The sequence below is a fragment of the Brachyspira suanatina genome (assembly GCF_001049755.1).
Classification (GTDB): Bacteria; Spirochaetota; Brachyspiria; order Brachyspirales; family Brachyspiraceae; genus Brachyspira; species Brachyspira suanatina.
On record NZ_CVLB01000001.1, the window covers coordinates 1,903,010 to 1,960,680 of the forward strand.

47 protein-coding genes and 5 tRNA genes (2 of these 52 running past the window's edge) are annotated in these 57,671 nt (G+C 26.1%); 19 read left to right on the forward strand and 33 right to left on the reverse strand.

Annotated features, from left to right (window positions below):
- Together BRSU_RS08185 and BRSU_RS08190 are read right to left on the reverse strand one after the other, a co-directional pair.
- Positions 1-1,724, reverse strand: partial view of a BspA family leucine-rich repeat surface protein gene (locus BRSU_RS08185; protein ID WP_048594863.1) — the 5' portion only. 895 nt of this gene lie to the left of the window's left edge; only the first 1,724 of its 2,619 coding nucleotides appear in the window; the start codon lies at positions 1,722-1,724; its stop codon lies beyond the left edge, outside the window.
- Between the two features lie 672 nt (positions 1,725-2,396).
- A complete protein-coding gene (locus tag BRSU_RS08190) occupies positions 2,397-3,437 on the reverse strand; it encodes a BspA family leucine-rich repeat surface protein (protein ID WP_053082762.1) in 1,041 nt (346 codons plus the stop codon).
- 487 nt (positions 3,438-3,924) lie between these two features.
- Between BRSU_RS08190 and BRSU_RS08195 the strand changes: the two genes are divergently transcribed.
- On the forward strand, positions 3,925-4,614 hold the full coding sequence (locus BRSU_RS08195) for a DUF6198 family protein (protein ID WP_048594864.1): 690 nt from the start codon (positions 3,925-3,927) through the stop codon (positions 4,612-4,614).
- Here BRSU_RS08195 and murB read toward each other — a convergent pair.
- The 4 genes from murB to BRSU_RS08215 form a co-directional block, all read right to left on the reverse strand.
- Positions 4,611-5,516, reverse strand: a complete 906-nt coding sequence (gene murB, locus BRSU_RS08200; RefSeq protein WP_048594865.1) for a UDP-N-acetylmuramate dehydrogenase — start codon at positions 5,514-5,516, stop codon at positions 4,611-4,613. The two genes, BRSU_RS08195 and murB, sit on opposite strands and share 4 nt — an antisense overlap.
- Before the next feature lie 64 nt (positions 5,517-5,580).
- Positions 5,581-6,084, reverse strand: a complete 504-nt coding sequence (locus tag BRSU_RS08205; RefSeq protein WP_048595160.1) for a BspA family leucine-rich repeat surface protein — start codon at positions 6,082-6,084, stop codon at positions 5,581-5,583.
- 17 nt (positions 6,085-6,101) lie between these two features.
- Positions 6,102-8,696, reverse strand: coding sequence for a BspA family leucine-rich repeat surface protein (locus BRSU_RS08210; RefSeq protein ID WP_048594866.1), 2,595 nt, complete (start codon positions 8,694-8,696; stop codon positions 6,102-6,104).
- Between the two features lie 19 nt (positions 8,697-8,715).
- Positions 8,716-9,765 (reverse strand): segregation and condensation protein A, encoded by a 1,050-nt coding sequence (locus BRSU_RS08215; RefSeq protein ID WP_048595161.1) that lies wholly within the window; start codon positions 9,763-9,765, stop codon positions 8,716-8,718.
- Between the two features lie 123 nt (positions 9,766-9,888).
- Between BRSU_RS08215 and BRSU_RS08220 the strand changes: the two genes are divergently transcribed.
- Positions 9,889-10,869, forward strand: a complete 981-nt coding sequence (locus BRSU_RS08220) for a Gfo/Idh/MocA family protein (protein ID WP_048594867.1) — start codon at positions 9,889-9,891, stop codon at positions 10,867-10,869.
- A gap of 67 nt (positions 10,870-10,936) precedes the next feature.
- On the opposite strand, the gene BRSU_RS08225 is transcribed toward BRSU_RS08220, so the two are convergent.
- The 5 genes from BRSU_RS08225 to BRSU_RS08245 all read right to left on the reverse strand — a co-directional run bounded on the left by BRSU_RS08225 (position 10,937) and on the right by BRSU_RS08245 (position 14,864).
- Positions 10,937-11,443 carry a GNAT family N-acetyltransferase gene (locus BRSU_RS08225; RefSeq protein ID WP_048594868.1) on the reverse strand — a complete coding sequence of 169 codons (507 nt, stop codon included), beginning with the start codon at positions 11,441-11,443 and terminating at the stop codon, positions 10,937-10,939.
- Between the two features lie 99 nt (positions 11,444-11,542).
- The gene (gene ruvA / locus BRSU_RS08230) at positions 11,543-12,121 is read right to left on the reverse strand and encodes a Holliday junction branch migration protein RuvA (RefSeq protein ID WP_048594869.1); all 579 of its coding nucleotides are present in this window, start codon (positions 12,119-12,121) and stop codon (positions 11,543-11,545) included.
- A complete protein-coding gene (locus BRSU_RS08235) occupies positions 12,121-12,330 on the reverse strand; it encodes a heavy-metal-associated domain-containing protein (protein WP_014487389.1) in 210 nt (69 codons plus the stop codon). Before BRSU_RS08235 ends, ruvA begins: the two co-directional genes overlap by 1 nt.
- Before the next feature lie 56 nt (positions 12,331-12,386).
- Positions 12,387-14,165 carry a sensor histidine kinase gene (locus BRSU_RS08240; protein WP_048594870.1) on the reverse strand — a complete coding sequence of 593 codons (1,779 nt, stop codon included), beginning with the start codon at positions 14,163-14,165 and terminating at the stop codon, positions 12,387-12,389.
- A gap of 12 nt (positions 14,166-14,177) precedes the next feature.
- The gene (locus BRSU_RS08245) at positions 14,178-14,864 is read right to left on the reverse strand and encodes a response regulator transcription factor (RefSeq protein ID WP_014487387.1); all 687 of its coding nucleotides are present in this window, start codon (positions 14,862-14,864) and stop codon (positions 14,178-14,180) included.
- 211 nt (positions 14,865-15,075) lie between these two features.
- Between BRSU_RS08245 and BRSU_RS08250 the strand changes: the two genes are divergently transcribed.
- Complete coding sequence (locus tag BRSU_RS08250; protein WP_014487386.1) at positions 15,076-15,492, forward strand: metal-dependent transcriptional regulator; 417 nt, start codon at positions 15,076-15,078, stop codon at positions 15,490-15,492.
- A gap of 135 nt (positions 15,493-15,627) precedes the next feature.
- Here BRSU_RS08250 and lysA read toward each other — a convergent pair whose 3' ends face one another.
- Genes lysA through BRSU_RS08275 form a run of 5 tightly spaced genes read right to left on the reverse strand, consistent with a single transcriptional unit; the run spans position 15,628 to position 20,052 of the window.
- On the reverse strand, positions 15,628-16,866 hold the full coding sequence (gene lysA / locus BRSU_RS08255) for a diaminopimelate decarboxylase (RefSeq protein ID WP_048594871.1): 1,239 nt from the start codon (positions 16,864-16,866) through the stop codon (positions 15,628-15,630).
- Positions 16,867-16,906: 40 nt separating this feature from the next.
- Positions 16,907-17,815 carry a divergent polysaccharide deacetylase family protein gene (locus BRSU_RS08260; protein ID WP_048594872.1) on the reverse strand — a complete coding sequence of 303 codons (909 nt, stop codon included), beginning with the start codon at positions 17,813-17,815 and terminating at the stop codon, positions 16,907-16,909.
- 59 nt (positions 17,816-17,874) lie between these two features.
- Positions 17,875-18,159: a hypothetical protein gene (locus BRSU_RS08265; protein ID WP_048594873.1), complete on the reverse strand. Its 285-nt coding sequence runs from the start codon at positions 18,157-18,159 to the stop codon at positions 17,875-17,877.
- Between the two features lie 26 nt (positions 18,160-18,185).
- Positions 18,186-18,881, reverse strand: coding sequence for a metallophosphoesterase (locus BRSU_RS08270; RefSeq protein WP_048594874.1), 696 nt, complete (start codon positions 18,879-18,881; stop codon positions 18,186-18,188).
- 1 nt (position 18,882) lies between these two features.
- Positions 18,883-20,052 (reverse strand): HPr family phosphocarrier protein, encoded by a 1,170-nt coding sequence (locus BRSU_RS08275; RefSeq protein WP_048594875.1) that lies wholly within the window; start codon positions 20,050-20,052, stop codon positions 18,883-18,885.
- A 378-nt stretch (positions 20,053-20,430) separates the two neighbouring features.
- On the opposite strand from BRSU_RS08275, the gene BRSU_RS08280 reads away from it, so the two are divergent.
- Positions 20,431-22,014 carry a helix-turn-helix domain-containing protein gene (locus BRSU_RS08280; RefSeq protein WP_048594876.1) on the forward strand — a complete coding sequence of 528 codons (1,584 nt, stop codon included), beginning with the start codon at positions 20,431-20,433 and terminating at the stop codon, positions 22,012-22,014.
- Positions 22,015-22,089: 75 nt separating this feature from the next.
- On the opposite strand, the gene BRSU_RS08285 is transcribed toward BRSU_RS08280, so the two are convergent.
- From BRSU_RS08285 to BRSU_RS08295, 3 genes are all read right to left on the reverse strand, one after another.
- Positions 22,090-22,701, reverse strand: coding sequence for a hypothetical protein (locus BRSU_RS08285; protein ID WP_048594877.1), 612 nt, complete (start codon positions 22,699-22,701; stop codon positions 22,090-22,092).
- 28 nt (positions 22,702-22,729) lie between these two features.
- Positions 22,730-25,984: an AsmA family protein gene (locus tag BRSU_RS08290; protein WP_048594878.1), complete on the reverse strand. Its 3,255-nt coding sequence runs from the start codon at positions 25,982-25,984 to the stop codon at positions 22,730-22,732.
- Positions 25,985-26,088: 104 nt separating this feature from the next.
- Positions 26,089-27,819, reverse strand: a complete 1,731-nt coding sequence (locus tag BRSU_RS08295) for a hypothetical protein (protein WP_048594879.1) — start codon at positions 27,817-27,819, stop codon at positions 26,089-26,091.
- A 165-nt stretch (positions 27,820-27,984) separates the two neighbouring features.
- Here BRSU_RS08295 and BRSU_RS08300 point away from each other — a divergent pair.
- The 4 genes from BRSU_RS08300 (at position 27,985) to mtnK (ending at position 30,868) form a co-directional block, all read left to right on the forward strand.
- Positions 27,985-28,067, forward strand: a tRNA-Tyr gene (locus BRSU_RS08300).
- A 42-nt stretch (positions 28,068-28,109) separates the two neighbouring features.
- Positions 28,110-28,433: an STAS domain-containing protein gene (locus BRSU_RS08305; protein WP_048594880.1), complete on the forward strand. Its 324-nt coding sequence runs from the start codon at positions 28,110-28,112 to the stop codon at positions 28,431-28,433.
- Positions 28,434-28,535: 102 nt separating this feature from the next.
- Positions 28,536-29,579: an S-methyl-5-thioribose-1-phosphate isomerase gene (mtnA, locus tag BRSU_RS08310; RefSeq protein ID WP_048594881.1), complete on the forward strand. Its 1,044-nt coding sequence runs from the start codon at positions 28,536-28,538 to the stop codon at positions 29,577-29,579.
- A 26-nt stretch (positions 29,580-29,605) separates the two neighbouring features.
- The gene (gene mtnK / locus BRSU_RS08315; RefSeq protein ID WP_048594882.1) at positions 29,606-30,868 is read left to right on the forward strand and encodes an S-methyl-5-thioribose kinase; all 1,263 of its coding nucleotides are present in this window, start codon (positions 29,606-29,608) and stop codon (positions 30,866-30,868) included.
- 62 nt (positions 30,869-30,930) lie between these two features.
- Here the strand turns inward: mtnK and BRSU_RS08320 are convergent, their stop codons facing one another.
- A complete protein-coding gene (locus tag BRSU_RS08320) occupies positions 30,931-32,130 on the reverse strand; it encodes a pyridoxal phosphate-dependent aminotransferase (RefSeq protein WP_048594883.1) in 1,200 nt (399 codons plus the stop codon).
- A gap of 111 nt (positions 32,131-32,241) precedes the next feature.
- Entirely contained in the window at positions 32,242-33,438 is a 1,197-nt protein-coding gene (locus tag BRSU_RS08325; RefSeq protein ID WP_048594884.1) for a pyridoxal phosphate-dependent aminotransferase, read from the reverse strand.
- A gap of 314 nt (positions 33,439-33,752) precedes the next feature.
- Here BRSU_RS08325 and BRSU_RS08330 point away from each other — a divergent pair, with 314 nt between their 5' ends.
- From BRSU_RS08330 to BRSU_RS08345, 4 genes are all read left to right on the forward strand, one after another.
- Positions 33,753-35,357: a PEGA domain-containing protein gene (locus tag BRSU_RS08330; RefSeq protein ID WP_048594885.1), complete on the forward strand. Its 1,605-nt coding sequence runs from the start codon at positions 33,753-33,755 to the stop codon at positions 35,355-35,357.
- Between the two features lie 103 nt (positions 35,358-35,460).
- Positions 35,461-36,018 carry an adenylate kinase gene (locus BRSU_RS08335; protein ID WP_048594886.1) on the forward strand — a complete coding sequence of 186 codons (558 nt, stop codon included), beginning with the start codon at positions 35,461-35,463 and terminating at the stop codon, positions 36,016-36,018.
- Between the two features lie 135 nt (positions 36,019-36,153).
- Complete coding sequence (nusB, locus tag BRSU_RS08340) at positions 36,154-36,699, forward strand: transcription antitermination factor NusB (RefSeq protein ID WP_048594887.1); 546 nt, start codon at positions 36,154-36,156, stop codon at positions 36,697-36,699.
- Positions 36,671-38,566 (forward strand): tetratricopeptide repeat protein, encoded by a 1,896-nt coding sequence (locus BRSU_RS08345; RefSeq protein ID WP_048594888.1) that lies wholly within the window; start codon positions 36,671-36,673, stop codon positions 38,564-38,566. Before nusB ends, BRSU_RS08345 begins: the two co-directional genes overlap by 29 nt.
- A gap of 486 nt (positions 38,567-39,052) precedes the next feature.
- Here the strand turns inward: BRSU_RS08345 and BRSU_RS08350 are convergent.
- The 4 genes from BRSU_RS08350 to BRSU_RS08365 form a co-directional block, all read right to left on the reverse strand.
- Positions 39,053-39,126: transfer RNA gene (locus BRSU_RS08350), tRNA-Glu, on the reverse strand.
- Between the two features lie 26 nt (positions 39,127-39,152).
- Positions 39,153-39,225 (reverse strand) — tRNA-Lys (locus tag BRSU_RS08355).
- 86 nt (positions 39,226-39,311) lie between these two features.
- Complete coding sequence (locus BRSU_RS08360) at positions 39,312-40,028, reverse strand: RluA family pseudouridine synthase (RefSeq protein WP_048594889.1); 717 nt, start codon at positions 40,026-40,028, stop codon at positions 39,312-39,314.
- A gap of 91 nt (positions 40,029-40,119) precedes the next feature.
- Positions 40,120-40,192 (reverse strand) — tRNA-Phe (locus tag BRSU_RS08365).
- A 199-nt stretch (positions 40,193-40,391) separates the two neighbouring features.
- Between BRSU_RS08365 and BRSU_RS08370 the strand changes: the two genes are divergently transcribed.
- Positions 40,392-42,434 carry a GldG family protein gene (locus BRSU_RS08370; RefSeq protein WP_048594890.1) on the forward strand — a complete coding sequence of 681 codons (2,043 nt, stop codon included), beginning with the start codon at positions 40,392-40,394 and terminating at the stop codon, positions 42,432-42,434.
- 51 nt (positions 42,435-42,485) lie between these two features.
- The gene (gene radA, locus BRSU_RS08375; protein WP_048594891.1) at positions 42,486-43,874 is read left to right on the forward strand and encodes a DNA repair protein RadA; all 1,389 of its coding nucleotides are present in this window, start codon (positions 42,486-42,488) and stop codon (positions 43,872-43,874) included.
- A 134-nt stretch (positions 43,875-44,008) separates the two neighbouring features.
- Here the strand turns inward: radA and BRSU_RS08380 are convergent, their stop codons facing one another.
- Positions 44,009-44,854 (reverse strand): histidinol-phosphatase, encoded by an 846-nt coding sequence (locus tag BRSU_RS08380; protein ID WP_048594892.1) that lies wholly within the window; start codon positions 44,852-44,854, stop codon positions 44,009-44,011.
- A gap of 131 nt (positions 44,855-44,985) precedes the next feature.
- Here BRSU_RS08380 and BRSU_RS08385 point away from each other — a divergent pair.
- Positions 44,986-45,067 (forward strand) — tRNA-Leu (locus tag BRSU_RS08385).
- A 22-nt stretch (positions 45,068-45,089) separates the two neighbouring features.
- Here the strand turns inward: BRSU_RS08385 and BRSU_RS08390 are convergent.
- Positions 45,090-46,385 (reverse strand): hemolysin family protein, encoded by a 1,296-nt coding sequence (locus tag BRSU_RS08390; protein WP_048594893.1) that lies wholly within the window; start codon positions 46,383-46,385, stop codon positions 45,090-45,092.
- A 486-nt stretch (positions 46,386-46,871) separates the two neighbouring features.
- Between BRSU_RS08390 and BRSU_RS08395 the strand changes: the two genes are divergently transcribed.
- On the forward strand, positions 46,872-47,942 hold the full coding sequence (locus tag BRSU_RS08395; protein WP_048594894.1) for a thiamine biosynthesis protein: 1,071 nt from the start codon (positions 46,872-46,874) through the stop codon (positions 47,940-47,942).
- A 65-nt stretch (positions 47,943-48,007) separates the two neighbouring features.
- Here BRSU_RS08395 and BRSU_RS08400 read toward each other — a convergent pair whose 3' ends face one another.
- The 4 genes from BRSU_RS08400 to ftsZ are packed head-to-tail and all read right to left on the reverse strand — an operon-like array spanning position 48,008 to position 53,359.
- Entirely contained in the window at positions 48,008-48,829 is an 822-nt protein-coding gene (locus BRSU_RS08400; protein ID WP_048594895.1) for an SPOR domain-containing protein, read from the reverse strand.
- Positions 48,780-49,400, reverse strand: a complete 621-nt coding sequence (coaE, locus tag BRSU_RS08405; RefSeq protein WP_048594896.1) for a dephospho-CoA kinase — start codon at positions 49,398-49,400, stop codon at positions 48,780-48,782. The genes BRSU_RS08400 and coaE overlap by 50 nt, the downstream gene beginning before the upstream one ends.
- A gap of 20 nt (positions 49,401-49,420) precedes the next feature.
- On the reverse strand, positions 49,421-51,349 hold the full coding sequence (locus tag BRSU_RS08410; RefSeq protein ID WP_048594897.1) for a tetratricopeptide repeat protein: 1,929 nt from the start codon (positions 51,347-51,349) through the stop codon (positions 49,421-49,423).
- 15 nt (positions 51,350-51,364) lie between these two features.
- A complete protein-coding gene (ftsZ, locus tag BRSU_RS08415; RefSeq protein ID WP_048594898.1) occupies positions 51,365-53,359 on the reverse strand; it encodes a cell division protein FtsZ in 1,995 nt (664 codons plus the stop codon).
- A gap of 303 nt (positions 53,360-53,662) precedes the next feature.
- Here ftsZ and mtaB point away from each other — a divergent pair, with 303 nt between their 5' ends.
- Positions 53,663-54,916, forward strand: a complete 1,254-nt coding sequence (gene mtaB, locus BRSU_RS08420) for a tRNA (N(6)-L-threonylcarbamoyladenosine(37)-C(2))-methylthiotransferase MtaB (protein ID WP_048594899.1) — start codon at positions 53,663-53,665, stop codon at positions 54,914-54,916.
- A 5-nt stretch (positions 54,917-54,921) separates the two neighbouring features.
- Here the strand turns inward: mtaB and BRSU_RS08425 are convergent, their stop codons facing one another.
- Together BRSU_RS08425 and BRSU_RS08430 are read right to left on the reverse strand one after the other, a co-directional pair.
- A complete protein-coding gene (locus tag BRSU_RS08425) occupies positions 54,922-55,293 on the reverse strand; it encodes an Abi family protein (RefSeq protein ID WP_048594900.1) in 372 nt (123 codons plus the stop codon).
- 4 nt (positions 55,294-55,297) lie between these two features.
- Complete coding sequence (locus tag BRSU_RS08430; RefSeq protein ID WP_048594901.1) at positions 55,298-55,846, reverse strand: Abi family protein; 549 nt, start codon at positions 55,844-55,846, stop codon at positions 55,298-55,300.
- A gap of 138 nt (positions 55,847-55,984) precedes the next feature.
- Between BRSU_RS08430 and BRSU_RS08435 the strand changes: the two genes are divergently transcribed.
- Both BRSU_RS08435 and BRSU_RS08440 read left to right on the forward strand, forming a co-directional pair.
- Positions 55,985-57,373 carry an SMI1/KNR4 family protein gene (locus tag BRSU_RS08435; protein ID WP_048594902.1) on the forward strand — a complete coding sequence of 463 codons (1,389 nt, stop codon included), beginning with the start codon at positions 55,985-55,987 and terminating at the stop codon, positions 57,371-57,373.
- A 24-nt stretch (positions 57,374-57,397) separates the two neighbouring features.
- Positions 57,398-57,671, forward strand: the 5' portion of a protein-coding gene (locus tag BRSU_RS08440; RefSeq protein WP_048594903.1) for a BspA family leucine-rich repeat surface protein. Its footprint extends 2,096 nt past the window's final position; the window shows 274 of its 2,370 coding nt (coding positions 1-274); its start codon is at positions 57,398-57,400; its stop codon lies off the right edge, out of view.

The following is a 57,671-nucleotide window of genomic DNA, read 5'->3' on the forward strand; positions in this document are numbered from 1 at the left end:
ATTTCCTTTGATATCTTATTTATTAAATTAAAAGCATTTTCTCTCAATTCTGATTTTTTAGTTTTTGAATAAATATCATATAATAACTTAATACTGTATTCTGTCGTTTTTACTGATGATAAAATTATCAAAAAGAAATTAGAGTCTTTCTCTTTCTTGTATATTTCTCTTAAAGCTTCATCGCCGCCATACAAACCATAAACAACAGCAGCAGCTTCTTTATATGTTTCTATATAAATATTTTTAGCAAAAGTCAAAAAACTTTCTCTGTCAAGTAAACCAATTATAGAATCAATTTCAAGCAAATAATAAATATCTCTTTTTAACTCTAAATATTTTAAGTATATATATTTTATAACTTTTATATCAACTATTCTTGATTTATCTTTTATTAACACATTACAATTTTCTATATAAGAAACTTTCTTCTCATCTTTTTTATTTAATTTAATAGTTTCTTCATATTTTTCAATACTGTCAAATATTTCATAATCAACAACTTCTTTCAAATCATCATAATAAATATTTTCTAATTTTCTTTTAGCAAATTGAACTTTTTTATTTTTTATTTCTGAAGCTATTTTATGAATCTCTTTTATATTCTCCTCTATTTTGTTAATTATAATTTTATTCTCATTATCAAAAGCATATAAATATAAAATCCATTTCAAACTTAATTTATCTATATTTTTAGAAATAACATCAGACCAATCGCCTAAATACTCAAGAGATTCAATATTCCAATCCCCCAAAGAATCATAATGCTGAAAACCGCTTCTAAATAACATTCCAATCATATTTTCTACTTTATCGACTTTCCAAGTACTCAAACTCTGATTAAAACTTTCTGCATCATAAAATAAACATTGCATAGATACTACATTAGAAGTGTCCCATTTATCCAAAGGCTGATTAAACTTTTTAGCTTTATCAAAAACATAATCCATTTCTATAATTTTAGATGTATTCCAAGTATTTAACGGCTGATTAAATTCATAGCAAAATTTAAACATATTTGATATATATTTCAAATTAGAAGTATCCCAATTATCTAAAGGCTGATTAAAACTATAACAATCTTCAAACATACTATGTGCATATTCTAATTTAGAAACATCCCAATTATTAATATTTTGATTAAAGTTTATACAATGCTTAAACATACTAGCAGTACTTATTAAACTAGAAGTATTCCATTTATCTAAAGACTGATTGAAATTCCAGCATTCTTCAAACATGTTATTGGCATATTCTAATTTTGAAACATTCCAATTATTAATATTTTGATTGAAATTTCTACAATTCATAAACATACCAGTAGCACTTATTACATTGGAAGTATCCCAATTATCTAAAGGCTGATTGAAATTTGAACAATGAGCAAATGTGTAAACCATTTCTTTTACTTTAGATACATTCCAAGAATTTAAATTTTGATTAAATTTTTTACAATATTTAAACATTCCTTTTATATTTTCAGCGTTAGATAGATTCCATTTAGAAATATCTTCATTAAAATTTACACACTCCCTGAACATATAACTAAAATCTATAACATTACTTACATTCCATTTATCTATACCAGAAAAATCTTCTCTTTTTATTAATGAAAATAAATATTTCATATCCGTTATTAAACTAGTATCTATATCACCTAAGTAAATATTTTCATCTTGTATTAAAATTCTTAATTCTTCTTTTGTTTGAGGATAATATTTCATTATTATGTTTCCTTATTCTTTTTTATTATTCTATATTCTTATATATATTTTTCAATTTAAAAAACTATATAATAAATAAATTTTGTATAAAATTTTTAATACAATGACAAAGTTTAATTATTGTATGGTATTTCAATTATAATATTTGTCTTTTTGCAACTTTGACGAAGTCGCGGAAAAAAAGTTAATATAATTTTTTTATTTTTATAATTGTGGCTTGCCCACCGCGAAGTGTATACGTCTGTAAAAAGAACAATAAAAAATTGACAAACTTAAAAATTTTCAGTATATACCTAAACAAATATACTTTGTCAGAAATAATTTTTTTAATTTTAAATATCTGCAGGGCTTTGCCCCGAACCCCAGTTCTTTTACAACCGAAGGAAGTACTGTAAGTATTGGTATAAAAGAACCAAGGCTCTGACCACTACACTTCGTTTCGTGAAAGAACTGCATTTTTATAGGTTATACCATATATTTAATAGGCATGTTTTAATATAAAGTTCTAGCACTTGCGTTTTCGCAAAGCGTATCCGAGCTTGTCGAGGATATAGGTTCTTTAACGAAGTCCGCAGAGCGTGTGCGTCAAAAAAGTAGATAACATTTATATAAAGTGTATCAGTTGACAAACTTAAAAATTTTCAGTATATATAACATATTTAATACTAAACTAAATCATTTTATTTTTGATTTTTGTTTATATTCATTTAAAATATTTTTTTTATTTTCAATAAGTTCTTTTAATTCTTCATAATAAATATTTTCTAATTTCTTTATAAAATCTTTTAATTTATTATATTTCAAAACTTCTTTATACACTTCTTTTATATCGCAGTTTTCAAGCATAGAAAGCAATTGTTTTTTATAATTACCTTTAGCAATAAAATAAATTTTCAATATTGATTTCATATTATTATAAGAACTTGAAAAAATATCTTTAATATCACAATATTTATTAATATCCCAATTTTCTATTGACTGATTAAAACTTTCTGCTGCAAAAAACATATCATTCATATACTTAACTTCGCTTACATTCCAAGAATTTATATTCTGATTGAAACTCAAAGCATAATAAAACATAACTTCCATATTTATAACTTTTGAAGTATTCCATTTATCAAGCGGCTGATTAAATTTATTAGCTTTTGAAAACATACCGGACATATCGGTAACATTTGAAGTATCCCAATTATTTAAAGGCTGATTAAAATTAGAACATTCATAAAAAGTATAACGCATATCTTTTACATTGCTAACATTCCAATTTTCTATATTCTGATTAAAATTCTTACAGCCAAAAAATGTAACATGTAAAGTTTCAATATTTGAAGTATCCCATTTATACAAAGGCTGATCAAACCTAAAGCAATTATAAAACATAAAGCTGATATTTTTAACATTAGAGATATTCCAGTCATTAAGAGGCTGATTAAATATAACAGCATAGTTAAACATCTTTGACATATTTTCAACTTTAGAAACGTCCCAGCTATTAATATTATAATTAAAATTTTCTGCCAATTCAAACATACTGCTCATATTAACAACATTAGAAGTATTCCAAGTTTCAAGTCCTTCAAAATTTACTCTCTTACTGTTTTGAAACAATTCGCTCATGTCTGTTATTAAACTTGTATCAATATCACCCAAGTAAATATTTTCATCTTGTATTAGATTTCTTAATTCTTCTTTAGTTTGAGGTTTATATATCATCGTTATGTTTCCTTATTATTTTTTATTATTCTATATTCTTTTATATATTTTGCAATTTTATTAACAAATCCCACCCTTCTATATTTACAATTTTACCTGTTATTTTTACTTTATAATTTCTTTAAAAACAATACTGAAATTAGAAAACCCACCCAAATTTTATTTAACTATATAATTACTTCACCGCACGGAGAATAAAACTATAAAATATATATGAATTTGAATTCTAATATTTACTATATTTAAAATTTCACTTACCGTGCGTATAGTAAAGTCTTAAATTTAAAAAAATCTTGGGCGGGTGCTGAAATTTATGATAAGGCAATAAATATAATAATATTATAATTTCAAAATAAAACTATGAAAAATAAATGGCGGGAATTATAAATAAATAAAAAATATAACTCATAAAAAATTTCTTGATTAATATATAATTAGCTATATAATATTTGCAATAAAATTTAAAAAATCATATTAAGGTTACAAAATGACATCAGAAAATAAGCATATTATAATAAGCGGAGAATTAGCATTAATTTTAGTCGTAATTATAAATAGTTTCGGAGTTGTATTAATGCTTTATTCAGGTTCAGGAATATCTGCTATATCAAGCGTGCCTTATGCTTTTTCTGAGGTTATAAAGAATATATCTCTTGGAACTTTTACTTATATTTTTCAAACTCTACTCGTATTAGTACTTATGATATTAAGGAAAAAATTTGTCGGAGAGTATTTATTTAGTTTTGTTGTAGGGTTTTGTTTCGGTAAATTTGTAGATATACATGCTGCTTGGATAAATCATTTACCATTAACAATAACAAGCAGGATAATATATTTCATAATAAGTTATTTTATATTAGCATTCGGAATAGCTCTATCAAATAGATGCGGACTTCCCATAATACCAACAGATTTATTCCCAAGAGAATTATCCAATATAATAAAAGTACCTTATGCCAAAATAAAAATAACATTCGATGTAACCTGCCTTTTAACAACAGCAATACTTACATTTATATTTTTAGGACATATAAAAGGACTTGGAATAGGTACTGTACTTGCCGCTTTTACAATGGGTAAATCTATATCCTTTATAGGAAAACTTCTAGATAAAAGAATAGAATTTATACCATATATAAAAAACTATTGCATAAATAAAATAATGCATAAACTTTAAAATTTTTCATTTTCATCATTGGAAATGATTCTAACTTCAGCATTTAAAGTAATGCCTTTTTGATTATAAACTTCCTCTCTTACTTTTCTCATAAGATTTAAAATATCTCTTCCTGTAGCATTGTTATAATTGATTATAAAATTTGCATGATAAGGTGAAACCATAGCACCTCCTACCCTAACATTTCTCATATTAATTGAATCTATAACCTTACCTGCTATCATATTAGTTTCATAATCATTTAAAAAAGTACTTCCGGCAGAAGGATATTTAAATTGATTTTTATTCTTTCTATCTTTATAAAACTTTTTCATTTCAGGCTTAATTAATTTTTTTGAACCCTTATTTAGTTTAAATCTCACATCTACAATTATATATTTCTTATACTGAAAAATGCTTCTTTTATAAGCGTACTCACAATCTTCAACATTTATATGCATATATTCAATATTATCATCTATTATACCAACTTTATCTATAAACTCAGATACGGAATGTTCATAGCATCTGGCATTCATATAAGCAGCCCCTCCTATAGTACCAGGAAGTCCTGATAAAAACTCTAAACCTGTAAAGGCATTTTTATAAGCATATTTAACAACATCCGAAACTTTTGCCCCTGAATATGCTAAAATATTATGAGATGTATGCTCTATGCGTGAGAAAAAGCCCATATAAATAATTGGAAATTCTATAACCTTATCCAAAAATAATATATTGCTTCCGCCTCCTAAAATCATATATCTTTTATTATTATCATTAAGATATTTAATCAAATCTATAAAACCATTAATAGTTTCAGGCATATAAAATTCTAAAGCCTTAGCATTAACCCTGAAAGTATTAAATTTTTTTAAAGAAACATTCTCTTTACTTAAAACACCATTAAAAGATTTAACCATTAAAATAACCTCTAATATAATTTTATTCTAAATAATATATTAATAAAACTGTCAAAAATAATTTTTATAAAATATACCAAACAGGTTTTGAATCAATTTTCGTATTAAAAAACATATCCTTAATATCAGCCTCTTTATTTATATTCCAAGCATTCAAATCCTGATTAAAACTGCAAGCATTTTTAAACATACAAGTCATAGATTTTACATTAGATACATTCCATTTATTCAAAGGCTTATTAAAATTCTCGGCTCCGCAAAACATATAAGCCATATCAATAACTTTAGAAACATCCCAATCATTTATATTTATATTGAAATTTTTTATATTATGAAACATAGACCTCATATTAACAACATTGGAAGTATCCCATTTATCTATACCAGAAAAATCTATCCTAACATTATAACTCTCATATTCACTATAAGAGCCTTCAAAACATGCAAAATTAGGCTTATCAAAAAGCATAGACATATCGGTTATTAATGAAGTGTCTATATCTCCTAAATAAATATTATTGTTTTCTATTAAACTTCTTAATTCTATTTTATTCTTTGGCGTATACACAATTAAAATCCTAATATTTAATAAAAAAGTTTTTCTTTTTTTAAATCTGTTATCATCAAAACAAGCCAATAATATATGAATCTATTTTCAACTGTTTTATTTTCACTATTAATAAATGATATATTAATTTTTACAATATCTCCATTATTAACATATTCTTGAAACTCTATTTTAATAATAAATTGATCTTTTTTAAAATCTTCAAAATAAAATATACTCTCTGAAAATTTATAAATAACATTCATAGAATATCTGCTTGCAAATGCTTTCAAACTTGAATAAACTATTTCTATGTTTTTCAGCTTTTCTATTACTTTGTTAAAATCTGAAGTATATATATTAATAATCGGAAACTGATTTATAGGCTGAAATATCTCATAATCATTTAAATGCATTTTCCATTTTGCAATATCTTCTTTAGTTAAGTCAAATACACTAGATAAATTAATATAACAATTTTCATCCATAACAACATTATTATCATCATAGTCAGTATAACTGCCGTCGCCTAAATATCTAAAAGAAGTTTTTAAATTCATATTTTCATCATATAAATTCCAAATTAAACTATATGCATATTTATTCATTATAGGATTATCAATAAAAATTTCTTTCCAAAATTTATAATTATATTTCTTACCGCTTATTAAAATTTTTATTAAATTATAATTCTGACTTTTCAATATATTAGGAATCTCTTTTCTAATATGCTTTATTTCTTCTTTTATATTTTCAGGAAAGTATTTAGGTATTGATTTTAATTCTTTTTTATTGTTAATATCAAACAATTCTACTGCATTATTATTTTTAAGAGAGATTTTATATTTATTATCATTTACTTCTATAATTTTCTCTCCTCTTTTATCTAATCCAAAATCATATACTACTTTAAAACCTAATTCATATAACTCTAAATTCATTTTTTCAGCAATAAAATTTAATAAACTAATAGCCTCTTTTTTAATAGAAGCCTTTTTATTCCTAGCAAAAACATTATATAATAAACTTAAAGCGAATTTACTGTCTGTATGCAATGCTAAAATCTTCATAAATAATAATGAACTATTTTCTCTATTGTACATTTCAATTAACATATTATCATCAGCATATACACCGCAAACTAAAACAGAAACATCTTTTTGAGAATTAATATATATTTCTCTTATACAATTTTTAAAACTTTCTTCATCAAGAAAATTAATTATATTATCAAGTGTTTGTATTTTATAAATATATTTTTTTAAATTAAAATACTCTAAATAAATATACTTTATTATTTTTATGCCTATAATTTTTGATTTATCTTTAGTTAAAACTTTTATTTCTTTTTCTTTTATTATATCATCAATAAAATTTAATTTTTGATTATTCTTTTTATCATAATTTATAGAATTCTCTATATCTTCTATACTGATAAAATTTAATACTTCATTATTATTCGTTTTTAATTCTGATAATTCTCTATAAAATTCATTTTCAAGCATTATTCTAAAATCAGTATATATTTTATTATTATAATTAATAATACTTTTATATGCTTCTTTTACATTATTTTTTATTATTTCAAACTGTTCAATCTTTGATGATTTATTCTTTGCTGTTACATATTCAGCAATTATAAATTGTATAGGAATTTTATTATTCTTTTTTAATGGAGTTTCTTCAAATGCAAAAGCTAAATCTGATACATTATCCAAATTCCAATTTGATAAATCCTGATTAAACATTATAGCATTATAAAACATACTATACATATTTTCTAATTTTGCAGTATTCCATTTATTTAAAGGCTTATTAAAACTTCCTGCTCCATTAAACATAGAAAGCATATATTTTACATTTGAAATATCCCAATCATTTAAAGATTTATTAAAATTATAAGCACCAGCAAACATAACTGTCATATTTTCAACATTAGAAACATTCCATTTATCTAAAGGCTGATTAAAATTATAACAATTAAAAAACATCTCTTTCATATTTCTAACATTAGATACATTCCAGCTGTTAATATTCTGATTAAATTCCTTACAAGCTAAAAACATTCCCCCCATATCATTTACTTTTGAAATATCCCATTTGTCTAAAGGCTGATTAAATTTACTGCAGCCTGAAAACATTTTTTTCATATTTTCAACTTTAGAAACATTCCATTTATCCAAAGGCTTATTAAACTTTTCACATAAACAAAACATATTACTCATATCTGTAACATTAGATACATTCCAACTATTAATATCCTGATTAAATTCCTTACAAGCTAAAAACATTCCCCCCATATCATTTACTTTTGAAATATCCCATTTGTCTAAAGGCTGATTAAATTTACTGCAGCCTGAAAACATTTTTTTCATATTTTCAACTTTAGAAACATTCCAATTATTGACACATTGATTAAAAGTATTATTATGAAATATATTAAACATAGATTCCATATTAATAACATTCTCTGTATTCCAATTTTCTATACCTGAATAATCTTTTCTCTTAGTTTTTGAAAATAAATTTGACATATCAGTTATTAATGAGGTATCAATATCGCCTAAATATATATTATTATCTTCTACTAATTTTTTTAATTCTTCTTTATCTTTGGGTTTATATTTACACATAGTTTAAATATTAAAAGTATTATTGATTCTGATTATCTGAATTATTAGAAATATTTTCAGAATTTTCATTATTGCTATTATTTTGATTATTTTCTTCTGAAGAATTATTTTCAGTATTTTCGTTACTTTCTTCTATAGCCTCTTCATTATTAGGAGCTTCTTCTGAATTATTATTACTTTCTTCTGCTGACTCTTCATAATCATCTGATTTATCTTCTTCTGCTTTAGGCATAAACTTTTCATCTCTTTTAAATACATAAATCTCTCTAAACTTCATCTCTTGTTTAAGAAGAATTTCTTTCTCTTTAACAAGTTCAAGCATGGCCAAAAAGAATGTAACAAGCTGTCTTTTAGTAACTCCGTCTTTAAATAAAGTAATAAAAGGAAAGAAGGCTGTTTCAGATAATTTGATTCTTATCATATCAATGGCATTATCTATATGGAAATTAGACATTCCCGAAAGAACCGCCAAATCTGTTTCCGGAACAAACTGCACCTTAGTGAATGCATAAACCAAATCATAAAGCGTAATATCCTTCCAAGCTACCTCATTATCATCTGTACTTACAGTTTTGAAGAATTTTACCCTTTCAGTATCTTTTCTTTCAAATATAGTGTCTGATGTATCCTGAAGTTTATCAAGTTCTTCAGAAACCATTTTATATCTTTGAAATTCAAGCATCTGTTCAACTATTTCAAATTTAAGCTTATCTGTAAATTTATCATCGTCCATATCATGAGGAAGAAGCATTTTGGATTTATAAAGGTGGAACTCTGAAGCAACAACCAAAAAGTCTCCAGTTGAATCCAAATTTAAAGCAGCCTGAGCCTTCAAATATTCTACAAACTGGTCTATAATTTCAAGTATAGACACTTCATATATACTTTTCTCACTTCTTTTAAGCATATCAAAAAGTATAGACAATGGTCCTTCATAATCTATACTGGATAATGAAACTGTAAACTCTTTATAATCCGGCTTACTGTTTTCTGTTTCTTCTTTGGCTGAAGCGTCTGCATTTATTGTATTATTATTTTCTTGCTGTGTTTCGTTTATATTTTCTTCCATAATGGGATATAATATATTATAAAAATATAAAAATTCAAGTATATAATTTTCCATTAATAATATTGACAATAAATTAAATTCTAATATTATTTACATAATAAAATATTTATAGGGGGTAATATAATGAAAAAAATAAATATAGGGTTTATAGGTGCTGGACATATTGCAGAAAAAATGGCGCAAACTATTTCAAAAATTAAAGAAGCACAATCTTATGCAGTAAGTGCAAGAGATATAAAAAGGAGTAAGGCTTTCGCTAAAAAATACGGATTCAAAAAATTTTACAGCTCTTATGAAGAAATGCTAAAAGATGAAAATGTTGATTTGGTATATATAGCCACTCCTCATTCACATCACTATGAACATATAAAATTATGTTTGGAAAATAATAAGCATGTTATATGTGAAAAGGCTTTTACTGTTAATGTTAAACAAGCTAGAGAAGTTTTAATACTTGCTAAAAAGAAAAAACTTTTACTTGCTGAAGCTATTTGGACTAGATACATGCCTAGCAGACAAATAATCAATGATACTATAAAAAGCGGTATAATAGGAAAAGTTACATCATTAACTGCTAATTTAGGTTATGTTATAAATAAAGTACCTAGATTGATAGAACCGGAACTTGCTGGAGGAGCTTTACTTGATGTTGGTGTTTATACTATAAATTTCGCTTTAATGGTATTCGGTAATAAAATAAAAAAAATAGATTCTTCATGCGTAAAAACTAGCAAAGGTGTAGATGAGCAGAACTCTATTACATTAACTTTTGAAGATAATAAAATGGCTATATTAAACTCTACAATGTCAGCATTAACTAACAGAGAAGGCGTTATAAATGGCGACAAAGGTTATATGGTTGTAAAAAATATAAATAATCCTGAAAGCATAACAGTTTATTCATTGGACAGAAAGGTTGTAAAAACAATAAAAGTACCTAAACAAATAAGCGGTTATGAATATCAAATAATTTCATGTATCAATGCTATTAATAACGGTAAATTAGAATGCGAAGAAATGCCTCATGAAGATATTTTGAGAGTAATGAATATAATGGATACTTTGAGAAGAAGCTGGAAAATAAAATATCCTTTTGAAAAATAATTTTATTTAGCATATAAAAAAGCCGCTAATATTTATATATTAACGGCTTTTTATTTATACATATTTTTTAATTAATATCATAAATATATACGCTTTCTGCTATATCTTCATCATCTATCTTCAAAGTATTTTTTGTACCGGAATCTTTAAATCCGTTTTTCTCATAAAACTTTTTAGCTTCTTCATTTTTCTCAAAAACGCAAAGACATATATTAGTATAACCAGACTCTTTCATATATTTTACAGCCTGCTCTAATAATAACTTACCTATTCCGGAACCCTGATATATAGGATGAACATATAATGATATTATCTCGCCGTATCCTTCCATATTGCATCTGCTTTTTCCATGAGATATAACAGCTATAGGTTTTCCGTCAATATAGGCTAAATGTGCCTCTCTAGTTTTATTATTAATACCGTCTTCAAATTCTTCGCACCAATCATCTAAATATATTCTTTTAAGATATGATTCAGGTATAATATTTTTATAAGCATCTTTCCAGCATATGGCATGAAGTTTGCTTATATCAAAAACATCTTCTAATCCTGCTTTTTTTATAGTTATATCCATTTAATTATACCTCTTTTTAATAATAATCATTACTATTAAATAAATTATATATCTATAATAAGTTATTTTCAATTATTTATTTTTATTTTTTATAAAAAATTATAAAGTGCTAAGATTTCTTAAAGCATTACTTATCAAATCTTCTGTAGTCATATTATCTTTATTTTCTATTGCAGACAAAGCCTTAACAGCTTCATTATTTGAAAAACCTAATGATATCAAAGCTTTTATAACATCGCTTTCATTATCATTACTAATAACAGATGGTGAAATATTAATATCTATCTTTTCTATCTTGTCCCTTAACTCAAATAAAAGTTTTTCGGCCTTTTTTACTCCCATACCTGATACTTTTTTAAGTAAATTTATATCCTTATTAAAAAGTATATGCATCAAATCATTTATGGAATAAGTAGAAAGAACTTCCATAGCCAATTTAGGACCTACTCCTGAAGCAGACATAAGAGTAGTGAACATATTTTTTTCTTCTCTAGTTAAAAAACCATAAAGTATCATAGCATCTTCTCTGTGTATAAGTTTGGTATAAAGCCTTATATTATCATCATTTTTCACATCTAATTTTTTTGATACTATAACCTCATAGCCGACACCATTACAAAGAAGAGCAATGACACCTTCTGATATTATTTGAACTTTACCTTCTATAAAAGCAAACATTATAAACTAGGCTCGTATTCTAATTCTTTTATAGTGTCAAGCATTTTATCAGTGCTTACTTTAGACTCATCATATTCTACTTCAGCACAAGCATTTTCTAAACTTACATTAACTTTGCTTACACCGTCTAAAGCACTTAACTCTTCTGTAACTGCTTTAACACAATTTTGACAGCCCATACCTTTTATTTTTATAGTAACATTTTTCATTTTATATCTCCTTTGTTATAATTATCTAACAATTATATACTACATAAGGGTATTTTTCAATTATTTTTTTCTATTTTTTCAATATTTTTAGATTCTTCTTCTTTTTTATACAAATTAAATACAACAGTCATTTCAGTGCCTACATTCTCTTCACTTTTAATATGTATGTCAGCATTGTAATAATTACATATATTTTTTACTATTGTAAGTCCAAGACCTGTACCATGAACTTTCAAATATTTATTGTTTTTAACTCTAAAAAACCTTTCAAAAACTCTATTCAAATACTGAGGAGCTATTCCGCAGCCTGTATCTTTCACAGAAAATATAGCTTTATCAGCATTCTTTTTTAAATATATCTTTACTTTACCGTCATCATCAGTATATTTTATAGCATTATCAACCAAATTATTAACAACTTCAGTAATTTTTTCTTTATTAGCCATTATAACAGCAGATTCTATATCTAATTGCACATCAATATTTCTTTGCTCAGCTTTTATTCTATTGCTTTCAAATACATCAAGAACAATATCTTTAATATCTATTTCTTCATCAACAGTTTCCTTCCAATTAGCCTCTATTCTGCTCAATGTAAGCATATCAATAACAAGGTCTTTCATTCTCAAAGCCTCATTATTAATTCTTTTTATAAAATCCGCCTGATTCTTTCCGCCTCCTGTAGCAATAAGAAGCTCGGAATATCCTATTATAGAAGTAAGAGGAGTTTTTAATTCATGAGAAGCATTTATAAAGAAATCCTGCTTTTCTATCTCGACCTTTCTTATATCTGTAACATCTTCAAATTTTATTAATGCCGATATATTCTCATTATTTCTTATAGGAACAATACTTATTTCTATATCCATAGTATGTTCTTTAACATCAAATTTTGAAAATCTGCTAAACTCTATGGCATTATCTATTTTTTCTATAACATCATCATCTTTTATGATTTCATTAAGTTTTCTTATATTACTGTCAGAAATTTCAAGCAAATCTAAGGCATATTGATTAATGAAAAATATTTCTTTATTTTTATTAACAGCAATAATACCCTGTGCTATATTCTCAAGTACATAATTGAGCTTTTCTCTTTCAGTTTGATAGCCTGTGATATTTTCATTCAAACTTACGGCCAATTCATTTATATCATAAAGTATAGTGTTAATATCATTATATCCCGTTAAATTCTTAGGTATCGTTGATTTATTATTGTAAATATTATCAAGTGTTTCTTTTATCATATAGAAAGGAATCATAATATTACGGCTCATCAAAGGAAGAACCAAAGCCATAACTATAACAACCACACCTATAACCATAACAGCTGTAAATAAGAAGCTTATTAAATATTTATTAACTGATTCTATAGGAATTGAAACCCTAAGTATATAATCTCTTTTGTCATCAGCTTTAATTTTTTTAGATACATACATATAAGGAGTTTTTTGACTAATAGAAGTATTTATAGAAAAAGCCGGCTTATTTTCTATACTATGTAATGCTGCTATAACATCGCTTCTATTCGTATGATTTCCCATAGGATTTTTGGAAGTATCAGTCATAGTATCAGCTATTACAACCCCATTTGTAGATATTATGCTGATTCTTAATTCTTCTTTATCTGACTGAAGTACAAATTTTCTAAAAGCATCTTCTGTCTGAACATCATATAAGTCAATCTCTTTTTCAAGCATCTCGATAATATTTACTATCATAACCTGACTGTATACAATATTATTATACTGCACAGTAAACAGTATTCCTATAAACATTAAAGCACTTGATAATATCAAAATGAGTAATGATTTATAAAATATGTTCTTAATCATCTTTTATTAAAATTATTGTACATCTGTTAATTTATATCCCATACCTCTAACGGTTATAATGTTTTCTTTAGTTAAATCAAGTTTTTGTCTTATTGATTTTATATGCATATCAATAGTTCTTGTTTCCATAGTATGGTCAACACCCCATACCTCTTCAAGCATAGTTTCTCTATCAACTACATTATTAGCATTTTCCATTAAGAGCTTAAGCAAATCGAATTCTTTCTGAGTTAAAACAACCTGCCTTTCTCCTACGAATACATTTCTCTTTTTAACAATAAGTTTTATTTCTCCAAAAGTAAGTTCTTCTGCATCCAATCTTACATCTTTTTTTCTTAAATTTGCTTTGATTCTAGCAAGAAGCTCTAGTACAGAAAAAGGTTTAGGCATATAATCATCTGCACCTAAATTAAGACCTGTAACAATGTTTATTTCACTGGTTTTAGCTGTAAGCATTATTACTTTAATAGGAAGATGGGCATAATCTGTTCTAATAATTTTTAATATTTCTGTACCTTCTATGTCTGGAAGCATTATATCAAGCAATACCAAATTAGGAGTTTGTTTTTTTAATGCCTCAAGCATATCATTACCATTTGAGAAACATTCTATAGTATATCCTGCCTCTTCAACGGTATATTTGATAAGATCCCTAATATTATCATCATCTTCTACTGAGTAAATAAGTTCTTTATTCATAAAATACTACCAAAATTAAAATTATTTTATTGTCAAATTAAATACTTTTTATATCATAAATATAATAAAAAAATACATTTTGTCAAAATATTTTATTAAGACTAAAATAACTAATTTATTATTAAATATAATAACTTCTATATTTTACATTATGTAAAAAAATAGACATTTAAATATTGACTTATAATATTTTTATATTAAAATCATTTATATGAAACAAGAAATAACACCTATATTAGAAAATTATTTAGAAACTATCTACAATCTTGAGGTAGAGAAAAATTTTAAGGAAGCTATTAGAATAACAGATATAGCAGATCTAGTAGGACGCTCTAAAGCCAGTGTTAATACAGCGATTAAAACATTGTCAAAATTAGGACATATAAAACATGAGCATTACGGCGATATAGAGCTTACTGAAAGCGGAAGAGCTATAGGAAAAGATATTGCTGAAAGACATGCTATATTCTATTATTTCCTTACAAAAGTATTAAATGTGGATGAAAAAATAGCTGATGAAGAAGCATGCCTAATAGAACATGCTATGAGCAAAGACACTGTACATAAATTCAAAGAGTTTCTTTGCGGATACTGCAAAAAAGAAAATATTTTTAATAAAGACAATTAAATCAGCAGTTTATAATAAAAACCAGTATCTTATAATCTAATTTAAAAGAAATTTATATTCCGCTTAAAAAATAAAAAAGACTAAATTGATAAAATATACAATTTAGTCTTTATAGTTTAATGTTTTTATAATCAATTATAAGATCTCATCTTTTATCATATCATCGAAAGTCTGTCTTTTTCTTATGATATAATGTTTATTATCATCAATCATAACCTGAGGTAGAAGAAGTCTTGAATTATAATTGCTTGACATACTAGATCCATAAGCTCCAACATCGAGTAAAGCCACATAATCACCCTGCTCTAATACACTGCATTCTCTGTTATATGCAAAGAAGTCTGAACTTTCACATATAGGACCTACAAAATCATAATTAGAAACATTATCTTTTTTAACTAAAGGATATATTTCATTATAAGCATCATACATAGCTACTCTTATATAATCATTCATACCGCCGTTTAATATAACATATTTTCTTCCAAGCTCTTCTTTGATATATTCAACTTTCATTATTAAAGCACCAGATTCTGCCACAAAATATCTTCCGGGCTCTGTAGTAACTCTTAAATTAATTTCTTTTAATAGATTAATACTTTCAGCTTTAAATTTATCAAAATCAAATCCAGAATGATCTCTGTTATATCTTACCCCGTATCCTCCGCCTATATCAATATCAGTAATATTAAATCCAATACTCTTAATTTCAGCAATTAAATCCTTCATCACTAAAATAGCTTTATAGAAAGGTTCAGCATCTGTCATTTGAGAGCCTATATGCATTGATAATGATTCTATTTCTATATTAGATAATGATTTTAATAAATCAGAATTCTCTTTTATAGTTTTTATACTGATACCAAATTTATTTCCAGTAACCCCTGTAGTAATTTTTTCATGAGTGTGAGCATCAACATTCGGATTAACTCTTATTGAACATTTTACTTTCTTTTTAAGTTCTTTAGCTATATTATTAATTCTTATAGCCTCAGGAATTGATTCTATATTAAAACGTTTTATATTAAGCTCTATTGATTTTCTTATCTCTTCTTCTGTTTTTGCAACTCCTGAAAATACTATATTTTCAGCCTTTCCGCCTGCTTTTATATATTTTAAAGTCTCTCCTATAGATACAACATCAGCACCTATACCCTCTTCAGCCATCATCTTCAATATAGATAAATTATTCTCTGCTTTAACAGCATAAACTATTAAAGCATCATTTAAAGGTGAAAATACTTCTTTTAAAAATCTTATTTTAGTTAAAATATCATTCTTTGAATAAATATAAAAAGGTGTACCGTAAACTTCAGCAATCTCTCTAATATCAATATTTTCACACATCAATACATTATTTTTATAAGCAATCATTATTCATTTTCTCCTAATTATTATTTAATTATTTAATTTTTTAATTTAATATCTCTGTTATGCTTACAGATATAATTCCTTCATCTTCTAAAAGCGGTAAATTATTCTCTAAAATTTTTAATGTTTCTTCGCTTTGATAATGCCCTATTCCAACCGCTACTCCATATTCTTTTGATAATTTTATTAACTCTCTCCACTGCTTCATTATAGAAGAATAATCCCTTTCATTATCTAAAAATACTGATCTCCTAGCAGTTCTTACACCATATTCTAAAGCCATATCATATATTAAACTATCAGACACGGTATAAGAATCTACAAAATATTTATCATTATTCCTAGCATAATCAAGCATATAAGATACTATACTCTCATCACTGCTTGCTACAGAACCTGTATGATTATTCATTCCTTTTGCATAAGGTACTTTTGAAAATGAATAATCTAGTAATCTAAACACTTCATCTTCATTCATTCCCTTTCTTATTAAAGTCTGCTCTCCAAAATAATCACTGCCTTCCATAGGTATATGCAAAATAATATTAACATTATTACTATATGCTGCATAAGAAAAATCTGTACTATGATAAGAATCTGGAAGCACTGCAAAAGTTATATTGTATTCATTAGCTAAAGAAAAATATCTTTCAGAATTATCTAAAGTATTTCCGCTGTCATCTATTATAATGCTTATACAATTACTATGTTCATTTATTTTATTTAAAATTGGCTTTGCTGTATCCGGTGAGTTTATATCGGCTAAATGAAATATATCATTTGAAGGCTTCTCTGTTATATTTTTTTTTAAAATAGAATTTGCATTTGATTGTTTATAAACATTATTAGCATATTCAAAACTAATATTATAATTCTCTTTAACCTTTATAAAAGTAAAGGCAAATATGCAAAGTATAATAATCGAAAGTACAAATACAAATATATTTTTCATAAAACATTAATGTAAAAAAATAATGCATTAATGATATCTTAAATAGTAATAAAAGTCAATTATTTATGTACCATATATTCTACACTTACAACAGCATTCTCTTTACATTTTGGACACTTAGGACATCTAGGAGACAGCTTATTAAAAATTTTTTCTATAAAAGATTCTTTTTTTTTATCTGAATAAATTTTTGATGTTACATTTCCATTTTCATCTTTTTCTGATTCATTAAAATCAAGAGATACAAAAGAAAGTTCGGAAGGAGCATTTAATTTTTTATCAGTAGTAAAAAAATATCCGCAATTTCTGCATTTATAATAAAAAGGTGGATTATCTGGCAACATAATGGAATCCTTTTTATATTAATAAATTATATGTCTAATACCAATAGTTTATCCTGTTCTGTATCAAAATGATCCGCCATATATATAGTATAACTATCTTTTTTTATAACACTTCCAGGCTTTACTCTATTATGGCCTACAACCTGATTATATCCTATCCATGCATCATCTGACAAATCCATTGAATCAGACCATAATATACCCGCAAACTTGCTCATTCCTCCCCTTCTGAAAGAAGCTATATTACAGTCATCTTTATCATTATTATAAACAGCATTCACAACATCTTCAATATTATCAATATTAATATCTTTTAAATCATATTTTTGTTTTATATATTCAATCCAGCCATTTGTGATGCCTGCATGAGTGAATATATAATTGTTCTCTATATAAATTGGATTAAATAGATTTGCATTATCATTAAATATTTCATGCATTTCCTTAGCATAACTTTTTCTATACCTGCTCGCTGTAGGATATCCTACTATATACTGAAAATCATGATTTCCTATAAGCAGAATAATTTTATCATCATGATTCTTTTTGAACTCTATTACATCTTTTAAATTATTAACTATCTCCTCATCAGTAAAAGTAACCCAGCTGTCATCGCTATAATCTCCCATAAAAACTATCTTATCAAACTTATCAAACCTTCCTTCAATAAGTTTCTTCCAACAGCTTTTTCCATGTAAATCACCTATAACAGCAGTTTTCATTTTAAAGTCTCCTTACAATTATATTTATATGCTGATAATCAATAATAGGCTCTTCAGAATCATTTTCAATAACTTTATTAATATAAATAGCTTCAAATTTCTCTTGTAAATATTCTTTAAACTCTCTTATTGTTTCCCAATATTCTTCATTATTATGAGAAGTATTAATTTTATTTTTATGCTCAAAATTATCTTTTATTTTATATGCTATATTATCAATGATCTTTTCTTCTATCTCATAAATTTTTCCTATATTTTGAACAATATTTATAGTTCTATAAAGATCCAAACTAAAATTAGATGAATTTGAAATCATGTATATATTTATAGAATAATCAGAAGATTTTCTCTTATCATCCAATATAAAATCTAGAGTCTTTATAGATTCATCTACAAAATTTTTATTAGCTTCTATATCATATTCAACTTTCAAAGGCTCTATACCTATAATTTTCTTGATAAATAATGAGTCAAATTGACTATGAAAATATTTTTTCACATTATTAAATAATAAATATATATAAAAGTACCTAATATCTCTATTTTTTACAATATCTGTTAAATTAACTAAAAAATTATTTAAATCATTTTCATTTATATGTATTTCATAATGAATAGATAACTGCTTTATAACATCAGCTATATTATTATTAATAACATTAAAAATCTCTGTTTTATCATCATTTTTTATATATATAATATTATTATTTAAATTCAAAGAAGGCAAATGAAGAGAATCCCTTTTTTCCTTCAATAACTTCACTTTATTTTCTATATCTTCTTTTACAATATCTTTTTTATCTTTAGGAGTTAAAAATAATATTTCCTCCTCTATAAACTTATTACCCTCTGATTCTTCCTCTTTTTCTAATTCTTCTATTTTTTCTAAAGTATAAAATTCCTTTTTCTCCAATATTTCTTCTATTCTTTTTAAATTATTTTCTCTATCCTCACCATATACATATAATGTAAATCTATATCCGAATTTTATATCGAGTCCCATCATTTTTATAAAAGATTTGGCATTAACTCTCTTTCCATTCTTATTTTCTATTTCTATTTTATCTTCAATAGTTCTAAAAAAATCAACAATAGAATTAACCGTTTTATTATCATCTATAATAGAATTTCTACATTCAAACTCTTTAGATATAAAATCATTATTCTCCATATAGTATCCTGTATAATTTTATTTTATTCTATAAATACAATTATATACAAATATAGAAACAAATCAATTAGTTATGTATAAAAACATATTAAAAACTATATAGCAACACTATATATATACCTATATAGGATATATAAAATATCTATATAAAAATAGAATAATTTAATTAATTGTAGATAACATAAATAAAATAACTTTAAACAATTTTATTTTTTAATATTTTTAAAATTAAAAATTTAATTAAAAATGCTTTATTTACTTTAAAAATATATATGACTTTATTTATCATACAAATAATACATAAAAACCCTTGAAATTATAAATAATATTGTTTATAATAATAAAAAATAAAAAATAACAGAGTAAAAACAAAAAAATATGATTGATTTTAATTTAAAAGATATTAGAGAAAAAATTTTGAAACTAACACAAAGCCAATTTGCTAAAATGTTAGGTGTGCGTCAAGATTATATTTCAAGGTTGGAAAGAAATGCCAATAATATAACTCTTGACTTATTGGATAAGCTTGCAGAAAATACTGGACTTACTATTGATGAACTTACAAAGTATAAAAAGAATTCTTTTGAAAGTGAAAATCCATATCTTTATGAGAATCTTATTAATGTACAAGTCATCATAGATAAAATTAATGAAGAAATAAGTACAGTAGATAAAAAGAATAATGAAAAAATATCCGAACTAACGGCTGATGTTTATAATAAAATCAGCGACACTTTCGATATTGTAGTATATGGAAGATATAGTTCCGGAAAAACTTCATTTATTAATGCAATATTTGATAAAAATATTGATACAAACCCCTATTCTGAAGAAACGAGCAATGATGAATATTATTTGAATGATGATTCTAAGCTATTTAGAATCATTGAGTACAAAGAAAATCTTCTTGATACTAGAAAATACAATAATCAGAATATGTTCATTTATTTATGTGATATAAATGCATTTTCTCAGGAAGATATTACGAATATAAATGCTTTAGCAAATTTTATAGATGATTTTAATAATATATCTGTAATATTCTCAAAAGCTAATATATTTGATGAAGATAAGCTAGATGAAGTTATTGATAAAAAATTTGAAACATTGAAAAACTTTATAGAGTCTTCTAACAATATTAAAAAGATAGATTATAGTATCTTAAGAAAGAGATTCTTCCCATTTTCAATCAATAACAATAATCTAGTTAAACAGATTAAAGATGATTTTGCTGAAAATGTGAAATATGCTTACTATAACAGAATATTAACAAATATTAATTTCATTACAGAAATAATAGATAATAAAAATGACTTTCAGGAAAATGATAAATTAGAAGTTAATTTAAACAAAATAAAAATATCAGTTAAAGAAGCATTTAATGAAATATATAAAAATACTCTTAATATAGACAGCATAATTCAATCTATTGATAATAATAATGTATATAGAAAAAAAGATGATATAAAGGTATTATGCAACAGTATAAATTTAAATCTTGATACACAGTTATATAACATACTTGCAGTAACAAAAGAGGATTTTGATACTAAAGAACCTAATAAAATAAAAACAAATTTAATAAATCTTTCTATAGGTATTTTACCTTCATTTAATTTATTAAAAAACAGTGCAATGAAAATAATAAATATTATAGGCGTATCTTTATCATTCCTTCCTAGTGTTGTATTTATATTATCAGGATTTATGTCTTTCTCAGGAAATTGGAAAAAAACACTTTCTAAGAAAGTTATTAAAGCTTATGAAGAAGAAAATGTGGTATCCAAATATAATAAAACAATAGATGAGTACTTTAATAATTATTTGACAAATATAAAAGAAATAGATGCTAAAGCCAAAGAAATTCTAAAATATCAAGAAGATGCAAAAATGTACAAAAATATGAAATCTATATTAGTTAATTTTTCATCTTATATAGAAACTGAAAAAAATAAAAAGTAAATACATTAACTATAAAAAAGAGCAGGATTAAATGCCTGCTCTTTTTATTTTCTATTATTTACATATATTTACATATTAACTGTTAGTATTATTAGTATAGACTGTCCAAGTACTATCCGGAAGCTGATAATATGAATTATCTATAAGCTTCTGAACATTTCTTCTATATAAAGCACTTTCAACCTCTTTTATATTTGCCATGCTAAGTTTAGGATCTGAAAGTATTAAATATTCAGCTATAGTTCTTCTATCTATGTTTTCTTTTTCCATTATTTCTTTTATATATTTTATTCTCTCTTCACTATATGTCGTTTTTGGTTTCGAAACATCAAAGGCTATATACGATAAATATCCTCCGTTATTTTCTCCTATATAGTAGTTAGTTTTATACAAATTTATTTCATCTTGATTGAACATACTTCTTATAAGTGCTTCTCTATAACTTTGTGCCAATTCATCAGAAACATTTGTACTCACCATAATAAGATTTAAATCTTCCTCGCTTGAAAGAGTAGATATTTGATATGCACTTTCATCTATTTGTCTGTATCTTCCTAAAACTTGAGCTTCTATCAAAGTTTTTCCTCCAAGCACTCTCATCTCAGGTTCCTGTACTAAAATAAGCTTTGAACAGCTTGTAATAAATATCATAATAAGTAAAATAAATATCATATTATAAAATTTCATAAAACAAATATCTCCTATTTTTACTGTATTAATTTCCGCCCTCTAAATATGATATAACATCAGAGAAAGGCATAGGTTCAAGCCCGAACTTATCACCTTCAAATGCTATAAGCTGCTGCTTCTGCTGATTAGGCTTATCTAAGTTTTGATCTCTAAAATAGAATGTAGTATATACTTTATTAGCAGATATACTAAATTCTACAGAATTAGGATCATAACCAAATTGTACAATATTTTCAACAGTAGATATACCTGGGTTAATAGGTCTTATCATCTCTATCAAGAACTTAGAAAACTCTGTAGACATTTTACTTATACCAACAAAGAATGTAGTAGGTCTTATATTATTCAAAGGACTTACACCAACTCCGGCAATATCTGCTGTAAGATTAACAAGTAATTTTTCATCATTAATTTTTTCTCTATTTTCAGGAGCAAGCAAATATTTAAAGTTTATATCACTTGCCAAAACACGCATATCATATTTTATAGTACTAGTATTGAAGCTTCCCAAATCAACATTAAGCCAAGGTAAATGTATAGCTCCTCTTCTAGGCGCTGTATTATTTGATATAGAAGTCAAGAATAAATTATCATCAAATTTTTCACCTCCTATATATATAGATGATTTCAAATCCTGTATTGTAAGTCCATGTCCCTGAACTTTTACATAAGAAGAAAAATCTCTTATTCTTATACTGTCATCTATAAATGGAGATATTTTCAAATATACTCTTAATTGATCAAAAAATACATTTGGAACCTGCTCTATAAGAGGTGTATATCTAGTAGCTGTGGCAACTACCTCATTATCTGTAGGAGTCAAATCAAAATGATAGTCTATATTTGAAGTTAATCCTTTTAATACTATAGACATTTTATCAGGAGAATCCATATTAGCAAAGAACTTATCAGTTTTAAAAATACCGTCTGCTATATTATTTCTTAAATTACCATTAACATTGAATAATCCTCCTATTTCAATGCCGAAAGGTAAATATAAAGTTTCTGTATCTAAACCTATATTATAATTCAAGTTAGCATTTTTTATAATAGGAGTAAAGTAACCATCAACATATACTAACAATTTATTGGCAGGGCTTTGTAAATTGAATTCTCTTATATCAGCATATAAATTCTCTCCAAAATTAACATCCGCATCAACTTTCATAGTAACATCTTGAAGTTTATACTGTTTTTCTGTTACATAGAAAGTACTGAAATTTGTAACTGTTGCAAATTTATCTTCTAATGATAAGTTATATCCCAAAGCACTAGTCATTTTTATATCATCTTCAAAAGGCAAACTATCAAGAATCTCAGCAAATTTAGTAGAAAGCCAATTTTTCATAGCATAAGGAGCTATTCTTAAGCTTGATATATTAACAAAACCTCTCTTTAATCCCAAACCCTCTAAATCAAGATTGGATCTAAAATTAAGAAAATTATCCAAATCTAAATTAAGCTCATTAACTTTTACATCTTGGCTAAGCAAATTAGCATTGGCAAGTACATTAAGCTTAGCAGTAGCAGTAGAAGAAACCTCACCATTTAAATTATAAGAAAAATTCTTTATGATACCATTTACTGTAGTATTAATATCATTTATCATCTTTCCAAAAACATGAACATCTAAATTTAAAGAACCTCTTGCAAGTCCGCCTGAAAAATTAGCAATAGGCAATGATGTTACATTTACATTCAAATCTGTAGGATCATCAAATTTTACCGCTCCATTAACCTTTATATCAGAATTAATATATTTTGAAGATACATTATCAATATAAAGAACTGTATCGCTTTTCTTACTAGGATCATTAATAGCAGGAAGAACTCCTAATGCTCCATTCAATGATGATAAAATCCTTACTGATACATCTGTATTATTGAATCTATATAGTTTTAATGCTGTTACTCTATCAATAGTGGTATTATGCTCTAATTTTATATCTTCTTTTGAAATATTATTAGGATTAAAAGTAAAATTCAATTTTGTTTTTGAATTAAGATTATTTACAGCTATAGTATCTCCCATAGAAAAATTAATCTTATCTAATGCTATATTTATAGTATTAGTTAAATTATTAATTGTACCGCTGCTTTTATCTGCATCCACATTAATCATACCGCTCATATTAATACCTAAAGAAGGTACAAACATAGAAGCTAAACCATTTATTTTATCTAAATTAAGTCTTGCATATAATGTATCTAAATTAACACCTATATTTCCGCTGAATATTTGATTGGCAGAAGCGATAACCTTTAATATTTCATCATTTAAAAGTTCTGAAGACAAATTCTCTATTGATACGCTTTGATTTTTTATATTATATCTTGCAAGGAAATGTGCCGCAAATTGCATATCATCTCGTTTTTTGCCATTATAGCTGAAATTAGGATCATCTATTTCAAAATCAAATCTTATTATTATTTCATCTTTATTTTCTGTACCGTCTGCACTTTTAGGATATGAAACATCTAAATTAAATAAAGGATTATCATTAAAGAAAATACTACTGTCATTATAGGCCAAACTATTACTTATAAAACTCTTTAAATAAATATCTTTCAAAGCCTCAGGGGCAGAAATACCCATTACCTGAGATAATGAGAATCTTTTTGTATGCAAATCCAAATGAAGATTATAATTACTTAAACTTGCTATAAGTCCGTTATTAGGTACATTAGTTAAAAACGATTTGCTGTCTGCCTTAAATGCTAGATTATTTATTCTAATATTTTCTACATCAGCTTTTAATTTAAGAAAATCAAGTTTACTGAAATCGAAAGGCTCTTTATTGGTATCTTCTTCTTTAGGTTCAGACGGAGGCATATCCGGTAAATTCCAATTTCCGCTCTCATCTGTAAACATATAAACATATAAATTGTCTATACTTAAATCCTGAACATGAAGCTTCAAAAAGAATAAAGAAAAAAGAGAAAATTTTAATCTAAAATTATCTATCTTTATATTTTCTTCATTATTGAAATTATCAGAATTATAAAGCACAACATTGCTCATTTCTACTTTTGGAAATAATAATCCGTATTTAAAATCACCTATTTCCAATTTTCTATTAGTAGCAGAATATACTATATTTTCAATAAGATTTTTCATTCTTTCATTATTGAAATATATTCTAGCTCCTGCAATGCCTATAACAATTAAAAAAAGAAGTATCAAAGGTATATATCTCTTTTTGAATCTTCTTTTTTTCTTATTGTTTTCTTGTTCTGATGATATTTCAGTTTTTTCTTTTTTCTTAAAAAATTTCTTCATAATCAATCTTCTATAAAAATATATTTTACATGTTTATAAAACAATTTTACACTTATAATGTAGTATATTATAAAACATATTCTTTATCAATAGCCAATACATATTTAAAAATCATTATTATCATAATACCTGCTATCTTCATAAGTATTATCTTCATTATTATTATAATATCTGCTATCCTCATAAGTGTTATCTTGATTATCATAATATGTACTGTCTTCATAAGTATTATCCTGATTATTATCATAATAACCATCATTATTTTCATAAGAATTTGTTTCTTCTTCATTACTGTAATAATAATAATCAGAATTATAATCTTCCGGTCTTATAATGATAACATTATTTGTATTATTGAAATTGCTTTCTAAATTTTCCTCAAACTGCTCTTCAGGCATATTATTATCATTCAAATAATTATTGCTGTAATTATAATAATCTATCTCATAAGCATTGGTATTATTATACAAATCATAACCATAATTATAATCACCGCTTATCTCATTTGAAATACTCATATTAAATTCATAATTTCTAGCTTTTGAAATACCCTTTTTCCATCCTTCTTTAGTCAAATCCCTTTCAAATATGAGATAATATCTGCCTTGAGACAAACTTACTTCATGTTCATCATCAGTCTGAGGCATAGTAAATATCTTACCTAATACATCATTAGAAATGCTTATATTAATAGCTTGGGAATCTATTAAGAAATAAGAAAGTTTAACACTTGATTGAATAGGTATGCTGAAACTGTAATAATCTCTGTCATAAGAATAGTCTATAGCACCTTTATATGTTCGATTAAACTCTATAGTTTGAGCTTCAGAATATTTATTATTAGGTTCATGTTCAGTATATTTATCATAAGGTTTAGCAATAATACTTACTCTATATGGTATATTATTAACTGCATTTGTAGAAGCCAATATAAAATAATATGACATATAAGGATAAAGTATAAGCTTATCAACAGTCTCTCCATCTCCTACATTATTAATATCTTTCATTGTTATCCAATTACCTTTCTGATCATATAGTCTTATACTTGCATCTATTGCAGGAACACCAGAAAGCTCTATAGAAATAGAATATGTATTAAAAGAACTATTAGTTATCTTATAGGCATCTGTTTCCATATTTTTCAAATCACCTGTTTTCAAAGTAGGATTATAAGTTTGGCTATAATATCCTTCTATTGTATAGAGCCTATTATCACTATTAACATCTATTATTTGAGATGCTGAAATTTTATCATTAGGTTCTTTCTCATCAGTTTCTTTATAATCTCTTTTTTTAAGTATAAACATATAATCAATATTTTCTTTTACAGTATCTTTAGGAGCTATTGATATATAATATTTATTTTCATCTATATTATTTTGAGAAGTTTCAAAATATATATTCTTCATTACCTGAGTTGTATATATCATTTCTTCTTCTTTTTTATTTTGATTATTATTGCTGCTTACTTTTTCATTTGTATCAGTATCATTTGTAAGCGAACTTGTTTCAGTATATGGAATTTCATCCGGTTCACTTATTACTTTTATAACATTATTATTATAATCATACAAAGTCATTATAACAGGAGAATATGTAGAATTAGATACATAAAAATCTATAATACTAGATTTACCATCAAAATTAAAATAATAATAATCTGTATTATCCCCTTCCAATTGCCCAATTATACCATCTTTATTAATTTGCTGAGCAGTTTCAAAACTATTATTATTTCCAGATTTTTTTTCCAATTTATATTGTGAAGAACTGCAAGATGATAAAATTATCATTACTATATTAATAATTGCTACAAAACAAATTTTTCTCATTTTATCTCCGTCATAAAAAACAATATATAAAATTATACATTATTCTATAATAAAAAGATACTTAATATTTTTATATATTTTAAAAAAAATAAAATAAAAATAAAATTGGGTATTGACTTTTTTATTTTTATATGGTACTATTCTTTTACGTTTTCAAATTAATATGGGTAGGTGGCCGAGCAGTCAATGGCAGCAGACTGTAAATCTGCCGACGTGAGTCTACGGGGGTGCGAATCCCTCCCTGCCCACATTCTTTTTTACGAATATTTATCTTAAAAAGAGGTATTGCTTTGGCTATAGAATTTAATAATGAATATATATCTATAGTTATGGAAGCTAACCTAGCTACTCCCGAAGAAATAAAATCTTTTGTAGAAGATTCTGATGAAGCTTGCAATATAAGAATGCCTGTAGTTGTTCTCGATATGAAAAATGTAAGAGAGATTAATAGTGCAGGAATAGCTAAAATACTTAAACTCTACAAAAATCTTCAGTCTCTTAAAGTAAAACTATTTATGATAAATCTTGATGAATCTGTAAAACCTACTATAAAAAGCTTAATGATTTTCAGTTTAATAAAATATTTTGATGATCCTAAAGATTTTACTATATAATCCTAATTTAAATAATACCAAAATGATTAATTCTTATAATATTTATTGAATTTTTATTATCATTTTATTATACTTATTTCAGTAAATAATAGGAGAATTTTTATGCATAATAATATACCTACGGTAAGATGGACAGGAGATGAACTCTACATATTAGATCAAACATTAATACCTGTCACTGTAAAAGAAATAAAACTATCTACTGAAGAAGATGCCTATAATGCTATAAAAGAATTAAAAGTAAGAGGTGCTCCTGCTATAGGTGTTGCGGCTGCTTATTCTTTACTTATAGATTTAAAAAGTAAAACTAATTTGAAAGCTGATGAGTTTATAAAGTTTCTTCAAAAAAGAGCAAAATATTTAAATTCATCAAGACCTACAGCTGTTAATTTAAGCTATGCTTTAAACAGAATGCTTGACACTATAAAAGATAAAAAAGATAAAACTTCATTAGAATTATACAATATATTAGAAGCAGAAGCCAAAAAAATAAATTCTGAAGATGTAGATATATGTCAAAAAATAGGAGAATATGGTAATGGACTTTTAAAAGAAAATTCAGGAATACTTACACATTGTAATGCAGGAAGACTAGCTGTAAGCGGAATAGGTACCGCTCTTGCTCCTATGTATATAGCTCATCAAAAAGGTAAAAAAATAAGAGTATATGCTGATGAAACAAGACCATTACTTCAAGGTGCAAGATTGACAAGTTTTGAATTGCAGGAAGCAGGAATAGATGTTACTTTAATATGTGATAATATGGCAGCTTTCATAATGTCTAAAGGACTTATTGATTTAGTTATAGTAGGATGCGACAGAGTTGCTGAAAATGGAGATGCCGCAAATAAAATAGGTACTATGGGAGTGGCAATTTTAGCAAAACATTTTAATATACCTTTTTATATAGCATGTCCTTCTACTACTTTTGATCTAAATACCAAAACAGGAAATGATATAGTTATAGAAGAAAGAGATGCAAAAGAGATTATAAATTTTGCAGGCGTTCAGACAGCACCTTTAAATATGAAGGTAAGAAATCCTGCTTTCGATGTTACGCCTAATGAACTTATAACAGGATTCATTACAGAAAAAGGTATAATTAAAGCTCCTTATATAGAAAATTTAAAAAAAGCTTTCAATTAATTTTATAATTTTTAAAAGGGTTAAATATGGCTTATAAACAATTAAATATTAATACAATAATAGATTACTTAAAAACTATAGATGAAATAAAAGATATATTTTCAAGTTTTGATTATTTAGAAATAAAAGAAATTGGAGATGGAAATTTAAACTATGTATACAGTATAACAAATAGAAAAAATGATAAAGAAACTGTAATATTAAAACAATCTGTACCTTTTTTAAGATGTGTTGGTGAAAGCTATCCTTTAGAAAAAGATAGAATGAAAATAGAAATTAAATCGCTCAAAGAACAGTATAAATTATGTCCGAATTTAGTACCAAAAGTATATTATTTTTCTGAAGATATGTGCGTTGTAATAATGCAAAATTTAAATAAACATAAAGTACTTAGAGGAGAAATAATAAATGGAAAAAAATTTCCAAAAGCGGCTGATCATTTAACAGATTTTCTTTCAAAAACTTTATTTTATACTTCAGATTATTACTTGGATACTAAAACCAAAAAGAAACTTGTAACTGAATATATGAATGCTGAATTATGCAGCTTAACTGAAGATTTTGTTTTTACCCATCCATTTGAAGAAAACGAAACTAATATTTACCATAAAAAATTAAACTTAGATGAAATAAAAAAATTCCAAAGAGATCCTAAATTAAAAATAGCAGCTGCCGAAATGAAGTATGCCTTTATGACTAGATCAGAAGCATTACTTCATGGAGATTTTCATTTAGGAAGTTTTATGGGTAATGAAGAAGAAACTTATGTAATAGACCCTGAATTTGCATTCTATGGACCTATTGGTTTTGATATAGGAAAAGCTATGGCTAACTTCTTTATAGCATACATATCTCAAGAATATCATCAAAAAAGATTGGGCACAAATTCAAAAGAATTTAGAAAATGGCTTTTTGATACAGCTAAATATATGCTCACAGGAACTTTAGATAAATTTGAAATATTATGGAAAAAACATTTAGAAGATACTAAACCTTTATATTGGAATTATCCTGAAGGACAAAAACATTCTGAAGAATATATAAAAACTGTATTAAACAGAATATTTAAAGACTCTGTAGGTTTTGCAGGATGCGTATTTATAAGAAGAACTTTGGGCCTTGCTAAAAATAAAGATATTTCTGGTATTGAAGATTTAGATGAAAGAGCAAGACTAGATTGGATATGTCTTAATATAGGAAAAGAACTTTTAATAAATAAAGATAATATAGATAATATAGAAAAAGTTTCTGATATTGTAAATAAATATTCTAATATAGATAAAATCTAATAATAATAAAATGGGCTATAAAATTAATTATAGCCCATAATTTGTATATAAAAAATTATTATTTACTTTTCTACTTCTTTTTTGTATTTAATCAAACCTTCTTTCAAAATTCTCATAGCTTTTTTAAGATCATCTGAATTAAGTACATAGCACATTCTTATCTCATTTCTTCCTAAACCTTCAGTAGCATAAAAGCCTTCTGCCGGAGCGAACATAACAGTTTCATTATCAATATTAAAATCTTTAAGAAGCCAAATAGCAAAATCTTCTGCATCTTTAACAGGCAGCTGAGCTAGAACATAAAAAGCCCCTTCAGGTTCTCTCATAAATACACCATCCATTTTTGTAAGTTCTTCAAAAAGAATCCTTCTCCTGTTATCATATTCCTTTCTAGTAGCCTCAAAATAATCTGAAGGCAAATCATATAAAGCAGATGCCCCTATCATTTCAAGAGTAGGTACAGATAATCTAGCCTGACATTCTTTAAAAATAGCTTCCATAAATTCCTTATTCTTACTTATTATACAACCTATCCTAGCACCGCATGCAGAAAATCTTTTTGATATAGAATCTATTATAATAACATTCTCAGCTATATCATCATAAGTACCAAAACTTATTGCTTTTCTCTCTCCATAAACAAATTCTCTATATACCTCATCGCTTATAATAAAAAAATCATGCTTCTTAGCCAAATATGCTATGTCATCCAATTCCCTTTTTGTAGATACAACTCCTGTAGGATTTGAAGGATTTGAAAATAAATATCCCTTAGTCTTTTTTGTAATACTTTTCTCTATTTCATCTCGATTTGGTAAATGAAATCCGTCTTCTGCATATGTTCTTACAACATTTCTTTTAATATTAAGTATATCATAAAAGCTGTTATAATTAGCATAATAAGGTTCTGAAACTAACATTTCATCACCTTCATCAAATATTGCAATTAAACTAAGGAGTATTGCTTCACTACCCCCATTAGTTATTATTATTTCATCTTCATTATAATGAATACCCAACCTTTCATAATATGCTTGAATTTTATTAATAAGTTCCTTAGTTCCTCTTGAATGTTCATATTTAACAGTTTTCATATTGGTATTGGCAATAGCATCAAAAAATACTCTAGGTGTTTCTATATCAGGCTGCCCTATATTAAGGTGATGTATTTTTATTCCTCTCTTAGCAGCTTCTTCAGCATAAATATTTAATCTTCTTATAGGCGAAGCTTTAAGCTGCTGTACTCTTTTAGATAGATACATGATAAACTCCAATTCATTGTTGTATATAATAAAATATTGCTATATAAAAAATAAAGGAGCTATAAGATAAATTATAGCCCCTTTCTATTCCTCTTAATCTTTATAAGACTATTATTTATCTATTTCCCTATATTTAATTAAGGCCTCTCTAAGTATATGCATTGATTTTTTTAAATCTTCAGAATCTAAAGCATATGAAATTCTAACCTCATTTTTTCCTAATCCTTCAGTGGCGTAGAAACCTTCCGCGGGTGCAAACATTACTGTTTCATTATTTATATTGAAATCTTTTAAAAGCCATATAATAAAGTTTTCTGCATTTTTTACAGGAAGTTTAGCAAGAACATAGAAAGCTCCCTCTGGCTCATGAGTAACAACTCCTTCCATAGTAGCAAGTTCTTCAAATATAATTTTTCTTCTATAATCATATTCTTTTAAAGCTTCATCAAAATAGTTATCAGGCAAATCATATAAAGCAGCAGCTCCAACCATATCTAAAGTAGGAAGTGATAATCTAGCCTGACACTCTCTGAATACAGCTGTCATCAATTTTTTATTTTTGCTTATAAGACATCCTACTCTAGCACCGCAAGCAGAAAATCTTTTTGATATAGAGTCTATAATAATAACATGATCTGCTAAATCTTTATAAGTACCGAAACTTATTGCTTTTCTATCACCATAAACGAATTCTCTATAAACTTCATCACTTATGATAAATAAATCATGTTTCTTAGCAAGATAAGCAATATCATCTAACTCTTTTTTAGTATATACAACACCTGTAGGATTTGAAGGATTTGCAAGCATGAATGCTTTTGTTTTAGGAGTAATATGTTTCTCTATCTCTTCTACGCTAGGAAGATGAAAGCCGTCTTCTGCATAAGTTCTAACAGCATTATATTTAATATTATAAAGATCATAAAAACTTTTATAATTAGCGTATAAAGGCTCAGATACTAATATTTCATCTTCTTCATCAAATATAGCAAGCATAGCAAAAGATATTGCCTCAGAACCTCCGCTAGTAACAACAATATCTTCCTCTTCATAATGAATACCTAATTTATCATAATAGGCTTGAATTTTATTAATAAGAGGTTTAATACCCCTTGAATGTTCATATTTAAGCGTCTTTTCACGAAATTTAGAAATTGCTTCAAAAAATATTTTTGGTGTTTCAATATCAGGCTGACCTACATTAAGATGATATATTTTTATACCTCTTTTAACAGCATCTTCAGCATAGGGATTCAATTTTCTAACAGGCGAAACCTTTAGTCTCTGAATTCTTTTAGATATATCCATAATGACTCTCCATTAATTATTCTAAATAGTAATTTTTAGCTAATTAAATATATATGAAACAATAAAAATTGTCAACATATTTTAATTATTTATTAATAAATAAATAAAAAAAATCATAATATAAACATTATTTATAGATAAAAACCCATCATTATATATATAAAATATATTATAAAGTGAAAATTAGCAATATAATCATTAAGTTATAAAACTATTAATAATTTTTTATCATCAAGTAATAAAATATTACAAAATATTGATAAAAGATGTTTTTTGATATAAAATTAATCAAAAATAAAAAATGAATTTTAAATATGCATATAAAAACAATTGTAACAATAATAATAGCAACTATTTTACTATATATTCCGTTATACCCTTTTGGCGGAAAGCCTATTAGAATAGAAAAAGTAAAACCTTACTATACAATTAAAGATACTGCAAAAATTGATGTATTCATATATACTAATTTAGGAAATAATACGAATTACAATTATTTATGTTTTGCAATTGCCGATGCAGTAGCAAGCCAAATAGAATATAATAAAACATTAAGACTTCAATCAGAAACTAATTATACAATAACACCAGTAGATTTTGAACGTGCATATAATTATAAAGTATTCCAATTTACTAATATAACATATACAAGCAGAACCGAAGGAACTAACATAAAAATAATAACAAATTATGAGTATACAACTTATACTAATTGGGGGGATGTTAGGAGCAATGTTCAGCTAATTAGCCCAGAAACAGAAGGTTTTTTCCTAGAAACAAATGAAATGTTATTTGATTATAATGGAAGCAATGTAATATTAAGAGGCACCAATGATTTTATTGAAAAAGTTGATATAGGAAGAAATTATTATGAATATTTCGGAGATGATATAAAAAAATATGTATTTACAAGAGAGTCTGACATTGCAATATTTGGAACAGTAGAATACAGCAGACCTAATATCAGTATAGTAACATACATAGCATATATAAAAGAAAGAAAAATCACTTCATATTCTATAACAATACCAGAAGCAAAAATTGATGAGCAAATACCAAATTATTCTTTAGAAATAGCTAATAGAATAAGTTATTTGGATAAAACAGGAGTTATAGCAATAAATGTTGCTCCGGAAGATGCATTTGTTTATGTAGATGATGTATTCATAGGTAAAAGCGGTCAAACATTATATGTTCCGGCATTAACAACCAATAGCCATAGATTTACAATAAAAAAAGAAGCATATGATACTATAGATACTATGCTTTCTTTTGAAAAACCAAATGAAAATATAATGCTTAATTTTCAATTAAAAGAATTAAGTAAAAGTGCAAGAGTACAGATTAATATACCTGGCGAAGAAGAAAGCAGTGTTGTAATCAATGGCATAAAAGAAACACCTACAAATGTAATAAATAGATATTTTGGTTTTGGAACATATTCTTTAAAAATAACAAATAAAAATTATATAGATTATTATGGTACATTTACAGTAAACAGCACTAATTCTTTAATACTTACTCCAAATATGAAGAGATTTAAAGAACCTACATTAGCCGATAAAATATTTAAAAACTATGAAAGAAATACCAAAATCTTCTTAGGATTAACTATAGCAAGTGCTATATTCACAGTAGGTACTTATATATATGCTAATGAAGTGCTGGATTCAGCAGTAGTTAATCACTATAATCAATATAAAGATCTTCCTCCTAGTCAGAGACCAGCTTTAAATTTAAATAATTATAATACAGCCGTCAATATATATGTAGCAGGAATGGTTATAACAGGAGCATTCGCTTTAACTGCTGGAGTATATTATATGCTTTGGATAAATGAAAGTAATTTTGCTGTAGAGGAGCTTTCATTTAATGCCGGTTACAGCGGTGTTAATTTAATGTATTCATGGCGGTGGTAGCTGCAATAATATCTTTAATAATTAATAAAATTCTTAATTACATTTGACAAAACATTATTATTTACTATACTACTTATAATAATATAATTTTAGGAGTTATAATATGCTTAATATAATTTTTATAGGAGCTCCCGGAGTTGGAAAGGGAACTCAATCTGCCTTAATTGAAAAAGATTATTCTATATCACATATTGCTACAGGTGATATGCTTAGAGAAAATATTGCAAATAGTACAGAACTTGGAAAAACAGCTAAATCATATATGGACAAAGGAGAATTAGTACCTGACAGCTTGGTTATCGATATGCTTAAAGACAGAATAAAAAAAGATGACTGTAAAAATGGCTTTATGCTTGATGGTTTCCCTAGAACTATAGAACAGGCTAAAGAATTATCAAATATATTAGAAAGTCTAAATTATAAAATAAGTGCTGTAATAGATATATTTGCTTCAGAAGAAATAATAATAGACAGACTCTTAAAAAGAGGACGCGCTGATGATAATGAAGAAACTATTAAAAATAGATTAAAAGTATTTGAAAATCAGAGCAAGCCTGTATTAGATTATTATAGCGATAAAGCAAAAATAATAAAAATAGAGAGTGTCGGAACTCCTGAAGAAGTATATGCTAAAATAAAAAAAGAGTTAGATGTATTATAATTTACAATTATTATATTTTTTACGAGGCTATGATTTATAATCATAGCCTTTTTTATATGCAAATTATTTTTATGATATATATTCCGACAATATAAAAAAGCAATATTATCAAAATTATTATTTACGGGTTTGTATATGTCTGAAGAAAAAGATATAAATAACAACAATGAAATTGAAAATACTGATGCTGTCCCTAGAAAAGCTGTTAAGAAAAAAATGATAATAAAGTCTAAAAATAAAGAAAATATTAAAGACTTGGATTTATCATCTTATGGAGCAAGAAGACAAGCTAGAATATATGCTGTTATGTCATTATATTCCTATGAAATTAATGACAGAAAAGAAACTGTAAATGAAATTCTTAGTTTTGATTATGATAAAAAAATACCTGATAATATATTTTCATTCACTAGAACTTTGGTAGAAGGAACTATAAATAATTTAGAAAGAATAGACAATTTAATAGAAAAATATTCTAATAATTGGGATATAAAAAGAATACAATATGTAGATAAATCAATTATTAGAATGTCAATATATTCACTAATATTTTTGAAAGATATACCTAAATCTGTGGTAATAGATGAAGCTGTAGAAATTTCAAAAATTTTTAGTGATAAAGATTCTTATAAATTTGTAAATGGGATTTTAGATGGTATACAAGAAAAAGACATACAATAAAAGATTAGCTAAATATAAAAATATACAGATGATAGTTTTTATATTATCTATAGGTGCATTAGGTTTAATAGCCATAATATCATTAAATGTAGCAATAATACAGGGAAAAGTAAAATTAAATTCACAAATTGTAGATGATTATACTTTAGCTAAAGAATATTATAATAATAAAGATTATAATAAAGCTAAATCTATATTGAAAAAAGAAATTAGAAACACTATAGATCCTAAAAAAGAATATGAGGCTAATATACTTCTAGGAAAAATATATAATGAAACTAAAGATTATGATAATGCTATAAAAATATTTAATACTATGACAAATTCATTATATTTAGATGAACAGTTAAAACATAATTTAGCAATATCATATCTTAAAAAAGAAATGTATGATGAAGCTTTAGTATCATTAGAAACATCATTATCAATAAACAGCAATTATATACCTAGCCTTCTAACATTGGGCAGATTCTATATGGAAAGAGATTTGCCTAGATTAGCTAAAGGATATTATGAAAGAGTTTTAACTTTAGAAGAAAATGATGAGGCTTTATTTTATGTTGGATTAATAGCACTTAATGAAGGTTTTCAAAGTGTTGCTTATGATACTTTAACTAAATTAGTAAGAAGAAGCAAAGGAGAATATGCTGATAAAGCAGCTACTATACTTGGTGATATATATGTAATATCAGGAGATACAGACAGTGCCATAGAAATGTATTTGAAAAGTTTAGTTAATTCAGATACAAAACCTGATTCTATTAAAAGACTTGTAAAAATATATGAGCAGGTTGAAGATTATGATGGTATAAAAAAAGTATATGAGCAGATATTAGAACAAAATCCTAATGATATAGATACGATACTTGCATTAGGTGAATTATATGAAAAAGAAAATGCTTATGACAGAGCTGTAAAATATTATTTGAAATTAGTAAAAATGAAAGATTATACCAATACTTATGGTGCTACAGGTTTGCTTGCAAATGCATACTATAAAGGAAGTATGTTAAAAGAAGCAGAATCAAATTATAAAAAAATTATAATGGCTAACAATAAAGATGATCTATATAAAACAGCATTAGAAAGACTTGGAGATATAACATACAGACAAAAAGATTTTATGTCATCTTTAAGATACTATCAGGAAATATATAAGATAGAAACCAATAATGCAATATTTATGCCTAGACTTGGAGAATTAGAATTATATTATGGCAACTCAGATAAAGGAATAAAATTATTAAAAGAATCTATTGCCGAAGACGTAGGAAATGCCTTCCCTAGCAGAACATTAGCAGTTTATTATGAAAGCATAGGCAATAATAATGAGGCATTAAATTATTATAATTATACACTTTCAAAATACCCTAAAGACAGAGAAAGTATATACAGAGCAGGAATGCTTTATTATAAAACAAAAAATTATGAAAAATCAAAAGAGTCTTTGCTTATAGCAGCTAATGATGAAAATAATACAACATTAGTAAGAGAAAATGCTTGGATAACATTGGCTACAATGATGGAAGAAATACGTTCTTATAATGATGCCTCTGCTTATTACAGACAATTAGTAGAAATGTCTCCTAGCGTTGAAAACTATATGCTTTATGGAGGATTCTCATATAGAAGACTTCAATATAATGAAGCTATATATGCTTATAATGAAGCTTTAAATTTAGCAACAACTAAGAAAGATATGTTTGATATCAATTTAGTTTTAGGTAAATGCTATTATAGAATGAATGAATTAGATAATGCAGAAGAAAGTTATAGAAATGCTTTAAGCTATAATAGCGGAGATTCTCAGGCAAAAGATGGTTTAAGACAGGTACTTACAAAGAAAGAGCTTATGTATAATAATTAATATTAAGTAATATAAAAAATAAAGCAGGATATTAAAAATATTCTGATTTTTTTATTATTGTTATGCTCATCTACGCCTACAATGAGCTAGTGAGTAAACTCACTAGCTGGCTACGACTCGCTTTTATATTTTTATTCTAATATTTAAAAATTATTATTTATTATTATTGCTATGCCCGCAACGTATAAAGGCTTAACTTAATAAATTAAGTTACAAGACTGTCTACCTATTGGAAGGGCTTCAACTTGTTTTTTCTTAATAATATTATTAAGTTTTAAAGTGATAAACTTGCTAGCAATAATAAAAATAAACGAGCGGATGATAACTTTAGTTGTAGCCTATTTACTGATAATTCATAAATAAAAAAATAATTTTTTAATCATTGAATATTAAAGATAAAAATTGTGAGTATGCTGCAAATTAGTTTGCTATAGATTGAATGTGAATAATAAAAAAGCCGTACTAATTATCAGTACGGCAACAATGAACCGGTGACGGGTTTCGAACCCGCGAGTGCAGGAATGAAAATCCTGTGTGTTAAACCTCTTCACCACACCGGCATATATTAAAGAACTTTTGATTAATGTGAGCCAAGAAGGGTTCGAACCTTCGACAACCGCCTTAAAAGGGCGATGCTCTACCGACTGAGCTATTGGCCCGTTTGTTTTCACATTCATTCAAATGTTTGTATATAATACTATATTATTAATTTTTTGTCAAGCCCAAATTTAATTTTTTTTCATAACTAATTATTAAATATATTCCATGGATTATATGAAGGCAAATCTGCTTCAACATATATTTCTTCATCTTTTGTAGGATGAGGAAATTTAAGACTTTTGGCAAATAAAGCTAAAGGGACATCATTTCTGTCATATTTTATATAACTTCCGTATTTCCTATCGCCATATATAACATGTCCTATATTAGAAAGCTGTACTCTTATCTGATGGAATCTTCCAGTTTCTAATTCTATCTTTAATAAACTAAGATTTTTTATTACATCTTCTTTGATAACATTATATTTTAATTTGGCTATTTTGGCATTCTTTGTATTTTCAAAAACAACCTGAGCTATATTACCCAATTTATTTGTTTTTTTTATAAGATAGTTTTCAAGTTTAGCCTCTTTTTCTAAAAGTATGCCATTAACAACAGCATAATAAGTTTTTTCAAATTTTCTATCTCTTATAGCCTCGCTTAACCTTGAAGCGGCCTTTGATGTCTTAGCAAATACTATAACTCCTGATACAGGTCTGTCTAATCTATGCACAAGCCCTAAAAATACATTTCCTTTCTTATTATACTTTATTTTTATATAATCTTTAATATTCTCAAAAAAAGAAATATCTCCTGTTATATCGCCCTGTGTAGGTATATTAGGAGGCTTTACAGCTACTATTATATGATTATCTTCATAAAGAGGATTAATATAATTACTCATTTCTTTTTCTATATCCATATTATTTTACCATTGTTATTTTAATTCATAAGAAGTTATATATTTTATAATAGTGCTTAATTAGATTTATTGTGATTAAAAAAGGGGGATGTGCCTAGTCAGGGAATCGAACCCTAGACACAAGGATTTTCAGTCCTTTGCTCTACCAACTGAGCTAACTAGGCAATTGAAAATATTATAGCATACAAGCAAAAAATGTCAAGCATTTATATACAAATTATTACAAAAAATATTTTTTTTGGTTTATAAATTATATATTTTGACAAATAGCATTATTAAATATATAATACATAGCAAATTTTCGTTATTTCTGATTTATAAATGCAGTCAGAATACTATACAATCTTTATATGCAGGTAATATATGACAAAGAAAAAAGACAGAATAATAACATTTTCATTAATAGTTGTAATTATAATACTAATAAATGCAATAGCTAATCAATTTACTCCTATGATAGATTTAACTAAGGATAAAGTTTATTCTTTGAGTAAAGAAAGTAAGAATTTAGTTAAAAATTTAAAAGAGCCTATGAGTGTAAAATTTTTCGTTACACCAAATTTACCTCCCCCATTCTCAACTTATGAGAAATATATAAAAGATTTATTTGAAGGATATAAAGCAGCTGGTGGAAAAAATATCAGCTTTGAAGTGATAGATGCCTCAAAACATGGGGATTTAGCTAGCCAGTACAGAATAAATCCTACTCAAATAAGCGTATTAGAAAAGGATCAAACTCAAACTAAAGTAGCATATATGGGACTTTCTTTTATATACGGCGATTCTATAGAAACAATACCATTTGTACAATCAACTGAAGGTTTAGAATATAATATAGACACCATAATAAGAAAGATGATGGATAAAAATGACAGACTTGCAAGATTAGAAAATAATTTGAATGTTTATTATGTATCATCAAAAGAAATATACGATCTTCTTCCTATAGGAGCAATGGAGCTTATACCTGATTCTATTATGCAGGCTGTTGCTGATGCTAATAAGGATTTAATGAACAAAGTAAGATTTATAAATGTAGATATGTCTAACCCTACTGCTGAGAATGAGGAATTATTAAAAAAACTTAATGTTAAAAAAATTGAATGGGAAGATATAAAAGATCCTAATGGAAATATAGTAGCAAATAAAGGAAGTGCTTATTTTTCATTAGTTTTAGAAAATGGAGATGATATAAGACAGCTTTCAACATCATATATATTGTATGGGGCTTTCGACGAAATAAAAAATGAGATATCAAAAAACATAGATAGTATGCTTGGACTTAAAGCAACTATAGGATATGTACAAGGACATGAAGAAGCTAATTATATAACTATACCTCCTCAATTCGGAGGAAATCCTAATGATGCCTATGACAGCGTTAGTGAATATGTAACAGAAATACAAGGCAATTATAATTTTGAAGCTGTTGATATTTCATTAAATGATATACCTTCAAGTATAGATGCTCTAATAATAGCAGGAAGTAAAACAGCATTCAGCGACTATGAATTATATAAATTGGATCAGTTTATTATGAGCGGAAAGCCTGTATTATTTATGCTTAATGGTGTAGAGATAAATCAAAATGATCCTAATGCTCAGATGTACGGCCCTAAACTTACACCTGTTACAAACAGACTTAATGAAATACTTACTAATTACGGATTCACTGTAGCAGAAAATATGATATTTGATGATAATGCATATAAGGCTCAATTACAGCAGGGTATGCCTGAACAGAAAATGTATTATATACCTTTAATAGCTTCTGAAAATATAAATGCTAAAAATGATATAACTAAGAGTATTAATTTACTTCTCACACCTATATCATCAGAAATCATAACAAATACAAATAATACTGATATAAAAGTAACTCCTTTAATTTATACTAGTGATAAAAGCTGGGTTGAAACAGAGAACTTTACTTCTTCTATGACAGGAATGCCTCAGGATTCAAGCAGATTATCAAAAAGACTTTTAGCTGCTTCATTTGAAGGAAAAATGAATAGTGCATTTGAAGGAAAGGAAATACCTTTATCAACAAATGCCCAAAACAATATTAACAGCGGTATAAACAGAATTAATTCTACTACAAGCGGAAGAGTTATAGTTGTTGGTTCTTATGAAATGGCAAAAAACAGTGCTTATACTGCAAATAAAATTTTCTTAATGAATTTAGTTGATTATATGGCAGGAGACAGCGGACTTATGAGCATAAGAAGAAAAGGAGCTGTATTTAATCCTCCTTATCAAGTACCTGAAACAGTTAAGCTTTTTGTAAGAGTAATAAATATAGTTATGCTTCCTGTTGCTGTTATAGTATTCGGACTTATGTTATGGAGTTCCGACAAGAAAAGAAGACAGAAAATTTTTGAGAAGTTTAACAGCAAGGCAGAATAATTTTAAAGCTAATAATGTACAGAATAATAAAAAATATATAAATTTAAAAATATGGCTAAGAAAAATAATACTATATTCGTATGTGATAATTGCGGAGAAAGCACAATTAATTGGATGGGCAAATGTCCTTCATGCGGCTCTTGGAATAGTTTAAAACCTTTTACAGAACCTTCTCAGGATACTAATAAATCCATAAGAGAAAGAACTTCAACATCAGCCAGTGATAAAGCTTCATTAACTCCGCTAAAAAAAATAAAAACTAATGATAGAACTAGAATATCTACTAATATAGATGAACTTAACAGAGTATTAGGCGGAGGAATAGTACAGGGAAGCGTTATATTAATAGGAGGAGAACCTGGAATAGGTAAATCTACCCTACTCCTACAAACTGCATCTAATATTGCTAAAAATGAAAAAGTTTATTATTTCACAGGAGAAGAATCTCTTGAACAAATAAAATTAAGAGCTGACAGACTCACATTAGAAGATTCTGACTTTTTAATATCTTCAGAATCCAACTGCGATAATATAATAAACACTTTATTAGATGATACCCCTTCTCTTGCTATAATAGACTCCATACAAACTATATACAGTCCGTCTACAAACAGTATAGCAGGATCACCGGCGCAAATAAAGAACTGTGCTTGGGCTTTGATGCAAACTGCCAAATTAAAGAACATAACAATATTTTTAGTAGGACATATAACTAAAGAAGGTACTATAGCAGGCCCAAAAATATTAGAGCATATTGTTGACTGCGTATTATATTTTGAGGGCGATGATAAAGGGATATACAGGATATTAAGAGCCGTAAAGAATCGTTATGGGGCTGTTGATGAAGTTGGAATATTTGAGATGGCAGAAAGAGGATTAATGGAAGTTAAAGATCCTTCTAGAGTATTTACAAGAGGAGTTAATGAATCAGTATTTGCAGGAAATGTTATAACTCCTGTAATAGAAGGAAGCAGAGTATTTTGCGTAGAACAAGAGGCATTAGTTGGAAGCAGTGCATTCGGATATCCTAGAAGGCTTACTATAGGTTATGATCAATACAGACTTCTCATTATAATAGCGATATTAGAAAAAAGGGCGCATCTCAATCTTTCAAATCAAGATGTATACATAAACGTAGCTAATGGGCTTAATGTAAAAGAGACAGCAAGCGATTTAGCAATAGCAATGGCAATAGCTTCAAGTATGTCAGGAATATCTATTCAAAGGACTACTGCTTATATTGGAGAATTGGGGCTTTCAGGAGAAGTAAGGCCTGTAAGATTTATAGAACGAAGAATAAAAGAGATGCAAAAATTTTCTCTTAAAGAAATATACATATCTAAAAGAGCTGTAAAAGAAATTAAAAATCCAGGCGACATAAAAATCATAGGTATAGATCATATTTCAGAAGCCGTAAAAAGGCTTGGTATTGGAAATTAATATAATTAAAAAACACTTGGGCGGGTGTGCTTTTTCTTATAAAAACAATAAATATAAATAAAATTATAATATTAAAAATTAGCCTTAAAGAATAAAGGGCGGGGTATGTAAATAGATTTTTTATATAAAAATTATTATACACTTAGTCCTAATTTATTTATATCAATATCTTTAAAACTATTGTCTATTAACATTTTTATAGATTTAACACCAAGTTTCTTTAATTCATCAACTGTTTCAAAATAACAATTATCTATATTATTACATTGATGTGCATCTGAATTTATTGTAAAAGATACATTTTTTTCTAACAATTTTTTTATAGTATTTTTATTAGGATAATGAGCATCCAAATTATTTTTATTCATAAGTTTAGTATTTATTTCAACTATGGAGCCATTTTTTTCAATAATATCTATAACCTCATCTACCTTTTTTGTATACCAATCTTCCTCTTCAGTAAAATATTCTTTATTCAAATTATATTTTCTAACCAAATCCAAATGACCTATAATACCAGGCTTTTGAGTTTCTATCATTTTTATAACATTATCATAATATCTAAAAATAACTTCTTTAATATCACCAAAATGCTTTATAGTTTCATTAAAAGTATCTCTTGACATATCTATAGGAAAGTAAGAGTTATTACCGTCATCAATATAATGAACTGAGCCTATTCTATAATCAAGCCCCATTTCTTTATCAGTATCTTTATTTAAATTTGAATAATAATCACCTTCTATACCTAAATATACCTGTATTTTATCTTTATAAATATCCTTTGCCTTTTTTATATTCTCTAAATATTTAATAGTATTTTCTTCAGACATAGAAGTATCATCTTTATAAAAATGAGAATGTCCTGAAAAACCTAAGCTTATTAATTCTTTATCTATAGCATATTGTATATTTTCTTCAACTGTATTTTTACCATCGCAATATTTAGTATGTGTATGCAAATTAGATATATATTTCATTTATATTTCCTTATAATATATAAAATAAACAATAATATAAATATATATTAAAAAATATATTTTTAAATACAAAAATTAAAATATTTGACAAAATAATAATTTAATATATAATTGTTTTCGTTAATATCTAAGCTCGGGTGGTGGAATAGGTAGACACAACAGCTTGAGGTGCTGTCGGGTAACACCGTGCTGGTTCAAGTCCAGTCTCGAGCAAATCTATTTAATAACTTTTACACTATTCATTATCTGAATTATTTTTATCAGTCTTTTCTATTTTGTTTACTATAACTTTATCTATTCTAGCTCCGTCCATATCAACAATTTCTAAATTTAAATTTTTCCATTCTAAAGACTCACCTTCACTAGGTACATGCTGAAGTAATTCTAATATCAAACCGCTTATAGTATTATAATTATTAGAAGTATTTTCATCTTCTATTTCAAAATACTCTAAGAAATCATATATAGGACACTGACCATCCACAAACCAACCTCCGCTCTTTCTTTTTCTAATATCCTTACTATCTTTTCCTTCCGCTACAGAACCAACTAAAGCCTCAAATATATCGCTTTGAGTAATCATTCCGTCTATATTACCAAACTCATCTGATACAAGCCCTATTTTAGTATTATTCTTTTTCATCTCTTCAAGCACCAAATAAACTTCCATATTGTTATGAAAGTAATTAGCTTTTTTAACAAACTTTTCTATTTTAGCCTTTGAAGTATTTAATTTATCGAATATATCAGTTACTCTTACAACTCCTACAATATTATCCAAATTTTTATCAACAACAGGATAAGCAGAAAAAGAATGTTTTGATACGATTTTTTTTATCTCATCATTACTCATATTTATATCTAAAAATACCATATCATTTCTATGTGTCATTATAGATTCTATTTTTCTATCCCCCAAAAAGAAGGCCCTCTCTATAATATCCTGTTCTATCTCCTTAACTTCTCCGCCTTGTCTACCCTCTTCTATCATAGATTTTATTTCCTCTTCAGTAACAGGACTTTTATCATCTTTTATTCCCAAAACTCTTGAAACAAGCAATGCGCTATTTGATAATATCCACACAAAAGGAGCACCTATCTTCGCAAGTATTGTCATAGGAGCTGCAACAACTTTTGCTATTCTTTCCGGCATTACCATACCAATTCTTTTAGGCACAAGCTCTCCGAATATCAATGTAAGATATGTTACCAATGCCACCACCAATACCTGAGCTATTAAAGAAGCATAATTTAATGGTACATTTATTTTTAAAAGTAAATTTGAAACTTCTTTTGCAACTGTATCACCTGAGTAAATACCTGTCAATATACCTATTAAAGTTATACCTATTTGTATTGTAGATAAAAATTTGTCAGGATTATCTGCTAAAGCTAATGCAGTCTTTGCCCCTTTATTTCCTTCTTTGCTGTCTTTCATAAGTGAAGATTTTCTAGCAGAAATTACTGCAATTTCCGACATGGCAAAAATACCATTTAAAAGTATTAACACTATTATTATAATTATATCCATTTTGATTTATCCTTAAAAATAAAAAAATATTTATTAGATTTAAAAAATTGAAAAAGAAAATAATACGATTTTACAGAGGGAAGTATTAAAATATTTGTATAAAAAGAGTAAGTACTGAAAGTATTATCCTTAAAAAATTATTTTCGTGATAAGTATTATAATATAATTTATATAAAACTTCAAGTATTTGTAAATAAAATTTTACTATACAGTATTATAATATAATCATTTTTTTATTCTTTATTTTGTATATAAAAATTCATATAATTATAATATTGGCGTGCCTGCGGCAGGTGTAGGCAGGTGTGGCGGTGGGAAAAATTGATAAAATAACTTTTAAATTTTATTTATACAGTGCCAAAATGTTTGTAATATTCAAAATTTATATAATAAGAGTTAATTAAAATAATTATTAAATAAAACATTGACAAAATAAAGTCATTTTAGTATATTATAAAAATTAAATTATAATAAAAGGAAAATTTGATGAGCAATAAAAAAGCAAAAGCTATTTTACTATTATCCGGCGGATTAGACAGTATGCTTGTAGGAGCTATACTAAAAAGAGAAAATATTGATGTTCTTGCTTTAAGATTTGTTACAGGATTGGAATATGCTGTTATAAAAGAAGAATTACTTGAAATATATAGCGAAGACCCTGCCAAAAAGGCTGCTGATTTTCTTAATATACCAATAAGATTTGTATCATTAAAAGATGTTTACTTAGATATGTTTTTAAATCCTAAATATGGATACGGAAGTTCTATTAATCCATGTTTGGACTGTCATATATTAATGCTTAAAACTGCTAAAAAAATAATGGAAGATGAAGGATTCGACTTTATAGCTACAGGCGAAGTTAAAGGACAAAGACCTATGAGTCAGAAATCGCAAGACTTAATCAATGCTATAAAAGAAAGCGGACTTGAAGGAAGATTATTAAGACCATTATCTGCCAAACTTCTGCCTATAACAAAAGCTGAAGAAGAAGGATTGATAAACAGAGAAAATCTTTATGATATATACGGAAGAAGCAGAAATGTACAAATGAAATTAGCTGAAGAGTTTGGAATAACAGACTACCCTATTCCAGCCGGTGCGGGATGTGCTATAGTAGATAAAGGATATGCTAGAAGATATAATGATTTAGTCTCTAATAATGGAAAAGATATACTTAATATAGAGCTTATGCAGTATTTAGCTATAGGCAGACATATAAGAATGAATAAAAATGTTAAGCTTTTACTTGGAAGAAATGAAAAAGAAAATGATGCTTTGGAGAAAAGAAAAAGAATAAACTGCATAGTATTAAGACCTAATTATAATAGAGGACCTTTTGGCTATTTAGAAATATACGATGATAAATCAGAAAATATTTATAATGATATAATATATAAATCTGCTATGATAATGGGATATTTTTCAAAAGAAGAAAAGGACACTCTATCAATAACCGCATCATATTATAATGATTCTGATAATAAAGAATACAAAAGCGAGATAATAGAAATAAATAATAAAGAATCTAAAAATACAAAATTTGAACAAATAGTTTAAAATAATAATACCCTTCTAAATTTTCATTTAAAAGGGCATCACTATAACTTTTAGGATATTTTTATTTAACTTACTTTCTTATCGGAATAAATGTAACTATCTTTATATGCTGGAATCTTTTTTATTTCAGCCAAAGCCTTTTGAGCTTCTTCTCTAGTTTCATATCTGCCTACTTTTAACTTATACATCATTTTTCCATCAGACATAGTTTCTTCTTTAATAAAAGCTTTTGGGAATTTAGCTTTTAAACTATCTCTAGCAGAATAAGTATTATCTTTGTCATAACCTACAGCAACCTGTATAAAGTATATAGAATCTGCTGAAGAACTTCTAGTATAAGGAACAGTACTCTTTTTAGTAGTAGTAGTTGTTGTCTTAACAGGAGCTATACTAGCCATTTGCTGAGGAGGAGTATAAGTAGTATTAGGTGCTAATCCAGCTGTATCTTTTTCTTTGATATTCTCATTGATAGCATCTAATTCAGAAGCCAAATTCTGAGTATATTCATTGTATCTGTCTGCTGAAGTATTGCCTTCCCTAATAATGCTATTATTATTAACTGCAGCATCATATTCGCTTAATGCTGTAATATCATTATTAGGCATATCTGCACTGCTTACTTCTGTTGCCGCCATATTTTCGCTGTCCTGAGCATTTCTCATTAAAGCTGCAATAGAATCATCAGTATTATTTGCATGAACAGGTTTTGAACCGCCTAAATGAAAACCTAATACAAATATAAATAAAATTAAAGCAACAGAACTGATAGAAAATATCAATAATCTTATAGGGGTAAAATTAACTATATAAAGAGTTTTTTTTCTGCCAATATTGTGATTAATAGAAGCGCCTTTTTCTTCCATGTTTGGATTTTGATTTAACTCCATAATACCTTCCTAATTTTTTAGAGATCATAATTAAGTTATTATAATCTTTCATGTTGTTTATTAGAATATCGGCATCGAATCTATTATTTTTAACATCTCTTTGCATTTTTAATCTTTTTCTTGCTTCAGTTTCTGAAATATTTCTAGTTTTTCTCATTCTTTTGATAATATCAGAAGTTTTTGCATTTACATATATCAAGCTGCTGCATATAGAAGGTATTTTACTTCTCATAATGAGAGCTGCCTCTATAACAACATCTTTATCTGTACTATCAACCATTTCTTTTACTTTATTTTCTATATAGGGATAATTAAGTTCCTGAAGTCTTTTTAATTTTTTGGCATTACAAAATACTATATCACCTAGTTTTTTTCTGTCTATATTATTATTTTCATCTAATATAGATGATGAAAATTCTTTTACTATATTATCTTTATTTTCGATCAAAGCCTTATGCCCTATCAAATCGGCATCAATATATAATGCATTCATTTCCTTAGCAAGCATCTTAGAAAATGAACTTTTTCCGGAGCATATTAGTCCATATACTCCTACAATATTTCTTTTCATATTTTTTTAACTATTTAAAATTAATTAACAGCATTAGTATTAGTGCTTTGAACTGTATTTGTTATATAAGGCATTACTATTTGATTTAAATTAACTTTATTCAAAAGTCTCCCGTCTATAAGTTTAGCCAAAGAAACATTTTCATCTGCTGTTATAACCTTTATCATACCTATAGCATTATTATAACCTCTAGTAGATAAATCAGTTCTAGGAGCTGATGTATCATAAAGAATCAAATTCATATTATTAGTTACACCCTGCATTCTTCCGGCATTTATGTATATATTATCATTATGAATCTTTATAACTTTTGAATAGAAAGGAATACTATTGTTTACAACTCTTCCTGCCATAACAGCAGCACCCATTACCTTTTCCCTGCCTCTAGTCATAACAGTAAAATTAGTAACGACTTTCTCACTCTTAACATCTACTAAATCAAGCATAATAGTAAAAGTATCATTATTCTGAAAAGCAGAACCTCTTAAAAAATAATCAACATTTCTGCTATTAAGTTCTCTATATAAATCTATTGTATCATAATAGTTTGTATACATCTCTAATACTTTAAATCTTCCGAATTGAGGAAGCACATAAGCTAATGTCTGATATAAAGATGTATTCAAAAATAAAGGACTATCTTTCTGTGCTGTAATAGTATCTGTTATAGCAACTGTAAATCCAGGAGTTTCAACATTATACTGCTCTATTCCCCAAGATTTTGACACTATATTTTTGTCTAATTTTCTTTTATAACTATCATATTTATATATAATAGATTTTTCTTCCGGATTAACATTTCTTGCTATTTCTAATTCCTCTAAAGATTTCTCTTCCAATCCCATTCTTCTGTAAACATCTGAAAGCATTAATCTAGCATAAGTATTAGCAGGATTTAATTTTAACATATGCTTTAAATATGCCTGAGCTCTTATATTATCTGCAAGTCTTGTATAATAAGAAGCTAAATTTCCATAGTATAAGGCAGCTCTGTCTCTCTCATAATCAGGAGTAGGATTTGTATGAAGCAATACTCTTTCATAAGCAAGTCTTCCAAGTTCATCATCAGGCTTAGTTCTAAGATAATTTATATATGCATTTTTAGCACGTACATAATTATCAGCTCCCTCATAAACATTTCCTATATAATAATATTTGGAATTATTTTTAAATCCTGTATCAGGCATATATTCTAATATAGCTATTGCCTCATCATATTTTCCTAAAGAAATAAATACATTAGCTTTCAATATATTAGCATCATTATAATTGGTATAGTAAAATAAAGCATTATTAATTTCATCTAAAGATTTATTATATTCTTTATTTAAATAATAATAATTTGCTAAATGATAATAAGACTCAGCCATTCTAGGATTATTAGTCATATTTTCATTAAATAAACTTAAAGCAACTGAATTATCTCCATTAGCAAGATGAAGATACGCTAAAGAAACAGTAGCTTCTGGTCTTACTCTATCAATAACCCTAGCTCTTTCATACATATTCATAGCAGTTTGATAATATCCTGCTCTCTCACTTAGAACACCTTCACTATAATTGGCTATATAGTTTTTACTATCTAATCGTTTTATATCATTAACTGTTGTTCTAGCTTCTGAATTCCTATTATTTATAAGCTCCATGATTAATTTTCTTTCAAGCAATCTATAATTTCTTGAATGATAACGTTCGGCATCAGCTATTAAAGTTTCAACCATAGCAAAATTATTAAGCTTTATATAATTATCTATCAATAAAAGATATGAATCTAAATTACTAGGCTTAACATTAAGAGATTCTAATATTCTTATGGAACTTTCATAATTTCTTTCATTGTACAATTTCAAAGCATTTTCCATAGTATTTTGAGCAAATGCATGAAAAGTAAATATTTGAAAAATAAAAAGACTTAATAATAATCTTTTTTTAAAAATATTTTTCTTCATATTTTAAATAACACCTTATCTCATAGTATTTCTTGCCTGTATTTGACGTCTCAAAAAAGCAGGTTTTTCCAAATCATTATCAACAGTAGAAGTTTCACCGAATATAGACATTTTTGAACCCATCTTATTATGCTTATCCATATAATCATCTGATACTATATCAAATGGTTTTTTATGATAATCAGAATAAGGATTATTATGCTTCTCTTCATCTTCAAAACGCATCTCTTCTGATATTTTTTCTATTGCTCTATTATTGATAGTAGAATTTTTTATTTCATATCTGTGAGCATATTCTGAATTATTATTAACTATAGTCCTATTAAATGTTTCTATAATATCAGAATTATTATTATTTTCCTCATCATTATTAATACTGCTTCTATTTTCTTCATCAATAAAACTATTTGTTTTAGTTATTATAGGTTTTTTAAGATTTCTAATATTATTTTCAAATCTATATTCTTTAGTTTCCTGAATATCATTATTATTTGCAACTAATATCTTTTCTTTAACTTCTTGTTTTTCTTCTTCTATTACTGTTTTATCTTCTACTTTTATTACTGCTTTATCATCCGCTTTAAGATTTTCTACATTAAATTTATTAATTTCATTAGATTCTAATTTAGATTGAATGCTTTCAAGTTCAACTTCTTTCTCTTCTTCAGGTTCTTTTACTATAGTATTTATATTATCTATTTCACTAATATTTTCAGCTGCATTTTTTGATACAGTTTTACTTTCAGCTATAATCTTTTCATTAACTTCTACTTTATTAATTTCTGATTTATCATTCTTTACTTCTTCTTTTTTATCATTATTCTTTTCTTCAATTTTGTTTTCTATAACAGTAGAATTAATTTTATTCGTAACAGCATCATTAGAATTATTAGAACTATTATTTATAATTTCATCTCTATTAGTTGTTGAAGATTTATTTATTATATCATTTGCATTTGAATCTAAATCTTTATTTTCAGACCCATTTTTTGAATTAGCATCAAATCCTGTAGCAACTATAGTAACAATAATTTCATCTTTTATATCTTCTTTAGGGCAAACACCAATTTTTATATTAGCATTTTCATTAGCATAATTATTGATGATTTTGCTAGCCTCTCTATATTCTCTCATAGCAAAATCTTTAGGACAAACTATATTAGCAAGTATACCTCTAGCATTTTTGATGCTAGAAACATCTAAAAGAGGATTTTCAAATGCATTAGTAATAGCTTTTTGAAGTCTGTCATCACCTTTACCTACTCCTATACCTAAATGAGCTCTTCCATTAGATAGAGAAATCATAGTTTTAACATCTGCAAAGTCAACATTTATGAATCCTGTTTGAGTTATTATATCAGATATACCTTGTACACCCTGACGAAGTATATCATCTACAACAGATAAAGCCTCTTCATAGCTATAATCGTCCATATCAACCATATCATAAAGGTTTTCATTAGGTATTATGATAAGAGAGTCTACTACTGAAAGCATTTTATCTATACCAGATTCAGCACGGCTCATTTTTAATTTACCTTCATATTCAAAAGGTTTAGTAACAACACCTATAGTCAAAGCTCCAGCCTTTTTAGCAGCTTCAGCAACAACAGGGCTTGCTCCTGTTCCTGTACCGCCTCCAAAACTGCTTGCAATAAATACTAAATTAGCTCCGCTTACAACCTCTTCTATACTAGCAATATCTTCTCTGGCAGCTTCAGCCCCTTTTTCAGGATCTGTACCCGCTCCCAATCCTTGAGTTACTCTGTCTCCCAAAACTATTCTTGTAGGAGCATTAGAACGAGATAATGCTTGAGCATCTGTATTCATGGCAATAAAGTCTACATCTTTTAAACCTTCTTCTATCATTCTGTTTACAGCATTACATCCGCCGTTTCCGACTCCTATTACTTTTATTACTGTATCCAATGATGAAGAATCATTTTTTAATGCCATTTTTTCGCTCCCTTTCATATTGTCTGCCAATTCTATGCGATAGTTAGGATTCATTGCAACTCCCCTTGCTATATAATAGAATTTTTAATTAAAATTCATTTAATTAAAAATAAAATTATAATAAACATATTTCAATAAACATAATTATATTAACATAATTGTCAAATTCCGCAAGTAGTAAAAATAAAAAAAATATGTTATTATGTTAATCGGATTTTTTTAGTTTTTAACTATAAAAAATATTATGTTAATTGATTTTTATTGTTTGTATTATTCTTATTTTAAATATATACTAATAAATAACAAATATTACTTATAAATAAAAAATAATAAAAACAATAATAAAAGAGAATATTTATGAATATACATATACATACTTTTGGATGCCGACTCAATCAATATGAAAGTGAAAAAATTTCATACGAATTAAAAAACTTAGGGGCAAATATAACAGAATTAGATAATGCCGAAGCTATAGCTATAAATACATGCACTGTTACTAATGACAGCGATAAAAAACTTATGTCATATTTAGAAAAATTGGGTGATATACAAAATAAAAAAGTATTTCTAATAGGATGTTATGTTTCAAAAAAAGATAAAGATTCTTCTATATTTAAAGATAATATTGTACTAATACCAAATGAGAAAAAAGAAGAGGCTTCTGAAATAATATTCAATACTTTACATAATAATTTAGAAAATAAAATAGACAATCCAATATTCTTTCCTCAGGAACAGAGCAGAGCCTATTTAAAAATACAGGATGGATGCAATGTTTTTTGTACTTATTGTATAGTATCAAGAGTACGTGGAAGTCATAGAAGTGTTGAGCCTTCAAAAATATATGATGCTGTAAAAATGGCTAATGATTACAACTATAAAGAAATTGTACTTACAGGCTTAAATCTTGGTTCATACAACTATAATAATGAAATAAACTTCACAAAAATACTTAAAAATATATTAGAGCATTCATCAAAATATGGTATAAGAATAAGACTTTCATCTATTGAGCCTATTTACTTTGATGATGAGCTTATAAGCCTATTTAAAAATGATGATATACTTTGTCCGCATGCTCATATACCTTTACAGTCTGGAAGCAATAAAATATTACAGCTTATGAACAGAAGATATACAAGAGAAGATTATTTAAATATCACAGAAAAACTGTATAAAACTAATTCAAATATGTCTATAAGCAGCGATGTAATGGTTGGCTTTCCCCATGAGGATAATAATGACTTTAATGACACTTATGATTTATGCGAAAAATCAAAATTCATAAAGATTCATATATTCAGATATTCTAACAGAGAAAATACTCCTTCATCAAAGATGGATAATCAAGTGGGATACAGAGCTAAATTAAAAAGGGCTAAAATACTAAATGATTTAAATAATAAACTTAAAGATTCATATTACAAAAATGCTGAAGGAAGAAATTTAAAAATAGTAATAGAAAAAGATTTAAAAGATAACAGCTATATTGGAACAAGTGCTGAATATTTAAAATGCAAACTTCATAGTGAAAATACCCTAAACAAAAAGGATCTTGTATCAGCGAAAGCATTGAGATATGAAGGCGGTATTATGATTTGTGAGTAAATATATTAACAAAAAAATAAATCACCTTTACAATTATTCATTATACCTATATCTTTTATTAATGGTTTATTCTTTAATATACTATTATTTGATATATTATTAATCATATTATATATACTTTGTATAATAGGCAGTGTAAATTCTCTATAAATATCAGAAACTTTTACAATATATTCCAATGTTACTATAAAATTGAATAAATGAGAATTTGAAAGTAATTTCCAATCATAATTACTATTAAGTATAATATTTTTAGGTATAATAGGAGGATTTAATAATTGTCTACATAGAATTCTTGAGTGATGCACAGATCTATTTCTTATTTCAGTTATAGCAAATAACCAACTTTTTAAATATTTATAATGGTACAAATTCATATTATTAGTTATCAAAGTTTGTAATTTTTTTTTCAGAAGAAGAATAAAATTTTGATAATGTACCAAGACTCATTATTTCTACAATTATCCAGATTGATATTTTAGGATAATTTAAATATTCATTTTTATAGTGGTTAATGAATATCTCTTTTGAACGTTCAACTTCTTTATTTATTTCATTATTTATATTATTATATTTCATTAAATTATAATTAGCAAATGGATCATTATTATATACATCTAAAAAATTTCTAGATATAATATTTCTCATAAATATTTCTATATAAGAAATGCAAGAAAATAAAAGCTGTCTTATTTGTACATCATATTTAAAAACTTCAAATATCTCTTCAAAAGTAGTATTATTTGAAAAATTATGAGTTCTTTTATTTGATTTATCTTCAAATATATAAGTATATCCGCTAAAATTATAATAATTTAATTTTTCTAAAACCGTCTTAGCATAATTTATATCTTTTATTATTAAACCTCTAGATTGAAGTAATTTTATTTGATCATTAATTGATAAAGCTGGATTATTATAATCTTTCATAAATAAAAAGCCCGCAGAGTGAGCTACCAAAGGTAAGCCCTGCGGTACTATCAAATACATTATAACAAAATATATTATAAAGTCAAATAAAGTAATTTAATAATTTGACTTTATATATTCAAAATGTATAATCAATAAATGATAAATAAAGAACTTAATAATAAAAGAAAACAAAATATTTTAAATCTTTTAAATAAATGCAAAGAAACAGATAAAAACTTCAAACAATTTGCATCAGAAAGTCATAAATACAAATTAAATCCTCCTATAAATAAAAATAAAGTTATAGAATTAGAAAATAAATATGAATTCAAACTTCCGGAAGATTATTTTTGGTTTATAACAGAAGTCGGAAATGGTGGGGCTTGTTATGGCTACAGTATGGATAAATTTGAAGATATGTATTTTGATTATTTGAAATATGATAACAGAATAGATTTAATGATAGAATATTCAAAAAAAGTTAATGAAGGAAATGCTAATGATATAGAAAATACAGACTTTGAATATTATGGAATATTAAGGTTCGGAACCTTGGGTTGTTCTTCTTCTATAGGTTTAATAGTAACAGGAGAAAATAGAGGAAAAGTTGTTTATTATGATGATGAGTTTTATGAAGAACCTTTTATCACTTGTTATGATAATTTTCTTGATTATTATGAGAATTGGGCCTTGGAAACATCTCTTGATTATAATATGGGTTCTTTTGGGTTAAGATTAAAATTTGAAATTGATGATTTAATTAAATACTATTATGATATATTAAATAATAAAAAAGAAGATAATATTATAAATAAACAAAGCATTATAACAACAATGTATAAATACAAATCATTAGAAGAACAGTATTTAAATGAAATATATAATTTATACAATTTAGAAAAAGATGAAAATTATAAATTAAAACTTGTTTATTTATTAGATAATCATAATTATAAAAAAATAGAAAAACATATAAAAGATGCATTTCAAAATAATGATATTATAGATTCTTATGTTAAAGTTTTATATTTAAAAGTTCATGCTGACAATAATTTGTTTGTAGGCAATTTTAAAAAAGAAATTTTTGATTGGACAGATGAAATAAAATTAGCACTGGAATATTATAAAAAACTACATAATGAAGAAAATAAAATAAATAATTACAGGCTTCTTATTGATATGGCTTTATACCTTTATAAAAATAATTTAATAGATTTTAATGAATTTGATATATTTATTAATAATAGAAACTCTACTATATTATATATTCTATCTCTAAATATTTTAGAAAATGATGATATATTTAACATTTATATAAATGAATTTGTAGAAAGCTGTTCAAATAAAAATACTGCTCAAATAAGAAATACAATCGCATATTTGGAAAATATTTTAAAAAATAATAAAAAGTATAAAAAAGAAATAATAAACACAATAAAAACAGAATACCAAAAATTATTAGAATATTATAAAATCAATGAACCAGAAGATGAATCTATAATACATTTTATAAACAATACTTCAAAAAGAATATTTAATTATTAAAATATTAATATCATAGGAATTAAAATGAAATATAAACCTACAAGCAGAAAAGAATTAAAAGATTTAGTAACAGATGAAAGTATTTATTTGGGTGATATAGATACTAGCCTAATAACTGATATGTCAAACTTATTTGATTTTTTTAATAGAGATAATTATGACGGTATAGAAAATTGGGATACTTCTAATGTAGAAAATATGGCTGGTATGTTTTCTGCTAATAGGAATTTTAATAAAGATATTAGTAAATGGAATGTTTCTAAAGTGAAAAATACAGCTTATATGTTTTTCTTGGCTG

Bases quoted from the DNA above. Each gene is read 5' to 3' on its own strand.
- BRSU_RS08190 (WP_053082762.1), bottom strand. From the start codon at position 3,437: ATGATATATAAACCTCAAACTAAAGAAGAATTAAGAAATCTAATACAA.
- BRSU_RS08195 (WP_048594864.1), top strand. From the start codon at position 3,925: ATGACATCAGAAAATAAGCATATTATAATAAGCGGAGAATTAGCATTA.
- murB (WP_048594865.1), bottom strand. From the start codon at position 5,516: ATGGTTAAATCTTTTAATGGTGTTTTAAGTAAAGAGAATGTTTCTTTA.
- BRSU_RS08210 (WP_048594866.1), bottom strand. From the start codon at position 8,696: ATGTGTAAATATAAACCCAAAGATAAAGAAGAATTAAAAAAATTAGTA.
- BRSU_RS08215 (WP_048595161.1), bottom strand. From the start codon at position 9,765: ATGGAAGAAAATATAAACGAAACACAGCAAGAAAATAATAATACAATA.
- BRSU_RS08220 (WP_048594867.1), top strand. From the start codon at position 9,889: ATGAAAAAAATAAATATAGGGTTTATAGGTGCTGGACATATTGCAGAA.
- BRSU_RS08225 (WP_048594868.1), bottom strand. From the start codon at position 11,443: ATGGATATAACTATAAAAAAAGCAGGATTAGAAGATGTTTTTGATATA.
- ruvA (WP_048594869.1), bottom strand. From the start codon at position 12,121: ATGTTTGCTTTTATAGAAGGTAAAGTTCAAATAATATCAGAAGGTGTC.
- BRSU_RS08235 (WP_014487389.1), bottom strand. From the start codon at position 12,330: ATGAAAAATGTTACTATAAAAATAAAAGGTATGGGCTGTCAAAATTGT.
- BRSU_RS08240 (WP_048594870.1), bottom strand. From the start codon at position 14,165: ATGATTAAGAACATATTTTATAAATCATTACTCATTTTGATATTATCA.
- BRSU_RS08245 (WP_014487387.1), bottom strand. From the start codon at position 14,864: ATGAATAAAGAACTTATTTACTCAGTAGAAGATGATGATAATATTAGG.
- BRSU_RS08250 (WP_014487386.1), top strand. From the start codon at position 15,076: ATGAAACAAGAAATAACACCTATATTAGAAAATTATTTAGAAACTATC.
- lysA (WP_048594871.1), bottom strand. From the start codon at position 16,866: ATGATTGCTTATAAAAATAATGTATTGATGTGTGAAAATATTGATATT.
- BRSU_RS08260 (WP_048594872.1), bottom strand. From the start codon at position 17,815: ATGAAAAATATATTTGTATTTGTACTTTCGATTATTATACTTTGCATA.
- BRSU_RS08265 (WP_048594873.1), bottom strand. From the start codon at position 18,159: ATGTTGCCAGATAATCCACCTTTTTATTATAAATGCAGAAATTGCGGA.
- BRSU_RS08270 (WP_048594874.1), bottom strand. From the start codon at position 18,881: ATGAAAACTGCTGTTATAGGTGATTTACATGGAAAAAGCTGTTGGAAG.
- BRSU_RS08275 (WP_048594875.1), bottom strand. From the start codon at position 20,052: ATGGAGAATAATGATTTTATATCTAAAGAGTTTGAATGTAGAAATTCT.
- BRSU_RS08280 (WP_048594876.1), top strand. From the start codon at position 20,431: ATGATTGATTTTAATTTAAAAGATATTAGAGAAAAAATTTTGAAACTA.
- BRSU_RS08285 (WP_048594877.1), bottom strand. From the start codon at position 22,701: ATGAAATTTTATAATATGATATTTATTTTACTTATTATGATATTTATT.
- BRSU_RS08290 (WP_048594878.1), bottom strand. From the start codon at position 25,984: ATGAAGAAATTTTTTAAGAAAAAAGAAAAAACTGAAATATCATCAGAA.
- BRSU_RS08295 (WP_048594879.1), bottom strand. From the start codon at position 27,819: ATGAGAAAAATTTGTTTTGTAGCAATTATTAATATAGTAATGATAATT.
- mtnA (WP_048594881.1), top strand. From the start codon at position 28,536: ATGCATAATAATATACCTACGGTAAGATGGACAGGAGATGAACTCTAC.
- mtnK (WP_048594882.1), top strand. From the start codon at position 29,606: ATGGCTTATAAACAATTAAATATTAATACAATAATAGATTACTTAAAA.
- BRSU_RS08320 (WP_048594883.1), bottom strand. From the start codon at position 32,130: ATGTATCTATCTAAAAGAGTACAGCAGCTTAAAGCTTCGCCTATAAGA.
- BRSU_RS08325 (WP_048594884.1), bottom strand. From the start codon at position 33,438: ATGGATATATCTAAAAGAATTCAGAGACTAAAGGTTTCGCCTGTTAGA.
- BRSU_RS08330 (WP_048594885.1), top strand. From the start codon at position 33,753: ATGCATATAAAAACAATTGTAACAATAATAATAGCAACTATTTTACTA.
- BRSU_RS08335 (WP_048594886.1), top strand. From the start codon at position 35,461: ATGCTTAATATAATTTTTATAGGAGCTCCCGGAGTTGGAAAGGGAACT.
- nusB (WP_048594887.1), top strand. From the start codon at position 36,154: ATGTCTGAAGAAAAAGATATAAATAACAACAATGAAATTGAAAATACT.
- BRSU_RS08345 (WP_048594888.1), top strand. From the start codon at position 36,671: ATGGTATACAAGAAAAAGACATACAATAAAAGATTAGCTAAATATAAA.
- BRSU_RS08360 (WP_048594889.1), bottom strand. From the start codon at position 40,028: ATGGATATAGAAAAAGAAATGAGTAATTATATTAATCCTCTTTATGAA.
- BRSU_RS08370 (WP_048594890.1), top strand. From the start codon at position 40,392: ATGACAAAGAAAAAAGACAGAATAATAACATTTTCATTAATAGTTGTA.
- radA (WP_048594891.1), top strand. From the start codon at position 42,486: ATGGCTAAGAAAAATAATACTATATTCGTATGTGATAATTGCGGAGAA.
- BRSU_RS08380 (WP_048594892.1), bottom strand. From the start codon at position 44,854: ATGAAATATATATCTAATTTGCATACACATACTAAATATTGCGATGGT.
- BRSU_RS08390 (WP_048594893.1), bottom strand. From the start codon at position 46,385: ATGGATATAATTATAATAATAGTGTTAATACTTTTAAATGGTATTTTT.
- BRSU_RS08395 (WP_048594894.1), top strand. From the start codon at position 46,872: ATGAGCAATAAAAAAGCAAAAGCTATTTTACTATTATCCGGCGGATTA.
- BRSU_RS08400 (WP_048594895.1), bottom strand. From the start codon at position 48,829: ATGGAGTTAAATCAAAATCCAAACATGGAAGAAAAAGGCGCTTCTATT.
- coaE (WP_048594896.1), bottom strand. From the start codon at position 49,400: ATGAAAAGAAATATTGTAGGAGTATATGGACTAATATGCTCCGGAAAA.
- BRSU_RS08410 (WP_048594897.1), bottom strand. From the start codon at position 51,349: ATGAAGAAAAATATTTTTAAAAAAAGATTATTATTAAGTCTTTTTATT.
- ftsZ (WP_048594898.1), bottom strand. From the start codon at position 53,359: ATGAATCCTAACTATCGCATAGAATTGGCAGACAATATGAAAGGGAGC.
- mtaB (WP_048594899.1), top strand. From the start codon at position 53,663: ATGAATATACATATACATACTTTTGGATGCCGACTCAATCAATATGAA.
- BRSU_RS08425 (WP_048594900.1), bottom strand. From the start codon at position 55,293: ATGAATTTGTACCATTATAAATATTTAAAAAGTTGGTTATTTGCTATA.
- BRSU_RS08430 (WP_048594901.1), bottom strand. From the start codon at position 55,846: ATGAAAGATTATAATAATCCAGCTTTATCAATTAATGATCAAATAAAA.
- BRSU_RS08435 (WP_048594902.1), top strand. From the start codon at position 55,985: ATGATAAATAAAGAACTTAATAATAAAAGAAAACAAAATATTTTAAAT.